Consider the following 57,671-nt stretch of genomic DNA (forward strand, 5'->3'; position numbering starts at 1 on the left):
CTAGCAATTAGGTATAGAAGGAAACTGAATTATACGTTAAAAAGGAAATGCATCACATCGCCATCGGCTACGATATAGCCTCAAAAGGAATAAAACGGAAAATTCCATAAAATTTGTGCTTCGCAAATACAAATTTTATGGAATAACCACCCTAGCAATTAGGTATAGAAGGAAACTGAATTATACGTTAAAAAGGAAATGCATCACATCGCCATCGGCTACGATATACCCTTTTCCTTCTACACCTAATTTTCCAGCTTCTTTTACTTTAGCTTCACTTCCGTACTCCACAAAGTCATTATATTTAATAACCTCAGCACGAATAAATCCTTTTTCAAAATCGGTGTGAATAACACCAGCGGCTTGCGGTGCTGTAGAACCAATATTAATCGTCCATGCACGTACTTCTTTTACCCCTGCTGTAAAATAGGTTTGTTGATTTAATAACTTATACGCACTACGTATCAATTTTGCACTTCCTGGTTCATCAAGACCAATATCAGCTAAAAACATCTGACGCTCTTCATAGTCATCTAGCTCTGTAATATCTGCCTCTGTACCTACAGCGAGTACTAATACTTCTGCATGTTCATCTTTTACAGTCTCACGTACTTTATCTACATATGCATTTCCATCTACAGCACTGTTTTCATCTACATTACATACATACATTACTGGTTTATCTGTAATAAACTGTAATGGTTTTACATATTCTTCACGTGCATCTTCATCTATATCTATAGCGCGTACAGAAATACCGCCTTCTAAACCTTCTTTTAATTTAAGTAACACAGCTTCTTCTGCTTGTGCTTCTTTATTTCCAGTTCTCGCGGCGCGTTTTACTTTATCTATTTTCTTATCTACCGTATCAAGATCTTTTAATTGTAACTCAATATCAATTGTTTCTTTATCGCGTATGGGATCTACACTTCCATCTACGTGTACAATGTTATCATTATCAAAACAACGCAATACGTGAAGAATTGCGTCGGTCTCACGGATGTTTCCTAAAAACTGATTTCCTAATCCTTCTCCTTTACTTGCTCCTTTTACCAATCCTGCAATATCAACAATCTCTACCGTTGCTGGTACTACGCGTTCTGGATTTACAAGTTCTTCTAATTTCTCAAGACGTGGGTCTGGTACATTTACAACACCTATATTAGGCTCGATGGTACAAAACGGAAAATTGGCGCTTTGTGCTTTAGCATTAGATAAACAATTAAATAATGTTGATTTCCCAACATTCGGTAATCCTACGATTCCTGCTTTCATAATAGATACTTCAAATGATTATGTATAGATACGCTCCTGCCTGCCTGCCGGCAAGTTCGCGAAAGCGGTTTAAAACACCACTCCTTTTTCAGCGTGCAAAGATACAAGGGAAGAACCAAAATACCATCATTTTGGATTTATTGTTTTTTCTCCTACTGTTCCGTACCATTTTGCAATGGTATTTTCGGCAGGTTTAAAACGCGGTGTAAAGTCTACATTGGTTTTTGCTCCTTCAGCAGTTGTTCGAGTATGCCATTGCCAAATATAGCATCCTGCAAACCAAGGTTCATTCCATAATTTTTGAAACATCGCTTCATAGGCACGTTGTTGGGTTTGATCAGATTTTTTCTTGGTGAGCGCTCCTGTTACTGCGCCCCATTCCCAAGGAGCAATCGTTGCTGCATCATCACTTCGATACCCAATTTCTGTAAATAAAATTGGCATATCATACTGTGATGATGCTTTCTTTAAGGCTGTTATATGTGTATCCCAACCTGCTTTAATCGTTTCTAAATCAGGATTTCTATTGGTTGTTAAAGGAAAATATGCTTGTACGCCTATATAATCGAGTTCCTTCCAAAACGGAATACGTTCTATAGGGTCGTCCCAATTGGAAGCATACGTCAACTGTCCAGTATATATTTCTTTAATCTTTTTTATAAATGGAATCCACACATCAGGTTGATGCTGAATGGCTGTTCGTAATTCTGTACCTATACAAAATAAAGGGACGTCCATTTTTGCTGCCATACGGGCATATTGTAACATGCGCTCCTCATAACTCTTAAACCATATATCCCAATCTTCCTGAGAAAGTTGAATATTAGAACGCCACCCTTCACGTAACCAAATATGCGGTTTTAAATGTACGCTGATTTCCTTTTCTTGTAGTCTTCTAATATGTTTCATCGTTACAGAATCCCGACGAGACCAAACGTCGGGAATTACCTTACCTTCTATTTTATTTGTGGTTTCATTTTTCTGATCTATAAACGGAATCACAGTAGCCCACTCAATATTATCTTTTATAAGGTCTTTTGTTGCTTTCTGCACATCTTCTTGATCATACGACCAGAAAACACTCATCCCTCTATGTTTTCCATCTATTTCGTAGCGATTTGTCGCTTTCTCAGATGTATTTTCTATACTATAATCCCAATCATAATTAAAGAACTCAGTACTATTAAAAGAGATAATCCCTTTAATACTTATATAGATCACAAAAATTGGGATCACAAGTGAGAAGCTAAATCGTTTAAGTGCTAACGTCCATCCTCTTTTTTTAAATCCCCGTACTGCATATCGTATGATAACAAATAGTACATAAACGAGTAAAAAGAATATATGGAATCCAATAAGAAATCGTGATGTAGGTACAAATACGCCTAGCATTTTGATGGCTTCTACAAAAGAAACCTTAGCTCTCCATATGCCTATACAATAGAATAGCAAAAATATGCCCCAAGTACTTAGGTACAGTTTTAAAAGAATACGAAGTGTTTTCTTAAACATAAGGAAGCTATCTAAAAAGGACTACTACCTCTTAGAAGCGTATCCTATATAATTGTTACAATTATTTTTCTTTTTTAAGAACGCGATCTATTGCCGTTGTATACTCTGGAAATGTCACAAGATCATTGTGACCTCCACTAGGAACGGTTATAAATTCTTTAGACGATGTTGCTATTTTTTCAAATAACTTCTGCCCATGTTCATAAGCAACTACGGCATCATCAGTACCGTGAAAAACAGTAATAGGGCAAGAAACAGCATCTACAAATTCATATGTAGGCATCCTGTATTTTAATAATCGTTTTACAGGAAGCCATCTAAAACGCGAACGTGCCTCATCTTCGATACTATAAAACGGTGTTTCTAACGTAAGGTTTTTAGGGGTATGTTTACTTGCTACATAGGTAGCGAAAGTGGTCCCTAAGCTTCTCCCATATACATGAATTTGGGATTCGGGATAGTTCGCTTTCGCGAAAGCGTACCAAACCTCACTATCATCATACAAGGCTTGTTCTGGATTTGAAGTAGTTATGCTCGCATCACTTTTCCCATAATTACGATAATCCATTACAATTACTGAATATCCTTTTTGACTGAAAAACTGCGTAATCTCCCCCCAACGACGCACACTACCTGCATTTCCATGAAAATAAAGAATAACACCTTTAGCATTTGCTACAGGAAAATGGAGTCCGTGAAGTTGCACTCCTCCTTCTCCTTCTTGGTATATTTCTTCAAAAGGAACATCAAATTCAAAAACATAGTCTTTGGGTAATTGTTCGGGATGAAAAAGCATACTCTCTTGAAAAAAGTATAATCCGCCACATAAAATTCCATAAAGATTTCCCAAAATAAACAGGAGGATTGCTCCTCTTTTTAGTGTACGCTTCATTGCATAGGTTTATAATGAGACAAAGTAACTGTTTTTAATAGGAATAAAAAAAACACCTAAGTATATAAGAGCATAAACTTAGGTGTTTCTTAATCTGATACAGTATATAAACTGTGTGTGGTTTTATTTACATACTGTTTTAAAATTATCCTCCAAATCCATCACATGCTAACACGTCAAAAACGCATAAACCTACGCTCTGTACACAGGCAAAGATGCAACCTACGGGAAATACACCTGCACAATCTGCATCAGAGTTACAGGTTGTTAATCCCATACCTCCACCTACTGACAACTGTTCTTTTTTGCTCAACTTTTGAGCACCTTTTACATTTGAAATCTTTTTTAACATTATTTATCTATTTTAAATGACACATTCCTCTGATCAGTTTAAGACAGTCAAAGAATCTGTCTAACAAACTAGTTTTGTATGATTTAAATGTAGATTCATTTATATGGATTTACAAAGAAACTATTCCAGTTTTCATGAATATCGATAAAGTAAAAAGTGTCCCCACAAAAACTTACTATTAGAAGGCTATTTAAATTTGTAACTAATTAAAATAGAATACTTATAGATCAATTACTATTTAATATTTAATTGATGATTTATATAATTTTGTTAACCCGTTGTGCATTTTGAATAGATTTCTTGATTTTTCCCCTCCCTGAAGGGTGAATCGAAGAAATCTTTAGTACTTCCTTTAGGATTTGAGGGAAATAATGAAGATTGATAGGATACTATCACAGTTGTTTTGTCAAAATGCACAACAGATTTTATTAGTAATGTTTCAAGAAAAGTAGTCTACACTAAATGATGTAATAACATGATTTATTAGTATAGAAAATAAAAGGTGTTGTATCTATACTACCTACGCATTCTTACGCTTTGTATTATGAATTACGTTGAAGCTAGAGCCTTCCAAATCGATTTCTTTTGGTGTAGAATTAAGAATTTCGGTAAGCATTTTATGATAACTCTCAAAGTTATTGAGGTTTTTATGCCCGCCCCCAATGATGGTGTACATTTTAGTTAACTTAGGTTTCACTTTAGAAAGTTTCACACTCGTTTTATAGGGAATCAATTTATCATCGGTACCATGAATAATATGGATAGGACATTGTACATATTTAAGCCACTTGTAGGTAGGTAACGGATATTTAATCAATAAAGACAGAGGCATAAACGGCGCATAGCGTGCCGTTACTTTGGTAAGACTATAATAGGGAGCATCAAGAATAAGCATCCTCGGATTATTTACAGAGGCAATTTTGGTAGCAAGTCCAGATCCCAAACTACGTCCATAGAGGATAATATGTTTTTCATCTACGTGTTCTTTTAATTTATTATAAATTACTTGTAGATCTCTTTTCAATGCTTTCTGATTACGACGTCCTGTACTTTTTCCAAAACCTCGGTAATCCATCATCACAACATCATAGCCATTACGCGTAAAATCTACGGCAAATTTTCCCCATCCTTTAATGCTTTTAGAATTTCCTTTGAGATACAACACAACGCCCTTAGGTTTTTTAACCTTAAAATGGAGTCCATTCAGTTGTGCACCGTCTCTTGTCTCTATGGTATATTCATCTACTTCTTGATTTTCATAAAAGAATTGAAAATCAGCAGGTAGTTTTTCTGGTTTAAATAAGAAATAGTCTTGTAAATAATATAATAATATACTTATAACAATGTATAATATAATTAAAGTAATACCTACAACTATTAATTGTTTCATTATACTAAAGTAATGAAAAAAGAAAAGCGAGTCGTAACTCGCTTTTAAACTTCTTAATTAACACAACAACACCTAGGGTTTGTATTAAGATAACAAAAACAAGCATAGCAAGGAAGGGAAGCTCCATTAATAGTTTCTTGTTCTTCTTTTTCTAATTCTTTAATTCTGCTGATTTTTAAAATATCATTTAGCATATTAATAAAAATTTATAGTTAATACTCTATATTACAAACATATAACTCAATTTTATGTTTTATTATTATAATTAAGCAAAAAATTAACACATTAGTTATCAGACATATAACAATTTGACAAGTTTAAAATATCATATATAGGTTAAGAATCTTTTTGATTTTTTACGCTTTCGCGAAAAGTAAATAAGGCATCATTAATTCTTTCAAAAAATGCCTGTAACCCCTTACAAACGTTAAATTCTTTAACACAAAACCCCTTTTATACACAAAGAGAGTATCGTACCTTGTAGGCTTCTTAATAAATAAAAAAAAATGACTTTACAAAAATCTTTACGACTAGCGTTTATGGGTCTCATATGCTCTGGTTTTTTTATTGCTTGTACAGATGAAAGTAGCTCTAATGGTAGTAATGCCGAAGATAGCGCTTCTCTTTCTGTAGATTATGAAAAATATGAACTAGAAAATGGACTTGATGTCATTTTACATCAAGATAAAAGTGATCCTATTGTTTCTTTAGCGATCCAATATGGTGTAGGATCTAATCGTGAAAAAACAGGACGTACAGGATTTGCGCATCTTTTTGAACATATGTTATTTCAAGAGTCTGAAAATGTACCACAAGATCAGTTCTTTAAAAAGATACAAGATGCTGGAGGTACACTTAATGGAGGTACTTGGAAAGATGGTACTATCTATTATGAAGTTGTTCCAAATAATGCTATGGAAATGGTGATGTGGTTAGAAAGTGACCGTATGGGATACCTTATTAACACGGTAACAGAATCTGCATTTTACAATCAACAAGAGGTTGTTCAAAATGAAAAGCGTCAGCGTGTAGATAATAACCCTTACGGACATACAAACTGGGTGTTAGATAAAAATATCTACCCAGAAGGTCATCCTTATAATTGGCAAGTCATTGGAGAGTTAGTAGATCTTCAGAATGCAACTATCGATGATGTAAAAGAATTTTACGCAAAATACTACGGTCCTAACAATGCAACGTTAGTACTTGCTGGAGACTTCGAAACAGAAGAAGCAAAAGCAATGATTGAGAAGTATTTTGGCGAAATCAAAAAAGGACAAGACGTTCCTAAACTAAAGCCACAACGTGTTACACTTGCTGAAACAAAGAAATTGTACCACGAAGATAATTTCGCGCAAGCGCCACAATTACATATGGTTTGGCCAACACTTGAGCAATATACTGATGATGCGTATGCATTAGATTTTCTAGCAGAAATCCTTTCTGACGGAAAAGAAGCACCTATTTATGAAGTGCTCACAAAAGAGAAGGAATTAACGTCAAATGCATTTGCATATAACAATTCGCAAGAATTAGCTGGAGAATTTCATATTATCGTAACTGCGAGTGCAGGAAAAGATCTTGACGACGTAGAGACTGGAATTTTTGAAGCAATGCAACGTTTTGAAACTAATGGTATTCCTGAAGGGGATGTAGATCGTATCAAGGCAAGTTTAGAAACAGATTTCTATAATGGCATCAGTAGTGTATTAGGTAAATCATTCCAAATGGCACAATACAATGTATTTGCAGGAGAGCCTAGTTTTATCGAGCAAGATATTGAGAATATCAAAAAAGTAACCGAGGCAGATATCATGCGTGTATATAACAAATACATTAAAGACAAGCCGTATGTATTAACCAGTTTTGTACCTAAAGGACAATTAGACTTGATTGTTGAAAATTCTAAAAAAGCACCTATTGTAGAGGAAGCTATTACAGAAAATGTAACTAAAGAAGTAAAAGATGCAGCAACTGAAGTTGTAAAAACACCTTCAAATTTTGATCGCTCTGTAGAGCCTTCACAAGGACCTGCTCCTGCACTTAACATTCCTGATAGCTGGACAACAGAATTAGCTAATGGAATGAAAGTATATGGTATTGAACAAAATGAAATACCTACGGTTAATTTTAACCTTGTTATTGAAGGAGGTCATTTACTAGACAGTAAAGATAAAAATGGGGTAGCAAACCTTATGACAGATATCTTGATGGAAGGAACGGCTACTAAAACACCTGCAGAGTTAGAAAAAGCTATTCAAAGTCTTGGTGCGAGTATCCGAATGTTTACAGGACGTGAATCTATTGTAGTACAAGGAAATACACTTACACGTAATTTTGAAGCTACGATGGATCTTATTGAAGAAATTCTATTAGAACCACGTTGGGATGAAGAAGAATTTGGACGTATCAAAATAGCTACCGTAAATGGAATTAAGCGTTCTAATGCTAATCCAAATGTTATTGCAAACAGAGTATATACAAAAACATTGTATGGAGATGATCATATTTTCTCATACCCATCTAGCGGTACTGAAGCATCTGTAAATGCAATCACAATGAATGATTTAAAAGCATTTTATAATACAAATTTCTCTCCATCAGTAAGTAGATTTCATATTGTAGGAAAAATTAAGAAAGAGACTGCGTTAAATGCATTGAAAGATCTTGAATCAAAATGGGCAGCAAAAGAAGTGACAATGCCTACTTATGAGATTCCTTCACAAAGAGGTAAATCATCTTTATTATTTGTAGATGTACCAAATGCAAAACAATCTGTAATTAGTATCGGAAATATAGGACTTGCGCGTACAGATAAAGATTTTTACCCTGCCGAAGTCATGAATTATAATTTAGGAGGCGCTTTTAATGGCGTTGTAAATAGAATTCTTCGTGAAGAAAAAGGGTATACATATGGCGCTCGTACTGGTTTTAGTGGAACAAAGATTCCTGGAACATTTACGGCTTCTTCTAGTGTACGTACCAATACAACTGGAGAGTCTGTACAAATCTTTAAAGACGAGATTGCTCGTTATAAAGAAGGAATCACTGCAGAAGATCTTGAGTTTACTAAGAATGCCTTAATTAAGTCGAATGCGCGTCGTTTTGAAACACAAGGTGCATTATTAGGTATGCTACAAGAGATGAGTGCTTATGGCTTAGCTCCAGATTATATAGAAGGAGAAGAAGCTACCGTACGTAATATGACATTAGAGCAACACAAAGCGTTAGCAAACAAATATCTTGATGAGTCAAAAATGGCGTATCTCGTTGTTGGTGATGCTGCGACACAATATGCACAGTTCCAAAAAATGGGATTTGATGAAGTAAAGTTATTAGACAAAGACGGTAACGAAACTGAATTAAAAGCAGTAAAGCAGTAAGCTGTTTATTTAGTATATACAAAAGGGACATCGATACGGTGTCCCTTTTTTTGATTGTGAAAATAGAAGGAGATTCCCGACTTCGCGGGAATAAAAACATATTTTAAGTACCTTAGTTCCTCGATCGCAAAATCAACACCCACTGAAACTTTTTGAACACATCAAAAAATACCCTGTACTCACTATTTCTATAGGGCTTTTACTCTTGTTTGCAGGCTTTGTATTTGTAAATACTACAGGGTTTTACAATAGTATTGAAAATGCTTCCTTATGGGTTCGTAAATGGTTTGGTCATTTCTATCTCTATTTAGGATTATTCTGCGTACTCTTCATTGTAGGATTAGCCCTCTCCCCTTTCGGGAAACAGAAATTAGGGAGTCCTGAAGATGTGCCTGAGTTCTCACGTTGGTCATGGATCGCCATGTTATATAGTGCTGGTATGGGTGCAGGCATTCTCTTACGAGCGGTACAAGAGCCTGTCTTTATGCAACAACACCCACCGATACAGACGGGTGCTTCACCAGAAATTATAGCCTTAGAATATACTTTTTATCAATGGGGATTTACCGCATGGGCATTTTATGGCCTCTTTGCGTTGATTATTGGGTATTATCTATTTACCAAAAAACGATCTGCGCTTATTAGTGCTTCGATACAAAGCATCACTACCCATAAACTACCGACACATGGTATTGATATTCTAGCAACAGTTACGACTGTTTTTGGGCTTGTAGGTGCTATAGGGTTAGGAACCACACAAATTAATGGAGGTCTCAATCATATTACGCAAGGGAACTTTGGTCTTTGGACGACTATTGGTATTACGATATGTATTGCTATTCTTGCCTTTCTATCGGTTTGGAAAGGGATGCATAAAGGCATCAAACGTATTTCTACGCTTAATATATGGATCACCTTAGCCATTCTCATCTATGTGTTTGTGCAAAGTGATATGGTAGCGGTTGTGTCCGCTTTCGCGAAAGCGGTTACCCTTTATATAAAAGATTTTATCCCACTTAGTCTTGCGATTGGATCGTATAATCCTGGGGAAGCTTTTTTAACAGATTGGACGTATTACTATTGGGCATTTTGGCTCGCTTGGGCTCCGTTTACAGGCATTTTTATTGCGCGTATTTCTCGTGGAAGAACGATTAGAGAATTGTTACTGGGTGTCTTGATCATTCCGGCCATGGGGACTTTTTTTTGGTTTAGTGTTTTTGGAGATAGTGCCTTTACACTCATAGAGAATTGGGGAACATATAACAACGAATTTGGCAATGTATTTTCTTCCATTTTTGTGTTTTTTGAAAGTTATCCATTTGCGAGTGTACTCAATGTGATTACAATGGTTTTACTGATTAGTTTTTTAGTCACTTCGGTAGACTCGGCGGTATTTGTATTGAGCATGTTTACTGATAAAGGAAATCCAACGCCTAAACGCAGACATCGTTTGATCTGGTCTGTAGGAATTGCGCTATTTGCTATTGCCATGATTGTATTGGGCAATGCCCGTCCAGAAATTAGTGTCTTGGTTGCATTGCAAAAATTATTGATCATCACTTCCCTCCCATTTGCCTTGTTTATGGTGGTGATGGTTGGCGTGTTTGTAAGAGATATCGTAAAGAAAAAAGAGTCATAAGTTCCATCGTGATTATCTATAATGAAAAACCAATCAATTCTCTTAATTACTTATACTAACTTTCAAGATGAGTATTCATAATATAATTAGTAATTTTAAGATTGAACTCAAACTTTCAGAAAATGAAAACAACCACATTTCTAACATTTGTAGGTGAACAATGCGGAAAGGCTAAGGAAGCTATAGATTTTTATACTTCTATCTTTCCTAATTCAGAAATTAAAAGCATCGTAAACTATCAAGAAGGAGAAGCTGGAGGAACACCAGAGCTTATTAAATATGGTGTTTTTACATTAAATGGTACTGCATATATGGTTTCTGAAAGCAATTACAATCATGCATGGTCATTTTCGCCAGGAGTATCGCTATTTGTTACGTGTAGTTCTGAGGAGGAGATAGATACTTTATTTGAAAAAATCGTGTCAAATGGAGGCCAAATAATGGTTCCGCTTGAAAATTATGAAACTGGTGATTACGGTTTTGGTGAAAAATTCGGATGGTGTCAAGACAGGTATGGTATTTCATGGCAATTTAATCTTTCCGAATAAATACGAAATCATATCATATACTGTTTAATATAAAGGGATAGAAAAAAATAACATGAAATCAATCGTTTTAAAATTACCTGAATATCTTTTAATTATTTTAATCTTATTAGCGGGATATACCCCTCCTTTTTCTATAAACCCACTTTTTCTTGGAATCATTGGTATTTTAATTCTTCAAATTATATTTAAAAATAAAATATTAGGTCTCATACTTGGAACTCTATACTTTCTCGTTACTCTTTATTTCTTGGGAGCGTTACTGTCAGAATTTAATGAGTTTACAGAAGTTAACAATAGTGCAAGACAATTACTCCTTGTAGGTATTCCTCTCTGGATACTAAATGTAGTCTTATCTTCTATTATGATCTATAAGTATGCTATTCATACGTTCAAAAATAATCTACAACTAAGCTAGCTTTCGCAATTCATCTTTGAGGTGTACTGATAGGTTGTAGACAATTATTTTTTTAAACGTATCAATATCATAAGGCTTTAGAATGATATCATTCATACCTGAGCTAAAGATTTGGGATTTTTGCCCCTCTATCTCAACAGCTGTTAAAGCAATAATAGGAATAGACGTATTAAATTGTCGAATCTCCACAGTCGCATCAAAACCATTTTTAACAGGCATATTAATATCCATTAAAACTAAGTCAAATGCGTTTTCTTTTACAAGAGTTACTGCTTCTTCCCCATTTTGTGCAATCGTACATATCACATCTTCATTTTCAAGAATCTTTTTAGTAACGATTTGATTTATCCTATTATCTTCTACAATTAGAATTTGTTTCTTAGCTAATTGTTTGAAATTTAAAATAGGAGCAGGTGTAGTCGTATCTAATTCATTAGAAATAGCAATATCTAGATTAAATATAAACGTTGTTCCTTTTCCTAATTCACTTTCTACTCTAATTTCACCGCCAGCTTGCTCTACTAGTTTTTTAACAATAGGCAATCCTAAACCAGTACCTTGATATTTAGAAGACATAGAATCTATTTGCGTAAACTCATCAAAAATCTGATTTAATTTATGGTTTTCGATACCTGGTCCTGTGTCACTAACTATAAATTGAATCGTAGCAGTTTCGGTAGTTTTCTTTATATTCTTAATAGCTAATATAATTTCACCTCTCTCAGTAAATTTGAAGGCATTCCCTATTAAATTCATTAAAATTTGAGATAGTCTTACAGAATTGCCGTGCAAGAATGTAGGAACATCTTCTTGAATCTGAATTTTAATTTCGTTTTGATTTTGTAGTCTTACGTATTCAAAAGAAGAAGCTATGGTAGATGAAAGTTCTTTAATATCAAACGTTGTTTTTTCTTCTTTAAAACTAGTATTCTCAATTTTATTAATATGTAATAAGTCGTTTACTAGAGCTAATAGATAATTTGCAGAAAACTTTAATGATTTCAAGTCTTTCTCGTGTTTCTTCAAATCATTATTTTCTAATAAAATAGAGCTCAGCCCTACAACACCATACAGCGGAGTTCGTAACTCATGACTCACTGTTGCAAAAAACTTTGATTTTACCTTAGTGAGTTCTTCACTTTGTTTTTTTGCAGCTAAATATTCTACATTTTTATTCTTAAGATCTGTTATTAATCGTTTGCGTTTAAAATTGGAAATATACGTCTGAATAAAAATGATAGAAACTAAAATTAAAATAGCCAGAATAACACAAATTAATAAGGTCTTACTCTCGGCTTGTTCTTCTAATAATTTTTTTTCTAACTCTTTTGATTTGATTTGATCTTTAAAACGTTCTGCATTTAATTTTGCTGTTGCAGATTCAATGATATTTCTGTCATCATCTTTATTTTTTTCTATTTCATATACTTCTAATTTTTTATTAACCTCATACACTCCTTTATAATCTCCTTTCATTGCTAAAGCTTCTTTATAACCTGTGTAGCCTTCTATTAGAGCTTCTTTGAATTCATTAGCTGGAGAAAGAGCTATTGTTTGTTTGAAGTTTTTGATAGCTTCTTCTGGTTTATTTAATAGAAGTAGCATTCTTCCTTTATTATGAAGATGACTCGCTTTAAAATGGGGAGGGTTATTCAATAAGTTTAGATAGATTCCTGTTTTATCAATATGATACGCACTATTCTTTGCATCTTTTGCTTCATTATATGCTCTTGATAAGTTATGATGTAAAATAAATAAGCGCGTGGTATCTTTTAAACGGGATGCAATTTCAATACTTTCTAGGTAGGAGCTTATCGTTTTACTTTGATAACCTTCCATAGAATAATAGAGGTTTGCAAGATTCCCTTTGGATTTTAAAATAAGTGAACTATCCTTCGCCTTTTTTGCTTCGTTTAATGATTTTAAAAATAGTTTCTTAGCCCTTATGGTATCCTTAACAGCTAGTAATGTGTTCCCAATAACTGACCTGACTTTATGAATATGTGCTTTATTTTCACTTTTTTCAGCTAGTGATAATCCTTTTTCACTATAAATTAAAATCGGGGCATAGTTAAGATTATAGTGTTCTCCTGTCATCCAATCTATCATTGCATCAACATGCGTTGTTATCTCGGCTGCAGTAGAATCTATTGAAATTTCAGGTAACTTATCTATGATAGAATTTAAAGAGACATCAACAGCTTTATTTTGCTCTTGACTAAAAGAAAATAGGCTGAAGAGTATAACAATCAAAAACAATGTTTTGTGCAAGAACTTCATAATAAACATTCATAATTTAGGGAGCTCTAAATATAGATTTTATTTATAAAACAAGTACGTTATATTAATATTATATGCATTTAATCGGCTATACACGTATTTAATCGATATTATAAACTATTAAAAAGAAAACACATATATTATAAATCATAGATTTTTATCTAATATTTTATAAAAACATCAATTCATTTTATGTATTTAGCATGTATTATTACATTAAGGAATTAATATCATTGTAAAAAAGGTATAGTGTTACCTCACAAACAAAAATAAATGAATAAAGAAATTTTAAATCAAGATACTTTACCTAATACAGAAAGAAGAAGAGACCTACTACCTATTTGGATAAAAGTATTTCTGTGGTTCTTTATGATATTTGGTTTTTTTGCGCCCATTTGTTTATTGCTTGGAATTCTTGGTTTTGATGTTTCTCTTGCCCTGTACGGTTTAGAAGCTACAAATGCCTTAACAGTTAATGGGCTTAACCCGTTGTGCATTTGATTCTATTTCTACTACTTTTTCCCCTACCCTAAAGGGTGAATAGTAGAAATTTTCATTCCATCCTTTAGGATTTGAGGAAAAGAATGAAAATATAGCATCTAAACCCACGCTATTTTTTCTAAATGCACAACGGGTGATTTTATTATAATTATAGTATTTTCTCTTAAAGGAACTGTATCTTTTGGACTGTGGACTGAAAAAAATGGACTGTTGGTCTTGCCATTGTAGATACAATTCTCGGTATTATTTTGTGTACTTTTATAATAATAGTCTTACCATTCTTGTCTGAAAGCGGGGATTCAATTTTAAATATAAGACTAGAGTTCATTGTACTAATTCCTTATTTATTAAAAACGAATAAAATAAAATCAGACTGGGAAAATAGATCCTAAATAAGCGTATTTAAACATGATTATTCATTAAGGTTAGAGATATTATCTAGTATCTTCAGGAGGTACTTATCATATATTAATTAAAAAATCTGTTTACGCTTTCGCGAAAGCGGACAAAGAAGAACACCCACAGTAAATTAACTAATGTCACTATCTAAAAACATACAACGCCTATTAAAAAAAGAAGCAGGTGTAATTCTTTTAAAAAAAACTTCTAAAGATACTACGTGGGAATTTTTAATCTCAAATACAAATACATTAGCCACACTATTATACTTTATTATAAGGAAGAAACATGACTATTTAATCCTAACGAATAAAAGAGTGGTACTTATTTTACGAAACAACGTAGTTAATGAATATGTATTTAACGAAGTCTCATCTGTATCTTATAATGGGATAAATGAAACCCTACAAATAAAAGAACCAGATCAATACGTTTCATTTCACGTAGAAAAAATGAGAATCACATATGATGAAGCTAAAGAGATTAGAAAAAAACTTGAACCTTTTTCTAAAAAATGATCATAACAAATCATGCAAGCCAAAAACAAAAGAAGAATATGCATACTTACTATCATAGGAATGATTTTACTCATTCCGTTTATTGCGATGCAGTTTACACCAGAAGTCCGTTGGGCATTAGCTGATTTTGTAATCGCAGGTATAGTATTATTAGGATTTGGAAGTATGATAGAAGGTATCATTTTGAAAATACAAAACCGTACATACAAAACACTGCTTTATATTATTCTCATCATCTTATTTCTTTTGCTATGGGCAGAACTCGCCGTTGGTATCTTTAATTCTCCAATTGCTGGGAGTTAAAATTCAACTAATTAACAAAATATTGATTTTTCTATCTTCTTTAAAAGTTACTTTAGAATCTAACTAAAATCAATCTCGTGACTAAAAAGCAACTCGTATTCTTTACAGTATACTTCTTTGCAATTGCGCTCTCATTGGGGCAATCTACTACTGACTATACCATCTATCATCAAAACGTATTAAAAACAGAACAACATATTGTTGATGAAAACTATAGTGATGCGCTCTTCATATATGAGCAATTATTTAAAACCTATGACTTCATATTTTTAAGAGACTATAAAATAGCAAGTCAGTTGGCTGCTTATACAAAAAACAAAGAGAAAACACTTTCCTATATCGAATTAGGCATACAAGCAGGATGGTCTTTGACATCTATTAAAAAACATACACTTTTAAAAAAATACCTTTCAAAAGAAGATTGGAAAATAATCAAGAAAAAATACGATTCGCTTACGTCCATACACGAGCGTACACTCAATAAAGAAGTACAGGCGCAAGTCAAAAAAATGTATGCTAAAGATCAGTGGAAAGCGCTCAAGGCATTGTTTAGATTTAGCGAAAAAGCACAGACTCGGTATGCCGAAAACAAATTTGCACCACACAGTGAGCAACAAATAGCCAAACTTATGGATATCATGGCGACCTATGGATATCCTGGGGAACAACTAGTGGGTAAAGGATATTGGACATCTACAATCATTAGTCATCATAATTCTATATCTACTACATATAATCGAAATGACACATTGTACACAACTTTAATTCCAGTACTTAAAGAAGCTATTCAAAAAGGACAACTTTCGCCGTATCAGTTTGCCATTATAGATGATTGGTACTTGACATCCTTAAATGATGATTCAAAACCAAATTATGGAATTATAAGACCACCTTCTCCAGAAAACGTGTCTAAGACAAATAATCCTAGAGCTGCTATTGGTATACGAACAATAGCACTAAGAGATTCATTACTAACTGTTGAAGAGAAAATAGGAATTCACCTCTATATAATGGATATATGGTAAACAAAACATATAAGCCTTTGTTAATTGTGTTAAATCAATCTAAATTGACGTGTCAATATTACACTTGAGCAGTATATTTATGTTAGAATTTTAACGTTTAAAAGTACTCGCTATGATGAAAACTAACACTTTACTTTCCACGTTTTTCTTTATTTCTCTATTTCTCTATTTTTTAATTTTACCGGTTTTTCTCAAAATATAACACAAAGAGGTCCGTACAATTCAGAAGTTCCCATCATTGAACAAATTTCTGTAAAAGACTCATTGTATATTATGAGAGAGCATGTTGTATTACAGTTAGCTAATGAGCAAATAAACAATGATCATCTCTTTTTCAAAGCATATCTTTTAACGGGACCTCAACAAAATAGATATAGCAATAGCCGTGTGTTACATATTGAATTACAAGACACCAATGGAACTACTGTAAAAACACAATTTCATGAAATCGTAGACGGAATGGTCACTGGAAATATCATTCTGCCTAAACGAGTAAAGGAAGGTAATTACACTGTAAAAGCATACACACAGTGGATGAAAAATTACAGTGACACACCTTATGCGAAGAAGCAAATTCTCATTGGAGATCCTGCTACTTCTGATACATCTCTAACAAATACGATAACCATTCTTCCTGAAGGAGGAACCTTTTTACAAGGGTATAAAAATAAAATAGCATTTCAGATACCTCCAAACCTCATAGGCAACGATGGGACTATTGGTACCATCGTAGATAGTCAAAATACAGAGATTCTTAAAGTAAGAGATTATAGTGAGGGTTCGGGAATTGCATTTCTAGAACCAAAAAGTAATGAACGTTATTTTCTAAAATTAGAAAATGGTACTACGTATCCATTACCAGAGAGTGAAGATCAAGGACATATGCTACGCATTAATAACATAGAAGCTTCCATGGCTAGTATACAAGTAGTTCGTTCTGAAAAAGCTCAAAAAACACCTCTTAAACTTATAGGCACATTACGTGGTGTACCTTATTTTGAAAAGAAAATTAACTTCACAAAAAATAGTGCCGATATAAAACTTGATAAGGAAAAAATACCAAGAGGCATCTTAGAACTACAGCTTGTTGACTTAGAAGGAAACTCACTAGCCAAAAGACCTATTTGGATAGATGGACAACCTTTACAAATTACAATGGACCAAGTAACATCTACCGATACTGAAGTAACCTATAAAATAAAAGTGACAGACCAAAAAAATAAACCTGTAAAAACAGAGGTAGCACTTAGTATCATTTCGGAAGATACGAACACAACTAGATTTGAAGAAGCCGATCTATTTGCTTCCCTTCCTGAGCAACTTGACAATGCAACAGAAAGAAACAGACGTTTTTTACAAGATATGTTTGTACTCATTTCTCAGAAAGCAGAAAGCGATACACACAATGAAAGTTCAATGACCATTAATACGATAAAGTATCCTATTCAAAAAGGGCTCCATGTGAAAGGCTATGCGTATGATTTCAATAATAAACTATTAGTCAATACGCCTATACAAGTTATGTTTACCAATGAAAACGGTATTTCTATTGAAGAAACTACTACCGATGCTAATGGAATTTTACGCGTAGATAATATTCATATTGATGGAGAAACAACGCTTCTATGTAGAACAAAAGGAGATGATACAGAATCCAGATTGGTGCAATTAGAGCGTATTGAAGATGCTTTTTATAAAGACCCTAAAAAAGAAAAAGCAAGAATAAAGCTAGCTAAAACAGGCTCAAAACAGAAAACGAATGCATCTCAGGAGCAAAAAGCACTTGCTGTACAACCTTTGGACACCACAGGAACACTTGTTTTAAATGAAGTACCATTAACAGGGAGAAAAACAAAAGAAGCGCCTCCAAAAGAAAAACCATCAGTATATGGCGTAAAACCGCCTAAACACAGAATAGTATACCAAGACTATGACCGTCCTAAAAGTACAGGACTATTACTTGCTCAAGTACCTGGAGTTATCGTTACTGGTCTTGGTGAATTATATCCTTCAGTATCTATTCCCCGAGCGCCAGGACCCATTTTATTTGTCGTAGATGGTATTCCTGTGATGCGTAGAAGTCGCATAAATACAGGTAATACATTTGGGGGTGGTGCGCTCACTACGGCGCCAAGATCAAGTTTAAATGATCTTCAAGATGTTGTAAATTATTCAGATATTCAACGTATTGAAGTATTAATAGGTCCAGAAGCTGCTATCTATGGTTCTAGAGGTGCTGGAGGTGTGATTGCTGTATACACACGTTTTGCAGAAGACACCTATATCCCTAGAAAAAAAGCACAACTTGATTTTCAAGGATATGAACCCGCAATTACATTTGAAAAATATCAAGAAACACTTTCTAAAAAAGATCGTAAAAATGCTACTGTATTATATTGGAATCCATCCATAAATACCAATGAAAATGGAGAAGCTTTAATCACATTACCAATCACGGATACTACAAAACCGTTAAAAGTAAAAGCTACGACTATTAATCAAAAAGGAAATGTAGGCGTATTGCAAACATCATTGAATTAATATTTTTCTGGGTACGCTTTCGCGAAAGCGTACTTAGAAAATTTACGGCCAAAGAATGCCATAGTGTTAAAGCGTACTCAACAAAAAATATAATTTGTAAATATTTAAAATTGTATATGTGTAGAGTCACTATCTTGTGATCTCTTATGAAAAAAGAAATCACAAAAAGAAAAGATATTCACCTTCTCGTCACCACCTTTTACAGTCGGATACGAAAAGATGTATACCTCGCTCCTATCTTTGAGCGGCATATCCATCATTGGGAGGAACACCTAGAACACCTCACTGATTTTTGGGAAGCACAACTCTTTTTTAAGAAAAAGTTTACAGGCAATCCATTAGAAAAACATCAACAAGTAGATGCCGCCGAAGGATATACCGTCAACGAGCAACATTTTGGTATTTGGATCAATCACTGGATACAAACCATAGACGATTTATTTGTAGGAGAAAAAGCAGCCACACTTAAAAATAGGGCAAGAAAAATAGGCACCTTCTTACATGTCGGAATGTTTAATGCTAGGCCTAAATAATCTAACTGACACGTTCCTTTTTAACGATAGCCTTATAGATTTTTTCAATAAAATCTGCCGTCACAAAAGGTTTTAAGATATATCCATCCATGAGTTCTTTATTAATCTTTCCTTCTATCTCTTCTGTAGAAGTAGCAGTTAAGGCTATAATAGGAGTATTATCTCCATTTTCTCGAATGATTTTTGTGGTCTCATAGCCATCAAGTTCTGGCATATGGATATCCATTAAAATACAATCAAACTTCATTTCCTTTATAAGTGCTATCGCATTTTCACCAGAGTCTACTACTTGAGACGTTATATTGTATTGATCTAAAATCTTCCTTGTTACCAATAAATTGATTTTATTATCATCTACAACCAAGACCTTCTTATGTTGTAAGTCTTTTGTTAAGTATTTGAGATCTTCATCTTTTATAATTGCTTTGGTACTCTTAGAGAATGTCAATTCAAAACTAAAGGTTGCACCTTCTCCTTCTACACTATCTATATGAATATCACTATCCATAGCTAATAATGTTCTTTTTACGATAGAGAGCCCTAAGCCTGTTCCTTTAAATGACTTTTCAGTTTTAGAACGTTCTTGGTAAAATTCTTCAAAGATCTTTATTTGCCCTTCTTTAGAAATACCTATCCCATTATCTTCTATCGCAAAATACACCGTAACTTCTTCTCCTATTTCTTCAAGTAACTTAACGCGTATCATGATCGTTCCATTACTCGTAAATTTGATCGAATTAGAAACCAGATTAATGAGTATTTGTGAGAGCTTTAAAGAATCTCCTATAAGTACTTCTGGGATTGTTGGATCATATGCTAATTGTACTTTATTATTACTATCACGTATAGCATACTCTAAGCTTTCTACAATATCTAAAATTAAAACCTTTGGTTTAAACTCTAAAAACTCAACATTCATTTTGCCCGATTCAACTTTGTTTAGTTGAAGGACATTATTAATAAGTGATAATAAATGGTTTCCTGAAAAATTAAGTGACTCTAGGTATTCTTTATGACTACTATTTACATTTTCTTTTAATAACAGCCTAGATAGCTCTATCACGGCATATAAAGGAGTTCGTAGCTCATGACTAATTTCTGAATAAAACTTACTCTTTACATTAGATAAGTATTCTGCCTCTTCTTTTGCTATTTTGAGTTGTTTGTTTTTTTTGAAAATGCCATAAACACTTAAAAGTAAAATAATGCTAACAATAATAAATATAATGTTAGACACTCGAGTTTTCTTAAAAGCAATAGCTTGTTCTTCTTTTTCTTGATTAACAATAGAGAGTTTTTCTTCATTCTCTTTATTACGAAATTTAGTTTCTACCTCTTTAGCAACCTCCAATTCCCTAAATGTGTATATGGTATCTGCTACTTGGGTGTATTCTCTCAATGCGAGAAACGCATCTTTATAATCATTATTCTCATAATGACGTTTAGATTGAGTTCTATATAACGTAGCTAAAATGCCATAAAAGTTATATTCTTTTGCATAAGTAATACTCTCATCAAAATAGAAGTTGTAATTATTAATGTCTCCTTTTTCATAGTAGACATCACTCAATCGCATATATAAATACCCTATAATAGATCGTCCTTTGACAAGTGTTGATTCTTTAGATAACTCATACGCTTCGGTATAATAGGTTAACGCACTATCATATGCCTTTTCTACATTGCTCAAGTACCGAGCATAATTATATAACGGATAGATAATCTCATCTTTATTTTGAGATGTTCTTCCTAGTGCAATCGCTTCTTTAAAATAAGTGTTTGATTTTGCAATACTATCTAATTCACGATATGTTACACCAATATCGCTTATTGTTTTTATCACATTTCCTATATCGTCAGATTTGAGAAAATAGTCCCTAGACTTAGATAAATAATCTAGACATAATGTAATATTCCCTGTATTGTAATACGAATTTCCAATCACATTATAAGCCTTGGCTTTTAAGTGATCATTATTCGTTTTGGTTGCATACTCAATAACCTTATCAGAAATTTTGATTGCTTCTCCGTAATCAAATTGATCAAACTTGTGATAAGCACGCTCCACTTCTTTATACATAGAGTCTATCATAATACTATCTTGGGCTTGCCCATTAGCAAAGCCACAGAGACCTATAAGAAAAGTACATAGTAAATATGTATAGCGCATTAATCTAATGGGTTGTAAGTCCCTGTAATTTAAGTAAAACTTTTTTATACTTCTAAAATTGACCGCTAAATAAATAGAATATGTTAACATTCGTTAACCATTATTTCCCTTCTCCTTGGTTATTTTTGAAAAAAACACGTCCATGAGGTATTATTTTTTGCTCGTATTATTCATAAGCAGTACAATAATAGCAACAAGCCAAGTTGCAAGTATTCCATTTGAAAAGGAAGGTCTCGTATATATTCCTGTAGAAGTACCTGAAAAAAATGAGTCCTTAACCTTTGTTTTTGATACTGGGGCATCTACAGCTGTTATGGATAAAACAGCAGCCACTCGTTTAGGCATAAAAGCAGATACAAAGCAATACGCCACAGGAGCATCAGGGTCTCAAGAATATGAAATTGCCTTAGATAGAACGATTCGTATTGAAAATTTAGATTTTGATAAACTAAATATTGTACTCGTTGATTTACAAGAATTAAGTAATCGCTCAGGAATTCAAATAGATGGCATTATAGGATATGATGTGATTCGTAGGTATGTAACAGAGTTTGATTTTGCAAATAAGAAATTACATCTCTATAATAATACCAAAGATATAAATGACATAACTGGGTATACAGCTCACAAAATAAGAATGAGTAATGCCATACCGATGGTAACGTTAGATTGCGCTTTTAAAGATGGCACGACCATCTCAGGAGATTTCCTTTTTGATAGTGGTGCCAATTTGGGAATTCTTTTTAATACGCCATTTGTAAAAAAACACCAATTAAAAGATAAATTTGATACATCCATTACCATTTCATCTAGAGGACTCACAGCAACTACAACCTCAATAGTAGGATTAACCAAAGAGGTGTCACTATTAGGAAATACCTTTTCAGGAGTCCCTGTAAGTCTTTCACAATCTAAACAAGGGGTAAGCTCTCGAACAGACTTTGCAGGTATTCTGGGAGCAGATATTATCAATCGTTTTGATATGATATTAGATTATAAGAAAAAGAAACTATACCTAAAACCGAGTGTATACTATAAAGATGCATTTGATATCCCACTGGTCGGTTTTACGATTAAGAAATCTGATCAAAAAATAGTCATAGGCGATGTCATTCAAGGTACGGAAGCTGCACAAAAAGGAATTCAAAGTGGTGATGAAATACACTCCATAAATAATGTATCACATGTCGACTTAAAGTCCTACAGAGAACTCTTAAAAAAAGAAGGTCAAACCATACAACTAGTGCTGAAAAAAGCATCTGGAAAAGAAGAAGTGATCGAATTAAAACTCGAAAGATTATTATAATTTACCCTCACCTTACTCCTCTCCCATAGAGAGGAAATCCCTTAAAAGAAAATACAGATAAGAAAATATCAAGAAACCCCTTCTCCCAGAGGGAGAAGGCTTGGATGAGGGATGTATGAATAAAAAGTCACATTATCTTCAATTTAATCTTGCCCCAAAAAGAGAAAACAACTTTGAAAACACATAGGCCCCTTCTCCCTGAAGGAGAAGGCTGGGATGAGGGAAAATAGAAATTACTTATACTGCTTCCCATGTTTAATCACGATATCTACATTTTGAAGTAAACTAATATGGCGTAAAACATCTCCTTTTACAGCAATGATATCGGCTTTTTTACCTTCGGTAACAGTACCTACCTCATCGGCAACACCCATCCATAAAGAAGGCCAATAGGTAGCACCACGTATTGCATACATAGGATCAATTCCAAATTCATTTACCCAAACATCAAGTTCGTTCCACGTAGACTGGCTATGGAACTTCATAGGAATCCCACTATCTGTTCCTATCATAAGTACAACACCCGCCTCCAACAGCTGGTTAATCTTAGTTTCTAAGGTAGGTTTGCGTACCGGTGTTAACTGAAAATACGGCAATCGGTCCTTATGCTTAAAACTATTCTTTATATCGGTTACAATCGTATCGTGAAGACCGCGATGCCAAGAATCATTATCCAAATGTTCTCCATGATCACGTACATACTCATAATTATATAATCCTTCTACGGTTGGACACCAAAATAAAGGACCTAAATTCATCTGTGCCGTACGCGCTTTAATCGCATCCATGACATCATCAGGATAGCTAGGTGCTGAAGAAAGTCCTGTATGCTCAAAACAATCGGCACCAGCTTTTAAACCTGCTATAATCTCCATAGGACGATGCCCGTGCGCGACCACTTTCAAATTATGTTTATGTGCTTCATCTACTACCGCTTGAAGCTCGGCTGTGGTCATCTGATCTTGATCTATTAGTTTGACACAATCCACACCAGCATCGGCAAGGCGTTTTACTTTTTTACGCGCATCATCAGGTCCGTTTACACCCCATCGAAAAGCTTCTGTGCCAGGGTACGGTTTCTTCTGAATAAAAGGTCCCGACACATATAAAGTAGCTCCTGGAATCTCTCCATTATTAATACGATCCCGTATCGAAATACTTTCTTCTAATGGCGCTCCAAGATCTCGTGCACTCGTTACTCCCGCCATCAGTAATTGTTCAGCAGAAGCAGGCATAATTGTATTTTCTAATAAGGGTAAGTAGGTTTTATCCCAATACGCATAATCAGCATGCCCATTAATCATGGTATGTACGTGCATATCCCATAATCCTGGAAGTACAGACATCCCTTCGGTAGAAATAACCTCGGCACCTTCAGGAACCTTTAACGTGGCTACAGTACCTACAGCTTTTATATTTTCACCTTCTATAAGAATCACACTATTTTTTATGGGTGTAGATCCATATCCATCGATAAGCGTCCCCCCAACTAAGGCTTTTACTTGTGCTTGTAACGAAACAGTTCCTATTAAAAATGCAAAGAGTATTTTTTTCATGGCGGTTATTTTTTCTTAAATATAAATAAATCAGGTGTATTATAAAGAGATAATCTCTAGTAAACAAGCAAATATGATCCTTCTGAATGTACTACAAAACCATGCTATATAAGCCATCAAAACAATATCATGTGATAGAGTATCTTTGTCAGTACGCTTTACCATTTCATTCTCCCTACGTGTGTGATTCTTGTATTCGCTTTCGCGAAAGCGTATATAGAAACGTATCCAAAGATTACTTCAAAATAGAGTAGTATTCTAAATTAGAGTAGTACTCTATTTTGATCTAGTACGTAGTTTCTATGAATACATTACCCATCTAACTGTCACCTCGAGCGCAGTCGAGAGCTCAGGTAAACCTAATTAGCTTTCAGTAATAAGGTCTCGACTGCGCTCGACCAGACATTAGAAATACAATGATGTATATACTAAAAGCCAAAACATAATACGTCTAGTCTCTATATTCTATTCTTAAAACAACACAATGTTGTTAATCATAAACTAAATCACATTTGTATATAACATTTTTTCATGCGAATTCGTTACTTTTAAAGACTAACGCTAAAGACCACTCCTTTTGAAGATTAAAAAATTCTGGAAACGAATTTTAATAGCACTCATTACAGTTCCTATTGTACTGACAGGAAGCCTCATACTCTATATTCAGAGTAATCAATCTGATATTATCAAAGGGGAAATTGCAAAACTCAACAAAGAACACAAAGGTCAAATTAATGTAGGAGAAAGTGAATTATCCCTTTTTGGCAACTTTCCACACATTTCTATCAAAGTATATGATGTACAGATTCTTGAAACAAAAGAAGCCAATGCACCCATCATCATGGATGTAAAAGACATCTACGTAGGTTTTAACCTATGGGATATTGTCAATAAAAACTATGATATTCAATCTGTATTATTAGAAGAAGGCGTGTTTAATATTGTCATTCACGAAAACAATACTACCAATATTCAAAACTCCTTAGCGAGTACCTCAGATACAGAAACCCCTACAACCAATATTCACCTAAAAAAGATCACGTTTAAAAATCTAGATATTCATACGCTAGATGAAGCGACCAATACTGATGTAGAAAAATTTGTATACGCAGGTACCGGTGGTTTTAGCCGAAAAGATAGTATCATCGCTGGCCACATAGATACCTATTTTGAATTAAATGTCATCAAAGATAGCGATACTACCTTTTTTCGTCAGAAGCATTTTGAAATTAATACAGACCTCACATTTAATGAGCATACCGGTATTCTTGAAATACAACCTTCAAGTATTTCGATGGAAAATGGTGATTTTGATTTAGAAGGTACGATAGACACCAAAAATGATGTAGACCTTGACCTTTCTATAAAAGGAACAAAGACCAATTTTGATATGTTTATAGCCTTTGCACCGGCAGATGTTATTCCTGTATTAGAAAAATACAACAATGCGGGTAAAATCTATTTTAATGCGAATATCAAAGGGGCTGCAAACAAAGGAAACAGACCCGCTATCAATGCCAATTTTGGAGCAGGAAAAGCCTTTCTAGAAAATACAGAAAGAAATAAGAAAATAGACAATATGGGCTTTAATGGCCATTTCACTAATGGAGAGAATAGAGATGCCAGTACCATGGAATTTTCACTCACCGATATGACGGCATCGTTGGAAAAAGGTGAATTTCAAGGTTCTATTTTTATCAAGAATTTTGAATCTCCAGAAGTGGAAATGCAAATCGACTCCAATTTCAATCTCGATTTTATAGCCGACTTTTTCGAACTAGAGCAAGTCCAAAATGCCTCGGGAGCCGTTTCGCTGAAAATGAACTTTCACGATATTATTGATGTTGACCACCCCGAAAAAGCATTACAAAAACTCAATCAGGCTTACTTCTCAGAGTTGATTGTAAAAGATCTGAGTCTAGATGCCAAAGAACTTCCGGTTCCCTTGGATAGTTTGAATGTACATCTCGTCATGAATGGTAAAGAAGCCACACTCAAACAATTTGAACTCTTGATGGGCAATTCAGATCTATCGATTAATGGTTTTCTCTCAGATTTACCCGCCATTGTACATCATACCTCTATTCCTGTAAAAGCCCATTTAGATATCACTTCCAAGTACTTAGACCTCGCCGAACTCACAGGCTTTTCAAAACAAGACACGATCCAAACTGGGGTTGATGAACAAATAAAAGAGTTAAGTTTAGGGCTTTCTTTTAACGCTTCCGCGAAAGATTTTACAGAATCTACCTATTTACCAAGAGGCGAATTCTTTATCGATAGCCTCTATGCCGACTTGAAGCACTATCCGCATACACTACATGATTTTAATGCCGATATATTTATAGATACCAAAGACTTAGAAATTATAGACTTTACGGGTTATATAGATGATAGTGACTTTCATGTAGATGGACTCATACACGATTATTCGTTTTGGATGCAACCCGAACTTCAAGGAGATGTCTATTTAGATCTCAACCTATCCTCTGAAAAATTAAGGCTCGAAGATATCTTTTCCTATAAAGGAGAAAATTATGTTCCAGAAGACTACAGACATGAAGAGTTTGATAATCTGGCATTACATGTTTCTTCTAGTATGCATTATAAAGATTCTGTGTTACATTCCATCGATCTAGGCTTGGATAAGTTAGATACAAAAATGAAAGTACATCCTCTACCCTTTGAAAATTTTAGAGGAAATATTCATTATGAAGATGATCATATTGTCATCAAAGACTTTCATGGCGAAATAGGAACCACCAATTTTAATTTCGATCTCAATTATTATTTGGGAGAAGATCCACAGATAAAGAAAAGAGATAATTACCTCGAATTAAACGCAAATTATATTGATTTTGATGCGCTGTTTAATTTTGAAGAAAATGCACCCACACCCACAGAAGTAGCCGTTTCAAAAACAGCAGATGTAAAAGAACATGCAGAAGCTTTCAATCTCTATGAATTGCCATTTACAGACATGCAATTCAAAGCAGATATCGGACATTTTATATACCATAGAATCGATCTTCAACAGATCAAAGCCGATATACGCACCACACCAAATCATTACATCTATATAGATACCCTAAATATGGATGCTGCTGGAGGAAACATCCGATTAAGTGGTTACTTTAATGGAAGCGAACCTAAGCATATCTATATGCAACCCGATTTAGTAATGACCAATGTCGATTTGGATAAACTCCTATTCAAGTTTGAAAACTTTGGACAAGATCATCTCGTATCCGAAAACTTACAAGGCAAGCTCACCTCCAGAATCAAAGGAAAGGTACGTGTATACCCAGATATGACGCCAGACTTGGATCAGTCTACCCTAGAAATGGACGTAAAAGTATTAAACGGCCGATTAAAAAATTACGACCCTATGTTGGCACTTTCCGATTATATGGGTGATAAAAACCTCCAAAACATTCGATTTGACACCCTTCAAAACAGCATAGACATACAGAAAGGAACCATCAATATTCCCATGATGACCATCGAATCTACCATAGGTCATATGGAATTATCAGGCACCCATGACAGCGATCAAAATATTGATTATTACTTACGTATTCCTTGGAAAGCTGCCCGAAAAGCCGCTTGGCAAAAACTATTTAAAGGCAAAAGAGACACCCTTGTAAACCCAGAACAAGAAGATGCCATTGTAGCCATAGACACCACCAAAAGAATCAGATACCTCAACCTAAAAATCAAAGGCAACGTAGATGATTACAAAATCTCCTTAGGCAAGAAAAAAGAAAAGGAATAAAACCTCAAGGCAAGCCTTAGACCCGATAAAAGGAATTGACCCAAAGGTTGAGATATTAAACCAAGGCCCCGCTGAAAAAGCGGGGTTAGTTCAACTATCTATTTTGTATGCGTCTTACAGACTTTACAAAATAGGTGTTTCACTAATAAAACAACAAAACAAAAGCTCCTCCCCTTTCTGAGGGGAGGTGGATGAATCGAGGCACGAGATTCAGACGAAGGGGAGCGAACACCTACAAAAACCCAAAACACACTAGTATAGGCTCTCTTCTCTATATTCTATATTCTCTTTTTAAAACTCGCTTTCGCGAAAAAATGTATATTAAGGTTATTGAAGCACGAAAAGATATACGAAGTGTCACCCTAAACCTATCAAAGGACGACATCTAAGTATAAAAAGTATCTAACTATTAATTATAATACTATATTTGAACGTAAGCATACAAAAGAAATTATTTATAAATGTATGTTATACATAATACCAAGAAATATATGAGTTACAAAAAAAAGTGGAAATTAATACTTGAAGAAAAAAGGTTCAGAACCAAATCCAAAACTATTGAGAGTGATGGTAGAAACACCTTTGAAAATGATTATGGACGACTTATTTCAAGTGCGCCAATTCGACGACTTCAAGATAAAACTCAAGTCTTTCCACTAGAACAAAGTGATTACATAAGGACAAGGTTAACGCATTCACTTGAGGTGTCTTATTTAGCAAGCTCAATTGGACAAAGTATTGAAAATTATTTACTTAAAGAAAAGGAATTAGAACTTGAGTTAAAAGGGAATTTAAGTTCATTACTTCGGGTTGCTGGTTTAGTGCATGATTTAGGAAATCCACCTTTTGGACATTTTGGAGAAGAAGCAATAAAATCATTTTTTAAAAATTATTTTGCAACTAACAAAACAACTCTTAGTGAGTTAGAAAAAGCAGATTTTGAAAATTTTGATGGAAATGTTCAAACATTAAGAATACTCTCTAAACTTTATTATTTTGGAGATGAGTTTGGGTATAATCTAAACTACTCTAGTTTAGCATCAATAATAAAATATCCATCAAATTCGGTTGATGGTAACAAAAAACCCACTACAGAAATAGCTAAAAAGAAATTTGGTTACTTCGTTACAGAAACAGAAACTTACAAAAAGATAAATGACTATTTAAAATTAGGTAATAGAAGACATCCCGTTGTATACCTTTTAGAAGCGGCAGATGATATAGCTTATAGCGCAGCAGATATTGAAGATGGTATTAAGTTGGGAATAATTGGGATAAAAGATATTGAAGATATTTTCAGCAAAAACTTAGATAGAAATAAGGATGTTGTTTTAAAAAATTTAGAGTATCTAAAGTCTGCCTATTCGAAAAAACCAAACGTAGATACTTCAATAATAATTCAAAAATTTCGAATTTCTACACAAAAAATTATGATAGAAGGCATTGTAAAATGTTTCAAAGACAACTATGATGATATAATGCAAGGGAAGTTGGAAGACGAAATAATCGATATTTCTGAAGCTAAAGACATTAGAAGGGCATATAAAAAACTACAATATAAAGTCTTTGATGATAAATCAATTCTGAAAAAGGAAATTGCAGGATGGGAAGCAATATATGGCCTTTTAGATATTTTTGTCAAAGCATCTAGAAGTGATTCTTTTCAAGCAAACGGTAATAATTTAGAAGCTCGTTTATATAAAATCATATCATCAAGTCATAAAAAAGTTTATGAAGATATTGAGAATTATTCAAATACAGAATACAAAAAACTTCAATTAATCGTTGACTTTATAAGTGGTATGACAGACACATATGCAATTAGATTGTTTCAAGAATTGAAAGGAATTAAAATATAGGTAATTGGACTATAACGAATTAAAAAGGAAATTCAAATTACATTTTGGATTAGAATTAAATTCTAATCCAAGGTTTAAATTTCTTATGTATGATATTTTTGTTTATGGTAGTGCATATATAGTTGGTGGTTATCTAAGAGATTTTCTAAATTCAAAACCATCAAGAGATATAGATATTATTGTAGATTTAGATAATGAGAAATTATTAGAAATAATACAAAGTGCAAATGTTGAGTTTTCAATAAATCGACATAAGGGTATAAAATTACATTTTGCACAAATAGATGTTGATATGTGGAGTATTGAAAACAATTGGGCTTTCAAAAATGAACTTGTCAAATTAAATGAAAATGACAAATTAAAAAGTATAGCCAAGGGATGTTTTTATAATTACGATTCACTAGTAGTTAATCTTCATACCTTAAATATGAACATTCATAACTATAAAAACTTCAATCTTGAAAAAAAATTAGATATACTTCAAAAATCTCCTATTTATAAAAATCTAAACCCCACTACAGAGGCTAATATTTTAAGGGCATTTTACTTAAAAAAAATATACCAAATTGAATTTTCAGCCAACACTAAAAAATATTTAATAGATAAAATCGGAGAAATAAGCGACAAGGAATTGAGTCCTCTTACGCAACTAGAATTGACCAAATCTAAATACGACAAATATCAGTATAGTCTTTCTGCTAATGAAATTGAATCGAGTATAAAGGATTTATATAAAAGTAATGATTTTGATAAGCAAATGTATTTAGAACTGTAAATCACTATGCACAACAACGCTCATAGCTAGTAGTTGTTTAATAAAAGATAGGGCAGGTATGTATTTTTTTTTAATTTGGCATATTGATAAAAATAATAAGAAAAATTTAAAAACTCAGCTTGTGCAAAACACGAAAAGTTAACATCTTTTTTAGTACTACTTTTATACACTAGACCGTTAGGCAACATTAACTTAAACCTATATAATTATGAATCTTCCATTAACTCATGTAACACCTTGGGAAAATTTCAGAAAAATAGCAATAGATGAATTTTTGTTACCAAAGCCTTGTAGATTTTTTAAGGAAGAACTTATATATCTAAATTTTGGAAGACTTGCATATAAGCCATCAAAAAAAGATTATAATTGGAACGAAAATTCTCCAGTAATAATATTCTTTAACAATCGATTATTGGATAAATGCAATCGTTATTTCCCTTTTGATACAGGGGCTATACTTGCAGGAAGATTTAGAGCTACAAATCTTAATTCTAAAAAACTGAAAGAAAAGTTTGCTTTTGATTTGAAAAAGTCAACTCCTGAAAATTGGATTAACTCAATATATAGCTCAAATCTTGAATATATCGAACATAAAATGCCTTCATTAATTACAAATAATAATGAAATCAATCATTTACTTATTGAAGCATATAATCAACTAGAAAAAAATGATGAATTAGACTATAGGTTAACAAGTATTGAATGCCATAGTAAAGTCCCAATAAGTATTAAAAATTCATTTTTAGTAATAATTCCAAATGACAAAAAAGATGAGTTTAGTAAGTTGAAAATTTCTAGTGCCCTAAATGTTAGCTTTTATAGTGATTTATCCCAAAATGGTTATCTACCTCATGATCTTAGTACTAAAGCCAATAAGATATTTACTCAATTAAGTTAATAATTTAATGATGAATGAAAAAGGTAAAAGAGTAAGAGAATTTTTCGAAATTGAGGCAAAGTCAATTTATCAACGATACAAATCAATTGAGAAGTTATTACCTAAAGGAGATACTAAAGGATCCGCTCATTCATCTGAGGAAGGTAGGTTTGTAGAATCTTTAATACGTGATTTTCTTAATAAACATCTCCCAAAAAACCTAGAGGCTCTTTCAGGTTTTATACTCAAACCTTCTACTAAAACAGGAATGAGCGATCTTGAAAGAGTCGAAAACGAATATGATGAACATTCTTCTCAAATTGATATAATAGTTTATGATACAGCACAGTTTCCTATTTATGAAAGATTTGAAGAATTCTGTGTAGTGCCTCCAGATGGTGTGATTGCAATCATTTCTGTAAAAAAAACTTTAAGATATAGAGATATAGAACCAGAGTTAGAGTCACTATCAAAAAACGCTAAACTTTGTAAAATCAATAATAATAGAATTCCTTTTCTCTGCTTACTAAGCTTTACTTATGACTTTGGCAAATCAAAAAACTATAAAACAACAATCTTCAAAAAAATTAAAAAAAAATATGAAAAGAAGGATTTTGAATTAATGATTAATGAATTAACAATTTTAGATTTATGCATGTTTTTTAAATTCAGAAAAGAAGATTCTGATAAGGATGAAAATGCAAAATATGTGTTAATTGATTTAGAAAACAAATTCCATATTGGTATTCAAAGATTATTGCAAAGTATTTTAGGTGTTTATTATAATAAATCAATAAATAGTAACATTGAAAGGCCTGGTTATGTTAGCTTTGAAAAAGGAACTTTTGGTGGTGCAACAACAATAGGCTATATTAAATATTAAAATATTGTCAATGCTGTATATAATTAATTTCTTGGTCAATGCTGACTTACAAACATTCCGGAGGAATTTTCTACACATGAATTATTTGCTAACTTTAATTCCTATATAATTCAACGGAATCATACACAAACACGTTTAAAACAGTATCAAAAACAAAAAAACACAATATTTAAATTAATATTTTTAAAATACTAAGTGTTAAAATATTTAGCTAAGAATTTTATAAATAAAATCATAATATCGTAATCTACGCAAATATATTGCGCATTATACTTATAAATTTATATCCTTAATTTTAAATTAAATGATATGAAAATGTTAGAAGAAATGGTTTTTATAGGTGAAATTAATCTACAGATTAAAATTGCATTTAGAGCATTTGAACGTCTTCAATCCGAATCAACAGATGGTAATTCTGATCAAATAGAAGTTTGGTCTTCAATTCAATTATTTCTAATAGCTACAGCAAATGTCTCAAAGATTCTTTAGCCTCATTCAAAGTATAAGGTTCGAGGAGAGAGATTACGAAAATTACTTAATATAGATAAGAACGATCCGCTTTCTGATCGTAAATTTCGTAATCATTTTGAACATTATGATGAACGAATTGGAACTTGGTTTACGAATCAATCATCAGCAGTCTATCAAGATTTAGCAATGAATCCATAAATGCATTCTTACTTTGGAGCAGGACTAAATAATTCTCATCGAGGATATAATTCATTTAATAATACTTTAATTTTCAGAGGAGAGTCTCTAGATATAAATATCATATTAAAATCACTCCAGCATATTAAAAATAATTGTAGCCCTTATGTTTTGCCTTAAAGATGAAGAATGTAACTAAATATTCGATTCTATTATTTTTTTATTCATAACATGGCATAAACTAAAACCAATCTCCCCACATTTCCATAACTTTAATCGGTACCCAAAACTTTTTTGCGACACTTTTAAAAAAGTTGCGTTATTATAGTGTAAAGGCATTAAATCAAAACCCCGCTAGATGCTGAAACAAGTTCAGCAAACAGCGGGATTAGTTTAACTTACACTATTGAGTGCGTCTTACAGACTTCTCAATACTGAGTTTCACTAACAACACATCAAAACCGATTTTTGGAACAATTAGAACTCATAGAAGCATGTAAAAACAATAACCTAAAAGCACAAATGCAGATCTATCAAAACTATAAAGATATGCTGTACAATGTGAGTTTTAGAATTGTAAAAAGCCAACAAGATGCACAAGACACCGTGCATGATGCTTTTATCAAAGCGTTCCAGAATATTTCAAAACTTGAAGACAACCGTCACCTAGGGCCCTGGTTAAAACGTATTGTAATCAATTGTTCTTTAGATTTCTTACGAAAGAAAAAGAAATTAGATGGATTACAAGACTCGGTGGAGCTTCAAGAAGAGGAAGAAGAAGACACAGATACCTTTGAAGAGACGTCTTTAAAAGTAGAACAAATTAAAAAAGTAATTCATGCATTAAAAGACAAATACCGAATCATTTTGGTCCTGTACCTCATCGAAGACTATTCGCACAGAGAAATCGCCGAGCAATTAGGCTTAAATGAAAGTACCGTACGTAACCAGTACAGACGAGGAAAAAACCTTTTAATACAGCAATTTCAAAAAAATGTAGTCCTATGAGTGTAGAAGATTTTATAAAGAAGCATAAAAAAGCATTTGATGATCAGCAAATGCCTGACAATGCAACGCTAGATTTTGAAGCGAGATTGAAAAAAGAGTTACATACATCAACGCGTTCTAAACGAATACAAATGATTCGATATGTGTCTATGGCAGCAAGTCTGGTACTCGTTGTTGCACTCGGATACCTCTATAATGAAAACAAAAAAGAACACCTAGAAATTAGAGACAATCTGGTGCTTGCTTTAGGCGAAGATCAAACCAATAGTACGCGTTTACAAGCCATCTATGACATCGAAGATCAGTATCAAAACCAAGAAGAAGATGAAAAAATACTCCATGCCTTTTTTAAAATTCTAAAAGAAGATTCCGATAGTAATTCAAAACTTGCTGTGATTGATGCTCTTTTAAAGTTTCCAAATAATCAAATGGTACGAAACAACCTTATTGAAGCTTTGGAAACAGAGAAAGAACCCTTAGTACAGTTAAAGCTTATAAAATCGGTTTCCATTTTAAGAGAGCAACGAGCCAAAGAACCACTTAAAAAAATTATAGAAAACAAAGAATCCTTACCCTTAGTAAAAGGGAACGCATCTGCCTCATTGGCCATGTTAAATCAATAAAAGAAGTAAAACCAAGATCGAGATCTTGAAATAAGATCCCGCTAAAAAGCGGGATTAGTTCAACATACACTATTGAATTCGTCCTTCGGACTTTTCAATAGTGGGTTTCACTAATAAAAACGAACAAAATGAAACATATAATCACATTAGTTACCTTCCTTTTCATCATAGGGACAGGATACGCACAAAAAAATCAAAAACGCATCACGTTTACAAAAGGAACCTTAAAAATATGCTCAACCGCAAACATGACAATTAGCGGGTATGACGGTGATGAAGTCATCATTAAAAGTCTTAATAGTAATGCAAACTATGCCTATTACAACCGTTTTGGCGAAAAATTAAAGACACCTAAATCATCAGACTCTGTCATATTTAGATATAAAACTTTTTTCAATACAGACGATAATAAAGAACTGGAAGAAGGTCTAACACCCTTAGGAAATAAATCAAACAATCCAGCTGATAATCTATATTTAGACATTACAGAAAACCCAGGAGAGTTAATTATCAAAGACTATCATGGAAGTAGCTCTGATCTCTTTGAAAATTATGGAGTTATAAACGCTGTTAATTTTAATAACAAATATGAAATACTCATTCCCAACTCGGTAAAACTATTATGGAATACAGAAGGATGCAAGAAGACCAATTCAAATACCTTTTTTATCACCTCCAACTCGAACGCTTGGGAATTATCAGATTTTAAAGGAGAAGCTGAGATTTCTACATCCTACCGTTCTATCAACCTAACCGATGTGAGTGGTCCTGTAATTGCAAACACCATAGGAGGAAATATCAAAGTGGTTTTTGACAAAGTATCACCCACAAATTTATATTCTCTTATCAGTAACGATGGGTACATCGATATGACATTACCTCAAAATGCCAATGTACAACTAGATGCCACTGGAAATCGTATTTTAAGTGATATTGATTTTAAGGTTTTAAATGAAGATCTCACCGAATTTGATGGAAAAAGAATGAGACTGGAACTAAATGGAGGAAAAACCAAAATGAAACTAGATGCTAGCCAAGGAAGCATTTATCTTAGAAAGAGTAAGTAAGTTATATACGTCATTCTGAATTTATTTCAGAATCTCACAGGCTGCATAAGCAAGTGCTGTTTGACAAAAATAGAGTAACACTCTAATTTAGAGTGTTACTCTATTTTTATATAAGGCGCCTAGAAAAAATGTCACTGTATACGCTCCTACCTGCCGGCGAGGCAAGTTCGCAAAATGTCACTGTATACGCTTTCGCGAAAGCGTACACAGGAAAAGTCCATATCTATTTTACTTTAAAATGAACAGACTATGTATAACTCCATGTATCAAATACCAAAACTTCGTTAAAATTCAGCCCTATTAACAAAAGCCTTCTTCTCATTTTTGTAATTTTAGGAGTTATGAGATTGTTTTTAAAAGTCTTTACGACGTCATTCTGAATTCATTTCAGAATCTCACAGGTATGATTCACATAATGGGATCCTGAATCAAGTTCAGGATGACAACCTTAAAAGTTTTAGATGATCTCATAGAATAATCACTAAAACCAAACCAAAAAAATGAAGATTGCTTTCAACTATCTCGTGCTATTCTTATGTGCGATTAGCATGACACTCCATGCACAAGAAAAACCTAAAAATCCGTTTAGCGGCTTAGCATTTAGAAACATTGGTCCTGCCATGACGTCTGGAAGAATTGCAGATATTGCCATTCATCCTGAAAATGAAAATGTCTGGTATGTGGCTGTTGGCTCTGGAGGTATCTGGAAAACAACCAATGCCGGAACGACTTGGAAATCGTTATTTGATAATGAAAAAGTCTACTCCATGGGTTGTATTACCATCGATCCTAACAATCCAAGTACCATCTGGGTAGGCTCAGGTGAAAATGTAGGCGGACGCCATGCAGGCTTTGGAGATGGAATATATGTAAGTCATAATGATGGAAAATCATGGAAGAACATGGGACTGAAAAACTCAGAGCATCTTTCTAAAATCATTATACATCCAGAAAACTCAGACATTATATGGGTGGCTTCTCAAGGACCGCTTTGGAGTAAAGGCGGTGATCGCGGAGTCTATAAAACAACGGATGGCGGTACCACTTGGAAACGTACCTTAGGAGATGACGCATGGGTAGGCGCTACTGATTTACTTATAGACCCAACAAATTCTGATGTACTCTATGCAGCTACATGGCAGAGACATCGTACCGTAGCAGGCTATTTAGGTGGCGGACCAGGATCTGGATTGCATAAAAGTACCGATGGTGGGGAAACTTGGAAACCGCTTAAAAGCGGCATTCCGAAATCCAACCTAGGTAAAATAGGACTCGCTATGTCTCCATTTAATTCTGACGTGGTATACGCGGCTATCGAATTAGATCGAAGAAAAGGAGGTGTCTTTATGACTAAAAACGGAGGTACAACGTGGACCAAGCAATCTAATGCTGTTGGAGGTGGTACAGGACCTCATTATTACCAAGAGCTCATTGCGTCTCCTCACCAAGAAGGAACGCTCTATATGATGAATAATTCCGCATTGATCTCTACCGATCATGGGAAGACGTTCACCAACATGAAGCGATCCAATCAACATAGTGATAGTCATGCTTTAGTCTTTAAAAAATCAGATCCTAATTACTTACTTATTGGAACCGATGGTGGATTATATGAAAGCTTTGACAATACCAATAGTTGGAAATACGTACGCAACTTACCGATTACCCAATACTTTAAAATTGCTGTAGATGATGCCCTCCCCTTCTATAATGTATATGGAGGAACTCAAGACAACGGATCTCATGCAGGTCCTTCGAGAACGATTAGTTCAGATGGAATTGCTAGCGCCGATTGGTGGAAAACCTTAGGAGCCGATGGGGCACAAACTGCTACAGAGCCTGGAAATCCTAACATTAGTTATGGAGAATTCCAACAAGGAGCTCTATGGAGAATTGATCATACAACCAGAGAAACCGTTTTTATCCAACCACAAGCAAGAGAAGGCGATCCGTATGAGCGTTTTAATTGGGACGCACCAATTCTTGTGAGTTCGCATAATCCAAAAAGACTCTATTTTGCTTCGCAACGTGTTTGGAAATCTGAAAACAGAGGCGATGGTTGGGAGCCTATTTCTGGAGATTTAACTTTAAATCAAGAGCGTGTTACTTTTCCATATTATGACAAATCACAAAGTTGGGACAATGCATGGGATGTGTTTGCAATGTCCAATTACAATACCATTACTTCTTTAGCGGAATCACCAAAACAAGAAGGACTCTTATATGCAGGTACCGATGACGGCTTAATTCAAGTGACAGAAAATGGCGGTGCTAGTTGGAAGAAATTTACATTAAATAACATCAAAGGAGTGCCAGAAACGCCTTTTGTAAATGACGTTCGCGCTGATCTTTTTGATGCCAATGTCGTGTATGCTGCCTTAGACAATCATAAATATGGAGATTACAAACCGTATATTATCAAGAGTACAGATAAAGGAAAAAGTTGGAAACTCATCAATGGAGATCTTCCTGAAAAACTACTCATCTGGCGATTGGTACAAGATCATGTAAAGAAAGATTTACTATTTGCTGCTACTGAGTTTGGTGTATACTTCACTAACAATGGTGGAGGTAACTGGACGAAGTTAAAAGGGGGTATGCCTAACATTCCGATTCGAGATATTACCATTCAAAGACGTGAAAATGATTTAGTAGCAGGCTCATTTGCTAGAGGAATCTTCATTTTGGATGATATTACACCTTTACGTAATTTCAATGCAAACATGAACAACACAGAAGCAACCTTGTTTCCTGTAAAAACAGCACATTGGTACCGACAGCACAATCGTGTAGGAAGTCAAGGTGATGCTGAGTGGATTGCTAAAAACCCACCATTTGGAGCTAATTTCACTTATTATATGCCTAATAAACTGAAGTCTATTAAAGACCTAAGAAAAGAACAAGAAAAGAAAGGGAATGCAAAATTTCCAGGTTGGGATGCGCTTGAAGAAGAAAACAGACAAGATAAGCCTTCCATTCTTTTAGTGGTTAAAGATGCAAATGGTAACGTAATCAATACGGTAAAAGGAACCAACAAAAAAGGCTTTAATCGTGTGAATTGGAACTTATCCTATCCTAATAAAAGTGGAGAACGTTTACAAGCACCAAGAGGTCGTCGTGGCTTTAGAGGTCCAGGTATTATGGTCACGCCTGGAAGCTATACCGTAACCTTAGTAAAACAAATGAATGGTACACAAACCGTATTACAAGGACCTGAAACATTTCAGGTAGTACCACTAATGGAAAGTACGTTACCTAGAAAATCGTATCAAGAAATAGATAGTTTTAGAGAAGCGACCTTTGCGTTTCAACAAGATTTAACCGCTACTAATATTGCCTTATCTAAAAGTCAACAAAAGGTAGATGCGATGTTACGTGCATTGAGCAAAGCTACTTCACCCTCTAATGATTTATATACTCGTTTACATGACGCTAAAAATGCTTTATTAGATATTGATAAAGAATTGCACGGAAATCCTGTAAAAGGTGAAATTGGTGAACGAAATAACCCAACTGCTAGTGATGGAAATTCATTAGGTTGGAGAGCATTAGGAAATACCTATGGTCCAACTGATGAGCACAAAGGATTATTACGTAGAGTACAAAGCCAACTAAAAAGTGTAAAAGCAAAATTGACTCCTATGGTAACGACAACGCTCCCAGCACTTGAAAGTGACTTGAAAAAAGCAGGAGCTCCTTGGATAGAAGGACAAGGACTCATTCAGGATTGATGATGAAATTAGTTTGAAATAAAAAGCGCCTCTATTTGGAGGCGTTTTTTCTATTTAAGTATTTTCTGTTCATTTTCTTTGCTTGTCCAAAGAAAACGAACCAAAAGAAAAGACACTTTTTATTCGTATGATTTCTATTTTAAATATTTGAACTCATGAATCTTCGATTTCCAAGGTATTTTTTCGCTTAAAGCGAAAAACCACAAAACTTCACCTAAATTTTTTCCAAGGCTTCAAAAATTTTTAACGGTAAAGCCTTGTTATACTGAGGAAAAAGAACGCTATTTAACTTACTTATCAACTAAAAAATGTAAAATCAAAAAAGCGTCTCCAAATAGAGGTGTTTTTTTATTGAGTAGTATATAGGTCTCGACTGCGCTCGACCTGATAAATTATTTAATCTAGTCTCATCGAGCACAGTCGAGATGTTTATGCAAAATTATAATGAATCGCACTTAATATCTTTTTCTATGTAGTATCTAACGAAAAAACTCCATGTAGAATTTAAATTAAGTATCTCATAATTGAATACAATTCTATGGAGACTCTGAAATAAATTCAGAGTGACGTATTCAGATAGATACATACTCGTAAAACAAAAAACACCTCCAAATGGAGGTGTTTTTCTTTATAAATAAATTATTTTTTACTCTTCAGGATGCATGAAGGCTTGTTTTCCTAGAAGTACTTCTTCGGTTTCTACATGATCTTCGTCAGGAACACAACAATCTACTGGACATACAGCCGCACATTGAGGCTCTTCGTGAAATCCTTTACATTCTGTACACTTGTCTGGGATGATATAATAGATCTCGTCGCTTACTGGTTCTTGCGCATCGTCTGCATTGACAGCTTTACCATTCGGTAATACGACATCGCCAGTTAAACTTGTTCCATCAGAATAACGCCAGTCATCTGCTCCTTCATAAATTGCTGTATTTGGGCATTCTGGTTCGCATGCGCCACAATTAATACATTCGTCTGTGATGATAATTGCCATAGGTTCTTTTTTCAATAACTTTGCACAAAAATAATGCCTAGCCATAGATTAGACAAGCACTTATGAAATTACTAGAAAGAATTAACGCTTTTGTTCAACTTGGAGATTTTTTATCTCAATTTTCTAGAACTGAAATATCACAAAAAGAAGGCATTGCTCATAACGATCTTTTCTTTGATGGACTACAGCATCAAATCAAATTGGCAGGTGAATACAATGGTTGGTTTACCCAAGAAAATATTTTATATGCCATAGAAGGATGGGCAGCATCACTTACAGAAGAGCACCTCACACAATGGATGGCTGCGTATGAGTCCGCTTTCGCGAAATCGAATTTAGGAGATTCACAACCAGAGGAAGGGCGCAGCGATAAAGCGTATACCTCAAAAACCATAGCCGTCATCATGGCAGGAAATATTCCGCTTGTTGGTTTTCATGATTTCTTATCGGTACTCATTACAGGGCATAATGTCATAGTTAAACAGTCGAGTAATGACAAACACCTCCTCCCCTTTTTAGCGAAATATCTGGAATATATAAATCCAGCATTTAAAGGAAAAATCACTTTTACAGAAGATAAATTACCTGCATATGATGCCGTGATTGCGACAGGAAGTGATAATACAGCGCGTTATTTTGACTATTATTTTGGAAAAAAACCGAATATCATTCGTAAAAATCGAAACTCGGTAGCGGTACTTACTGGAAATGAAACATCAGAACAATTAGAAGCCCTGGCAGAAGATATCTTTCGTTATTATGGATTAGGGTGTCGTAATGTATCTAAGTTGTATGTCCCAAAAGACTATAATTTTGATGCCTTTTTTAATGCGATTTATGCTTGGAAAGACATTATCAATCAGGCAAAATATGCCAATAATTACGATTATAATAAAGCGGTGTATTTAATGAGTCTTTTTGACTTGCTAGAAAATGGGTTTCTCATGCTGAAAGAAGATCCTAGTTTTGGATCGCCTATTGCTACCTTGTTTTACGAGCGTTATGATGCTATAGAAAATCTGTATACAACCTTACAAGAGCATACCGATGCTATACAGTGTATTGTAGGAGAAGGACTTGATATAGAGACTATAAAATTTGGACATACACAAAAACCACAATTATACGACTATGCCGATGGGGTAGATACTATTGCATTTTTGTTAAAAAAATAGTGCATAAATTATCATATTCATAACACGTTTTTCTATCTATTTAGGCATCTTTGTACTTTAAATATTTCTCCTATAAAAAGGGAGTATCGTATAAAAATCGATGTGTAACATCGAGCAATTAAACCCACAATGGGATAAAACATACCCTATGAAGAAGCATAATTTTAGCGCAGGACCTTGTATTTTACCACAAGAGGTTTTTCAAGAAGCCTCTCAAGCTATTTTAGATTTTAATAACTCTGGATTATCCATTTTAGAGATTTCACATCGTAGCAAAGATTTTGTTGATGTGATGGATGAAGCTCGTAATCTTGCCTTAGAATTACTAGGCTTAGAAGGATTGGGGTATAAAGCATTATTCTTACAAGGAGGCGCAAGTATGCAGTTTTTAATGACGGCATACAACTTATTACAAACTAAAGCGGGGTATTTAAATACAGGTACTTGGAGTGATAAATCAATTAAAGAAGCAAAACTTTTTGGTGAAGTAATCGAAGTAGCGTCTAGTAAAGATGCTAACTATAAATACATTCCTAAGGGATTTGTATTACCAGAAGGACTTGATTATTTACACCTTACAAGTAATAATACCATATTCGGAACGCAAATCAAAAACTTCCCTGAAGTAGATTGTCCGTTGATATGTGATATGAGTAGTGATATATTTTCGCGAAAGCTAGACTTTTCAAAATTTGATATGATTTATGCTGGGGCACAGAAAAATATGGGACCTGCAGGAACAACTCTGGTAGTGATACGTGAAGATATTTTAGGAAAAGTAACACGCGCAATTCCAAGTATGTTAGATTATAAAACACATATCAGTAAAGGAAGTATGTTTAATACGCCTTCTGTCTATGCGGTATATGTATCTATGCTTACGATGAGATGGCTTAAAGCGAAAGGCGGTATAAGCGCTATCGAAGAAGTAAACGATCGTAAAGCAACGTTACTTTATTCTGAAATAGAATTGAATCCTTTATTCACAGGATTTGCGGCTAAAGAAGATCGTTCTTCTATGAATGCGACGTTCTCACTTACAGATGGAGATCTAAAAGAGACTTTTGATGCGATGTGGAAAGAAGCAGGTATTAATGGTCTGAACGGACACCGAAGTGTTGGAGGATATAGAGCGTCTATGTACAATGCCTTAACGTTAGAAAGTGTTGGAACATTGGTAGATGTGATGAGCGAATTAGAACGTAAAGCGTAAAGCGAGACGCTTAATTAATAAAAATGAATAAGATTCCCATCTTCATGGGAATTAAAAACTACCCGTCTACGCGGGCATTACTATGAAAGTATTAGCAAACGATGGTGTTTCTCAAACAGGAATTGATGCACTAGAAAAAGCCGGATTTGAAGTAATTACAACAAAAGTTGCCCAAGAACAACTTGCTAACTATATCAACTCAGAACAGATTGATGTCGTATTAGTACGTAGTGCAACAACAGTTCGTAAAGAAGTGATTGATGCATGCCCAAGTCTTAAGATTATAGGACGTGGGGGTGTTGGTATGGATAATATAGATGTTGCCTATGCACGTGAAAAAGGATTACACGTAATTAATACACCAGCAGCTTCGTCTGCATCGGTAGCAGAATTGGTATTTGCGCATTTATATGGAAGTGTTCGCTTTTTATATGCAGCCAATAGAGATATGCCATTAGATGGAGATTCTAAATTTAAGGATCTTAAGAAAGCATACGCAAAGGGAACTGAACTTAGAGGAAAAACATTAGGTATTATTGGATTTGGACGTATCGGGCAAGAGGTTGCAAAAATTGCGATTGGTTGTGGTATGAACGTGATTGCTAGTGATCCATTTATGGAAAAGGCAACAATTGATCTTTCATTTTTTGATGGACAGAAAGCTTCGTTTACCATTGAAACGATTGCAAAAGAAGATATCTTAAAGCAAGCTGACTTTATCACATTACATGTGCCTGCTCAAAAGGAATATGTCATTGGAAAAGGTGAACTAGCGCTTATGAAAAATAACGCAGGTCTTGTAAATGCTGCTCGAGGAGGCGTTATAGATGAAGTAGCCCTTATCGATGCTTTGGATAAAAGAAAATTAGCTTTTGCTGCATTAGATGTTTTTGAAAATGAACCAAAGCCAGCAATACAAGTACTTATGAATCCTAGAGTATCATTAACACCGCATATAGGTGCTGCGACACAACAAGCACAAGATCGTATTGGTACAGAACTAGCAGATCAGATTATTGAGATCTTAGTCAAGTAGATCATTATTTACAATATCATCAAAAGCAAATGCCTTTAGAGTGTACACTCTAAAGGCATCTGCTTTTATTTTTTATTGATTATATAATTTTTTGTTAAAGATTCACTATTTTTGATAAGTTTTTAAGACTAAATTAACATTTATCTTACTACACAAACCAAAAAAACTAACAAAAATTTACTTACAATGAAAAAACTACTACTAGTATGTTTTGCAATTTGTGTTGCTAACATCAGCATTGGACAAGTTACAAATGAAGGAGTACCCAAGAGTTGGAAAAACCTCGAAAGCTCGAAAGCTAAATCAAAGATTTTACCCAGTTTTGATTTAGAATCTATTAAAGCGGAAGATGCAATAAATGAACAAGACAGGGATAACCCTAAACCTTGGCGTTTTGGATATATGCATAGCGTAGATTATGGCTTACAAGATGGAACATGGGATACCCTAGAAAATGGGGATCGTGTATGGAGAATTGCTATTGAATCGCCTGGTGCAATATCATTAAACTTTATTTTTGATGAATTTTACATGCCAGAAGGTGCTTCTGTTTATTTATATAGTGATGACAGAAAAGACTTATTAGGAGCTTATACAGCTGTTCAGAATCAAGAAAGTGGCATCTTAGGAACTTGGTTAGTCAAAGGAGAAAAAGTATGGATAGAATATTTTGAACCTCTTGCTGTTCAAGGGCAAGGAAAATTACATATTGCAAAAGCAACACATGGATATAGAAGTTCTGGAGCATTTGCAAATAATACTACGAAAGCATTAAACGATTCTGGAGATTGTAATCTAGATGTAGATTGTTCTATAGGAGATGATTGGGAACTCTTTAAAAATCATAATAAGAAATCTATAGGTATTCTTCTTTCAGGAGGTAATGGATTTTGTAGTGGTGCACTAATTAATAATACCTCTAATGATGGCACTCCGTATTTCTTAACGGCAAATCATTGTTTCAGTAATCCTGCAGCTTGGTCTTTCCGTTTCGGATGGATCAGTCCTACGCCTGTATGTGCAAGTACTGATAATAGTGAAGCAGGTCCCGAAGATATGACGATTAGTGGAGGTACGTTAAGAGCTAGAAATGCTGATTCTGATTTTTGCCTAGTTGAAATTAATAGTGATATCCCTGAAGATTGGGATAGAGTTTGGGCTGGTTGGGATAAAACAGATAATTTTCCAGAGTTTCAAGTAGGTATTCACCACCCAAGTGGAGATGTCATGAAAGTGTGTAGAGATGATACTCCTGCAATTAAAGCGATACATGATGCTGGAGGTGGTCCTCAAGATGAGGCTGAGACTTGGGAAATTACAAGTGCCGGAGGTGGCTGGGAACTAGGTGTTACTGAGGGTGGTTCTTCAGGTTCTCCATTATTTGATCAAAATGGAAGAATTATTGGTCAGTTATTTGGAGGAGGCGCTGCTTGTTCAGGTACAAATGATAATAATGCATTAGATTTTTATGGACGTTTTGGTATTTCTTGGGACGGTCCTACGGCTGCGACAAGGCTACGTGATTGGTTAGATCCAACTGAAACTGATCCAGATGTTTTAGATAGTTTCCCAGTTCTTGAGACATTTGAATTTGATGGAACAGTGAGTGTAGCAATTCCAGAATTAGAGTGTGGAAACACAACTACTGCTCCTATAATTACACTTAATAATCAAGGCTCTCAAGATATCACTTCTGCAACACTAACTTGGAATCTAGATGGAGGTAACGAGGAAACTATAGAGTTTACTGGTACGCTTGGACAGTTTGAATCAGAAGACATTACTTTAGATCCTATTGATTTTAGTACTGGTATGCACGAGGTAAATGTTACTTTGGTATCTATCAATGGTGATGCTGATCAAAATGCTGATAATAACTCCGCAACAGGAGAAATAAATGTTGAAGCAGAATTAATTACCACTCAAGTTCACTTAGAGCTTACAACTGATGATTATGCTGAAGAAACTTCTTGGGAGTTTAGAAATATTGATGGGACAATAATCGCAAGTTTTGGACCTTATCAGCAAACAACTGATGATAATACCACATTTACCTATGATTTTGATGTAGATCCTAACGAATGTTATGAGTTTGAAATTTTTGATGCATTTGGAGATGGTATTTGTTGTCAATTTGGAAATGGATCGTATGAATTAACTATAGACGATGAAACTGTTATATTTTCTGGTGGTGAATTTGGCGATAGCGAAATCACACAAGCAGCTATTGGTGAACCTCTATCTGTAGGTGATGTGTTTAGTGATAATTTTTCATTATATCCTAACCCTGTAGCTAATGTTTTAAATATAACAATGTCTACAATCACGCCTGAAGTTAACTACGCTATTGTAAATATAGTTGGACAACAAATCCAAAAAGGAACATTATCAACAGGTACTACTGAATTATCTACTGAGAAATTAACTCCAGGAATCTATTTTATTACAATAGAAGATACTGTGAACAATACACGCTTTACTGAAAAGCTAATCAAGAAATAAAAATCAATTTCTTATAGTTATATATAAATGAAACGGGTGTTATTTTAACACCCGTTTTTTAAATCCAAGAATTATGAAAACTGTATACCTTCTTTTTAGTACAATATTATTTTTTTCTGCTTGTAATAGCGCAAAAACAGATACTAAAAAATCTATACTTAAAAATGAAACTTATACAATAATAAAACTTATAGAAAACAACGTTTCTTCAACAAATATGTCTATTACCTTTAATGAAGAAACTAGTAAAATATCTGGAAACACAGGATGTAATTCGTATTTTGGAGATTATACATATAAAGATAATACCATATCTTTTTCAGGTGTAGGAGCTACTAAAAAATATTGTCCTAAAATCAGTAAGATAGAAAAGTTGTTATTAAATACACTTAAAGAAACGACACAAGTCTATAAAAACGCTACTGACGAAATCTTATTTAAAAATAGTGATGATAAGGTCGTAATCATTGCAAAACTACAATAACAACAAAATATAACACATTTATTTTTAGATATTTAATTAAAAAACGGTAGATGTAAAATATATTCACATCGACAAAAGGGTGTTTTTTACCGATAAAATGCATTTTAAAAATTTTAAACGCATCTTCCCTTAAATATTTCGTAAATTGAAACTATTAATAACTTAAAACAATAAAAGGATGTCAGGATTACTAGACTTATTAAATAGCCCAATGGGAAAGCAGATTATTAGCGGAGTGAGTGGGTCAACAGGTCAATCAGAAAGTGATACAGGTAATCTATTAAGTATGGCAATGCCAGTACTTATGGGTGCCATGAAGAAAAATGTACAAACACCAGATGGAGCAGCAGGATTAATGGGAGCATTATCTGGAAAACATGATGGTAGTATATTAGATAATTTAGGTGGTCTTTTTCAAGGAGGTGTAGATGAGAGTGTTCAAAAAGACGGGGAAGGAATTTTAGGACATCTCTTAGGAGGAAATCGTCCTACTGTAGAAAACGCCTTAAGTCAAAAATCAGGAATGGATGCTGGATCTGTAGGTCAGATTCTTAAAGTAGCTGCTCCAATTTTAATGGGAGTACTTGGAAAACAAACAAAACAAGCAGGCGTTAGTGATGCTAACGGAATGAATGCATTACTAGGTGGTATGTTAGGTGGACAACCTAAAGAAAACCAAAGCTTAATTTCATCATTATTAGATGCAGATGGAGATGGAAGCATCTTAGATGATGTAGCTGGTATGGTGTTAGGAGGCAGTAAAAAACAAGGAGGTCTTGGCGGATTATTAGGAGGTCTCTTCGGAAAATAAATCGTACGTAACTTAATCTATTATTTTAAAGTCACATGCTACTGCGGTAGTATGTGACTTTTTTTGTATCATAATGTCTCAATTTCGAACTATGAGACGTAATCCAATAAGTCATCATTAACTATTACACATTTATTTGGTAAAATTGCATCTACAAACATCAATCAATGAAATCACAAATCACACTCATCCTACTTTTTACTCTTCTTTTAAATAGTTGTAAAGAAGAAGAAAAAAAAGAAGTGTTTGTTACTACTTCTACCGATACATTCACTTCAGAAATAAATCACTTAAAAGAATATTTTCAAATTCCTGGACTCGCCATTTTAATTAAAAAAGGAGATACAACAATTCATGAAGGGTATTTAGGATATGCTACTATAACAGATAGTATCGCATTAGATAAAACAACAACAATTCCTATGGCATCCCTAACAAAAATATTTTCTGGAATTGTAATCATGCAATTAGAAGAGGAAAGAAAACTATCACTAGATGATCCTATTAATAAGTATCTACCAGACATGGGAGTTCCTGAGACTATTAAAATAAAACATATTCTCTCTCATACATCCCAAGGAGAAGTAGGCAAACATTTTTATTACAGTAGTCGCTTTGGAATCTTAACACCTATCATTGAGAAAGCAGCTGGATATCCCTTTGAAGATGCTATTCAGAAAAGAATCATCAATAAGCTTCAACTTACGAATACCTACCTATTAAAAGACTCTCTACAAATTAATTCTGAAAACAGAAAAATAGCAGCTCCCTACTTTTTAGGAGGTGATATGAAAGATGGTTTTTTTCTAAAAGAGACAAGAGGTGGGTTTATAGATTATGGATTCTCTGCATCTGCAGGAATAACGTCTACGGTTCATGATCTAGGAGTATTAAGTGATGCACTAGATAGTAATACTCTTATATCTAAGGCATCAAAAGAAAAAATAATGACTCCTTTTGCGAATGACTCCCCATATGGTCTTGGTATTTTCACACAAGAGTTTTTAGGCGAACAATTAATTTGGGGCTATGGTCAATATGATTGCTACTCTAGTTTATTACTTAAAGTTCCAAGTAAAAACCTCACTTTTATTATAGCAGCAAATAATAACTTGATGAGCGATCCTGCTCGTTTGATTAATGGTGATATCACTACTTCATTATTTGCAATGAGTTTTCTTAAAAACTATGTGTATCACTTTAATAATATGCCGCTTTTTGAAAATGCAAATTCATTAGCATCATTAAAAGACAAGATAAAAGGGGCTAAAAAAGAGTTTTACCGTCAAAAATTAATTGCGCAAGCATCTGCCGAAGCCTATATGACAAGGTTTGATAGTCGTAGTGGGGATAATAGCAAAGCTATTTTAAAGGAGTATTTTAAGCTATTCCCAATGAATGAGACAAGTAGTAATCTCACAATACTTTTCAATTTACAATTTCATAAAACGATTGCTAGTATGCGTGAAGAACCTGAATTCACTGCATTTGATACGGAATATAAAAAGATAGGTTCACAACTACTTTCTATAGATACTCACAATCCATATGCAAATTATTATATGGCCAACTATTACCAAACTAAAAACAATATAGATAGTACCACCTACTTCTATAAGAAAGTTGTTGATGCAGATAATTTCTCTCCATGGTGGTATACTCAAGAAGCACAACAGTGGCTTGAAAGTCAAAACTAGCTATCATTTTTTTAAAAACATATTTACTCACTCAAGATTTTATGACATACTCTTGAGTGATTTTTTTATATAAAAACCCAATCCCCTCACCCAAACTGCCTATTCCCTCATTTATCATTTCAACAATCATGTAAGTGCTATAGATTTGTTAACGACAAAGAGCAGTAATGATACTGCTTTACATTAACACAAGTTTTGAACTAAAATCAGTACATTTAAGATTATAATTATGAAAAAGATCGTTTACACTTTACTCCTAGCCACCTTTATTATAGGATGTGCTACCACCAATACTAAAAATGATATTGCAAATACTGCTGGAAATGCTTCAGATACGGTACGCATAGCAAATGATAGTTTAGAATTTGAAATTATTATCATAGAACCTGGATTTAATAATTGGTTAGTCACACAACAACCAAGAGGATATTATGTGCAACCCTATTTGGAAAATAGAAATTTAATGCGGGTAATAGAATATAATAACCGTGTATTGGAGAGCTCTCGATTTGATCCTAATATTTACTTACAGCAAATAAATTATGAACGAGGCATCGATTATGGTTACGAAGTAAATTATTTATTACATAATTGGTTCAACTTTTTTGAAAGACGTTATAAGCAAAAGCTACGATAGTCGTATTTTTGTTCTGTGATACAGAACATCAAAAATCGTTGGGAAATAACTCAAAATTGGCAATTCATCCATATTATTCTTGGTTTGATTGCCACTTTTTTTTCAGCATACCTCATCGCAAAAGGAATTATTAAATCTTTTGCTATTCAAAATGAAACCTATACGCTCGTGGCCATTAGTGTATGTACCCTATTTGTTGCTTTCATTTTATTAAAAATCACTTTTTGGCTATTTAAAAAACTATATAAACGTTGGGGTGTTAAGCAACGATGGCAACTTATCGCTATGTTTTTAGTCTTTGCTGTTACGGGATCTACTGCTGGGAAAGTTTCTGACCCTATTATGGAATTAATAGGACTAGCAAGAGAAACTACCAATGGATGGGTTTATTGGCCTGTTAGAATTGTGTTAATTTTCCCAATTTATCAAGTTTTATTAGTGATCTTTGGCTGGATATTTGGTCAATACAATTTTTTTAAGAACTTTGCGATCAAAATGGCCTCAAGAATGGGGTTTGGTTTTTTATTTAAAAAGTAAGCTTGCGTACATTTCGTTCACATATTATAAAAAATATATCGGCAATTGCCCTTATGTTCTTCTTATTACTGCCAACGGCAGTTAATTTTGCGCATAGTGCAGAAGGACATGACCATAGTGATCGTTGTGAGAATAAATCAGATACGCATGTACACGAAAAGAAGTTAGATTGCTGTCTTTGTGATGTTACACTTCAAGACAACGGCATTTTTAATTTCACAAAAGACATCATATTTGTCCCTTATCAGGATATTTTTGAAAAAACTATTCATACACAAACGGTATATCTATCTATATATCGTACTACAGAATCTAGAGGTCCTCCCTCATGTTAATAATACGCTACATTACGCTTTAGATTAACAAATTTTTTATTCATGAAACTTTTTATTATGCTCTGTGCAGTAATGTACAGTGCTATTAGTATAGCACAAAGCTGTACAAACACTCTCACAGGTTATGTTATTGATTTACACGATCAGGAAACTCTTGTTGATGCAACTCTCAGCATAGAGGAGCTAGGGAACACCATAAAAACAGATGCTAAAGGGAAGTTCTCTTTTAGTAATTTATGTAATGGTGCAACCTACACATTACGTGTATCTCATCCATTATGTAATACGCAAACCATTAACGTTACAATTAATGGAGATACGGAGCGTAGTATCAATATGGAACATCACTTAGAAGAACTAGGGGAAGTTTCTATTTCTGGAGAAGCCCGTAAAAATGGAGGGAAAACAGCTATTGAATCACAACTATCAAATGAAGACATCCAAGCCAACAGTGCTGGCTCTTTAGGAGATGCTTTAAATCAGTTAAGTGGTGTCTCTTCTTTAAATACGGGAAATACAGTTGTAAAACCTGTGATACAAGGATTACATAGTAGTCGTGTGGTTTTAATTACTGAAGGAACTCGATTACAAGATCAGGAGTGGGGTGTTGAACATGCTCCTAATGTTGATTTAAATAATGCAGGAAGTATTTCTGTTATCAAAGGAGCTGCGGGCTTACAATATGGTGGAGACGCCGTAGGAGGAACCATTATTGTCAATCCAAAGCGTATTCCTATTTCTGATAGTTTGTATGGAGAAACCCTTCTTACAGGCGTTACTAATGGACGTGGTGGTAGTGTAACAACTACGCTTACTAAATCTTATAATTCAGGATGGTATGCTAGCGTACAAGGAACTCTAAAGCGCTTTGGGGACTTTGAAGCGCCTGATTATATACTAAGCAATACTGGCGCTTTTGAACGCGATGCTGCAATTCGTATTGGAGTTAATAAGTATTCGTATGGAATTGAAGCTAGCTATTCTATTTACAATAATGAATTAGGGATTTTACGTGCCTCTCATGTAGGAAGTGCTGCCGATCTTGCAAATGCAATTACTAATACAGGTGTTCCAGCATTTACAGAAGATTTTACCTATGAAATAGATGCACCCAAACAAGAAATAAAGCATCAAGTGGCAAAACTAAATGCTTATAAGCGTTTTGATAATATTGGGAAGTTTAGTTTTCAATATGATTATCAGCAAAACAATCGCTTGGAATTTGATATCAGACGTGATAGTGAAGATGTACGTCCAGCTATTGATTTAGAATTAAGCACCCATAGCGCATCTTTAGATTTTGAATATACCGCAGATAATACGATAGATGCCAAAGCAGGAATTATAGGACGTTCACAAACAAATTTCCCGAATCCGCTTACGGGTGTTCGAAGATTAATACCAGATTATGATCGTATTGATTTTGGAGTCTATGCCTTAGGATCTAAGACATTTGATACTTGGACTATTGAAGGAGGGCTACGCTATGACTATAATTTTATAGATGCACAAAAATTTTACCGTACTACCTTTTGGGAAGCCAGAGGATATGATGTCTTATTCCCAGAATTAGTAGTGGAAGATTTAGGAACTCAGATTTTAACAAATCCAGAATTTACCTTTCATAATATATCGGCTACTGCTGGTATAGGGTATGATTTTAATGATTTATATAGTCTAACAGCAAACTATGCGCTTTCCAATAGAGCCCCTAATCCATCAGAATTATTTAGTGATGGCTTACATCAAAGTGCCGCTCGTATTGAATTAGGAGACATTAGGTTTGATAAAGAAACCTCTAATAAGGTATCTGTTGCGCTTTCGCGAAAGCATAAAAATTGGTCATTTACGGTAGCTCCATTTGCTAATTTTATTTCAGACTTTATCTTGATAGAACCTACCGGAAGTCAGCAAACATTACGTGGTAATTTCCCCGTCTGGGAATACCGTCAGACTGATGCACGACTTTTAGGGGTAGACATTGATAATCAATTTCGCGTAAGCGAGCATATTAGTATTAACAATCAACTATCTGTTGTTAAAGGACAGGATACAACACTGGATTTACCAATCATCAATATTCCTCCTGTAAACACAACAAACCGTATTACGTATACAAAAGAAAAATGGCATAATTTAAAAGTATCTGTTGAGAGTTATTATGCCTTTAGACAAAATGAATTTCCAGATACTAATTTTGAAATTTTTATTGTCGAAACCGATAGCAATGTATTAGTAGATGTAAGTACGCCTCCTGATGCCTATCATTTAATTAATCTAAGAGGTCAACTTGATTTTGTAGTTAATAATAAATCTACACTGCAAGTAGCACTAGCGGTTACCAATCTTTTTGACACTTCATATCGTAATTACTTAAACAGACAACGCTTTTTTGCCGATGACCTTGGTAGAAATGTGAGTCTACAACTCAAAATAAATTATTAAATCAAATCAAGTAAACAATTAAATTAAAAACAATTAAATTAAAAACAATTATTATGAAAACTATTAAATCTATGAAGACCTTTATGATTGCATTGGTAGCAGGAATTATCGCAATTTCTTGTTCTAGTGACGATGATAACACGCCAGAAGTTATTAATGAAGAAGAGGTTATCACAACAGTAAGAGTTCAACTTGCTAATGACGTAGGCTTCACAACTACTTTACAAAGTGTAGATAGTGATGGTGACGGACCTGAAGCTCCAGTAATTACAATAGAAGGAGATCTATTTGCAAATACAACATATACAGGTGTCGTTACTTTTCTAAATGAAACAGAAAGTCCTGCAGAAAATATTACGTTAGAAGTTGCAGAAGAGGCAGATGAACACCAAGTATTCTATACACCTGCAGATGGTCTTAATATTACTACAGTATATAATGACCAAGATTCTAATGGTAATCCATTAGGAATTTTATTTACATTAACTACAGGAGAAGCTAGTAATGGCAACTTTACAGTAACACTTCGTCATGAGCCAACAAAACCAAATAATGGTCTTGCAGATGCTGGAGGAGATACGGATGTAGAAGTTACATTTGATGTAACTATTCAATAAAAACAATTTATAAGGAAAGCGGTTGCATGATTAGGAACATAGCATATATCACAATTGATATAGTAACCGCTTCCTTTTTAAATAAAATACTTATACTCAAAAGCTATACATGCAATAACATTGTTAGTATAGCATAAAAATAAATATTTTGATTAGCAAGGCGGTTACCCTTTGATTAGTAACCAAGAATATCGTAACCGCCTTCATTCAAAATAGTGTAATACACTACTTATCTACTAATCATTTATACGCTCCTGACTGCCGGCAAAGGCAGATTCGCGAAATTTTATATAGAGTTAATTCTTTTTGGTTGATTTGTATAGAATGACAAGTTAAGAATAATTTACTTGTTATTAATACTTCTTAGTACTTAGACATACTCCAAAAAGAAATCGGGTTCTGGACGTACACGATAATTATCGGTGACATCTGCAAATTGAATAACCCCCTCTTTATCCGTAATAATTACAGTTGGTAATACAGTATCACTATCATACCCTAATACTTGAAATCCAAACGGAATCCCATTCTTAGAAGTAATCTTAAGTTGCTTGGCAGCAGCATTCTTAACGTCCGTTAAAAATTGAAACTGTAAGCCATGTTTCTTTGCTAGTTTTTCTGAAAACCCATGAGGCTGCGGACTTACAAAAACCATATGTACTCCTTTCTCTTCAAGGGTTTTATATTGATCTACAATCTCCTGAATTTGTGCCATACACAACGGACACCAATTACCTCTATAGAATAAAAAAATGGAAGGCTTGCCTATAAACGAAGTAGAAGACACCAGCGCTTTTTGATTGTTTTCTAGTGTAAACTCGGGAAGTGTATTTCCTACTTGGACAACAGATGTATCTCGATTTCGAAACACCGAATACCATACAAGATATAACCACCACCCTACTATTAATAGTGATACATACACATATTCTCTAAGTTCAAAAGTAGTCCTACCTACAATAGTTAATACAAGCCCAATCGTAATGGTTACTGTATATAAAACTAGAAATCTACCAGTACGAGCACGTGGCATTACAAATAAACCTATGAAAAATACAACAACAGATATCGCAATGATCATAAGACCTACAGCTCCTAATTTTGGCTCATTCTGTATAATTTCCAAATTATACTTACCCGCCACATATAATGCGAATATTGGGAAAACAGAAATAAAAATAGATTTTAGTAGATTTTGCATAAAAGATTTATTTGAGGACTAAGTAGTAGGAATTAAAGTTTCATTACAGTGTAATATCTATTTACTTTGTTCATTTTTTTCATTGCCAAAAAAACGAACCAAAAAATGCTAGGCTCAAACGTACTTTACTAAAAACTTTATTCGTTACAGCGCAAAATAAAACTATTTCAACAGAAGGGTTTTATGTATTAAAAGAGAAAGTAAACTTTATCTTAGAAACCAAGTGAATATACTATTTTGCTTAACCTTTCACTCATTTCGTTTTTGACGCAAAGTGCGTTTAGGCCATTACAAAGTTTGTATTATAATAGATTATATACCTCTTTTTAATTCTAATATTCAGTACTTGGTATTTATTTCTAATATAGAATTAGAAAGCTAAATGATTTGTCGCTATAAGCAATCTATCCTTCCTGTTGTTGTGGCGGTTGTTCTGGCTTGGCAAATAAATCCATATAAGCTCTTCCTAAAAATTCGGTGACATCACTAGCCATTAAGCCTTCAATTCCATATTGATTAATCGCAATATCAGCAGCTCTACCATGAAAATATACGCCCATCAATGCAGCTTCCATAGGATGATATCCTTGTGCTAATAGTCCTGTAATCACACCCGTTAAAACATCTCCGCTTCCTGCGGTTGCCAGTCCTGGGTTTCCAGAATCATTAATATATAACTTCATATCGTAGGTAGTAATAGTATGTGCCCCTTTCATAACAATGGCGATATCGTGTTTTTTAGCAAACTTGGCTGTTTTTTCTAAACGATCAAAGTCGTCTTCCCAAGTCCCTATTAAACGTGCTAGTTCCCCCATATGAGGTGTTACTATAGAAAGTGCTGGTACTTCTGCTAAAAGTGCTGGATTGGCTGCAATGATATTAATCGCATCAGCATCTATGACTATTGGATTTTTTTGCGCTTTTAGAAATGCTTCCATGGCTTTAGCCGTTTTAGGATCGGTACCCATGCCTGGACCAATTCCAATGGCATTAGCATCTGTTTGGAAATCAATTTCTTCAAAAACCTTTCCATTAAAGTTATCCGTTTCGGTCATCACTTCTGGAATAGCCGTTTGTAAAATAGGCACGCCTATTTGTGGTACATAAGCAGTCACCATACCACTTCCAGCTCGCATGGCCGCTTTACTAGCGAGTACAATGGCCCCCATTTTTCCATAACTCCCTCCTATCAGTAAACTATGGCCATACATCCCTTTATGTCCAAACTGACCACGACTACGATACATCTGAATGACTTCTTGTTTTCCTATCAGTTCAACATCTGTAGGAGTTGTTGCTAAATATTCTGGATCCAATCCAATATCTAAGATATCCCATGCCTGCATGATCGGTGCCGTCATTGGTAAAAAGAAAGGTAATTTTGGCGCTTGAAAACTCAATGTAAATCGGGGTTGGATGATCACATCTCCTTCTTGAGGTGCCATATCCATATACATTCCAGAAGGGATATCAATACTCAATACATACGCATTGGATGCATTAATCGCTGTAAAAAGTGCTTTTACCCAATCTTGGACAACCCGATTGAGACCTATTCCAAAAATAGCATCTACGACAATATCCTGCGGACTAATTACAGGGAGTTCGTCTCCTTCATTAATCACTATGGGCCAATTTTTAGTAGCCGATTTTAAACGACTATAGGCTTCTAGAAAATCAGGAACACGCTTCGTATTATAATTTACTAAATAGGTCGTAACATTATAATTATTTTCGATAAGGTATCGTGCAAGTACCATCCCATCACCTCCATTATTTCCAATCCCACAGAATACTTTAATAGGTACTTGTCCTCCTTTTAAACGTTCGTGTACCCACTCGTAGATATACCCTCCTGCACGTTCCATCAAATTGATAGAAGGAAGGTTTTCCTTTTTTACGGTTATCTGATCTGCTTCGTATATCTGTTTTCTACTGAATATTTTCATGGAGTATTATTTCTTTTATAGATTAGAAAATCGCTACGATCTCTTTGTTGTAAAAATACTACTTTTTTGGAGCTCTCTGGGAGTTGTTTTCTATACGCTTTCGCGAAAGCGTATAACATAACAATTAGAACATATCAACGATTCATTGCAGCTATAAAACTAGCGACTAAATATCTTTCACCTAAACACTCAAAATATTCAAAATATTCAAAATTCTTAAAATCAATATTTTAAATTCACATTCCAAA

General features: G+C 34.1%; 44 protein-coding genes. 33 read left to right on the forward strand and 11 right to left on the reverse strand.

From position 1 onward, the window contains the following. Positions 1-180: 180 nt before the first annotated feature. From ychF to Q1A60_RS10855, 5 genes are all read right to left on the reverse strand, one after another. The gene (ychF, locus tag Q1A60_RS10835) at positions 181-1,275 is read right to left on the reverse strand and encodes a redox-regulated ATPase YchF (protein ID WP_299765437.1); all 1,095 of its coding nucleotides are present in this window, start codon (positions 1,273-1,275) and stop codon (positions 181-183) included. A 126-nt stretch (positions 1,276-1,401) separates the two neighbouring features. Next, on the reverse strand, positions 1,402-2,787 hold the full coding sequence (locus Q1A60_RS10840; protein ID WP_299765439.1) for a hypothetical protein: 1,386 nt from the start codon (positions 2,785-2,787) through the stop codon (positions 1,402-1,404). A 61-nt stretch (positions 2,788-2,848) separates the two neighbouring features. Then, positions 2,849-3,679: an alpha/beta hydrolase gene (locus Q1A60_RS10845; protein ID WP_299765441.1), complete on the reverse strand. Its 831-nt coding sequence runs from the start codon at positions 3,677-3,679 to the stop codon at positions 2,849-2,851. A 145-nt stretch (positions 3,680-3,824) separates the two neighbouring features. Continuing rightward, the gene (locus Q1A60_RS10850) at positions 3,825-4,031 is read right to left on the reverse strand and encodes a hypothetical protein (RefSeq protein WP_299765443.1); all 207 of its coding nucleotides are present in this window, start codon (positions 4,029-4,031) and stop codon (positions 3,825-3,827) included. Positions 4,032-4,551: 520 nt separating this feature from the next. Further along, the gene (locus Q1A60_RS10855) at positions 4,552-5,421 is read right to left on the reverse strand and encodes an alpha/beta fold hydrolase (protein WP_299765445.1); all 870 of its coding nucleotides are present in this window, start codon (positions 5,419-5,421) and stop codon (positions 4,552-4,554) included. 506 nt (positions 5,422-5,927) lie between these two features. Between Q1A60_RS10855 and Q1A60_RS10860 the strand changes: the two genes are divergently transcribed. From Q1A60_RS10860 to Q1A60_RS10875, 4 genes are all read left to right on the forward strand, one after another. After that, entirely contained in the window at positions 5,928-8,804 is a 2,877-nt protein-coding gene (locus Q1A60_RS10860) for a pitrilysin family protein (RefSeq protein WP_299765449.1), read from the forward strand. A 184-nt stretch (positions 8,805-8,988) separates the two neighbouring features. After that, positions 8,989-10,443: a BCCT family transporter gene (locus Q1A60_RS10865; RefSeq protein ID WP_299765851.1), complete on the forward strand. Its 1,455-nt coding sequence runs from the start codon at positions 8,989-8,991 to the stop codon at positions 10,441-10,443. A gap of 122 nt (positions 10,444-10,565) precedes the next feature. Next, positions 10,566-10,991, forward strand: coding sequence for a VOC family protein (locus Q1A60_RS10870; protein WP_299765451.1), 426 nt, complete (start codon positions 10,566-10,568; stop codon positions 10,989-10,991). A gap of 52 nt (positions 10,992-11,043) precedes the next feature. Next, a complete protein-coding gene (locus Q1A60_RS10875; protein ID WP_299765453.1) occupies positions 11,044-11,406 on the forward strand; it encodes a hypothetical protein in 363 nt (120 codons plus the stop codon). Here Q1A60_RS10875 and Q1A60_RS10880 read toward each other — a convergent pair. Further along, the gene (locus Q1A60_RS10880; RefSeq protein ID WP_299765455.1) at positions 11,398-13,659 is read right to left on the reverse strand and encodes an ATP-binding protein; all 2,262 of its coding nucleotides are present in this window, start codon (positions 13,657-13,659) and stop codon (positions 11,398-11,400) included. The genes Q1A60_RS10875 and Q1A60_RS10880 overlap by 9 nt on opposite strands. A gap of 300 nt (positions 13,660-13,959) precedes the next feature. Between Q1A60_RS10880 and Q1A60_RS10885 the strand changes: the two genes are divergently transcribed. The 6 genes from Q1A60_RS10885 (at position 13,960) to Q1A60_RS10910 (ending at position 19,506) form a co-directional block, all read left to right on the forward strand. After that, positions 13,960-14,187 carry a hypothetical protein gene (locus tag Q1A60_RS10885; RefSeq protein ID WP_299765457.1) on the forward strand — a complete coding sequence of 76 codons (228 nt, stop codon included), beginning with the start codon at positions 13,960-13,962 and terminating at the stop codon, positions 14,185-14,187. Positions 14,188-14,723: 536 nt separating this feature from the next. Then, complete coding sequence (locus Q1A60_RS10890; RefSeq protein ID WP_299765459.1) at positions 14,724-15,104, forward strand: hypothetical protein; 381 nt, start codon at positions 14,724-14,726, stop codon at positions 15,102-15,104. A gap of 12 nt (positions 15,105-15,116) precedes the next feature. After that, positions 15,117-15,407: a hypothetical protein gene (locus Q1A60_RS10895; protein WP_299765461.1), complete on the forward strand. Its 291-nt coding sequence runs from the start codon at positions 15,117-15,119 to the stop codon at positions 15,405-15,407. Positions 15,408-15,484: 77 nt separating this feature from the next. Continuing rightward, positions 15,485-16,432, forward strand: coding sequence for a hypothetical protein (locus Q1A60_RS10900; RefSeq protein WP_299765463.1), 948 nt, complete (start codon positions 15,485-15,487; stop codon positions 16,430-16,432). A 273-nt stretch (positions 16,433-16,705) separates the two neighbouring features. Next, positions 16,706-18,973 carry a Plug domain-containing protein gene (locus Q1A60_RS10905; RefSeq protein WP_299765466.1) on the forward strand — a complete coding sequence of 756 codons (2,268 nt, stop codon included), beginning with the start codon at positions 16,706-16,708 and terminating at the stop codon, positions 18,971-18,973. A gap of 146 nt (positions 18,974-19,119) precedes the next feature. Continuing rightward, complete coding sequence (locus Q1A60_RS10910) at positions 19,120-19,506, forward strand: group III truncated hemoglobin (RefSeq protein ID WP_299765469.1); 387 nt, start codon at positions 19,120-19,122, stop codon at positions 19,504-19,506. A gap of 1 nt (position 19,507) precedes the next feature. On the opposite strand, the gene Q1A60_RS10915 is transcribed toward Q1A60_RS10910, so the two are convergent. Next, positions 19,508-21,676 (reverse strand): ATP-binding protein, encoded by a 2,169-nt coding sequence (locus Q1A60_RS10915; RefSeq protein WP_299765471.1) that lies wholly within the window; start codon positions 21,674-21,676, stop codon positions 19,508-19,510. Positions 21,677-21,818: 142 nt separating this feature from the next. Between Q1A60_RS10915 and Q1A60_RS10920 the strand changes: the two genes are divergently transcribed. Next, positions 21,819-22,982, forward strand: a complete 1,164-nt coding sequence (locus tag Q1A60_RS10920) for an aspartyl protease family protein (protein WP_299765473.1) — start codon at positions 21,819-21,821, stop codon at positions 22,980-22,982. Between the two features lie 233 nt (positions 22,983-23,215). Here the strand turns inward: Q1A60_RS10920 and Q1A60_RS10925 are convergent, their stop codons facing one another. Then, positions 23,216-24,538, reverse strand: coding sequence for an amidohydrolase family protein (locus Q1A60_RS10925; protein WP_299765475.1), 1,323 nt, complete (start codon positions 24,536-24,538; stop codon positions 23,216-23,218). Between the two features lie 577 nt (positions 24,539-25,115). Here Q1A60_RS10925 and Q1A60_RS10930 point away from each other — a divergent pair. The 10 genes from Q1A60_RS10930 (at position 25,116) to Q1A60_RS10975 (ending at position 39,784) form a co-directional block, all read left to right on the forward strand. Continuing rightward, complete coding sequence (locus Q1A60_RS10930; protein WP_299765478.1) at positions 25,116-28,313, forward strand: AsmA-like C-terminal region-containing protein; 3,198 nt, start codon at positions 25,116-25,118, stop codon at positions 28,311-28,313. A 491-nt stretch (positions 28,314-28,804) separates the two neighbouring features. Next, a complete protein-coding gene (gene dgt, locus Q1A60_RS10935) occupies positions 28,805-30,172 on the forward strand; it encodes a dGTP triphosphohydrolase (protein WP_299765480.1) in 1,368 nt (455 codons plus the stop codon). Between the two features lie 4 nt (positions 30,173-30,176). Beyond that, positions 30,177-30,947: a hypothetical protein gene (locus tag Q1A60_RS10940; protein WP_299765482.1), complete on the forward strand. Its 771-nt coding sequence runs from the start codon at positions 30,177-30,179 to the stop codon at positions 30,945-30,947. A 208-nt stretch (positions 30,948-31,155) separates the two neighbouring features. After that, a complete protein-coding gene (locus tag Q1A60_RS10945) occupies positions 31,156-31,845 on the forward strand; it encodes a hypothetical protein (protein ID WP_299765484.1) in 690 nt (229 codons plus the stop codon). Positions 31,846-31,852: 7 nt separating this feature from the next. Further along, complete coding sequence (locus Q1A60_RS10950) at positions 31,853-32,707, forward strand: DUF6602 domain-containing protein (protein WP_299765486.1); 855 nt, start codon at positions 31,853-31,855, stop codon at positions 32,705-32,707. A 309-nt stretch (positions 32,708-33,016) separates the two neighbouring features. Next, positions 33,017-33,196 (forward strand): hypothetical protein, encoded by a 180-nt coding sequence (locus tag Q1A60_RS10955; protein WP_299765488.1) that lies wholly within the window; start codon positions 33,017-33,019, stop codon positions 33,194-33,196. 627 nt (positions 33,197-33,823) lie between these two features. Further along, positions 33,824-34,363 carry a sigma-70 family RNA polymerase sigma factor gene (locus tag Q1A60_RS10960; RefSeq protein ID WP_299765491.1) on the forward strand — a complete coding sequence of 180 codons (540 nt, stop codon included), beginning with the start codon at positions 33,824-33,826 and terminating at the stop codon, positions 34,361-34,363. Further along, the gene (locus tag Q1A60_RS10965; protein ID WP_299765493.1) at positions 34,360-34,986 is read left to right on the forward strand and encodes a HEAT repeat domain-containing protein; all 627 of its coding nucleotides are present in this window, start codon (positions 34,360-34,362) and stop codon (positions 34,984-34,986) included. Before Q1A60_RS10960 ends, Q1A60_RS10965 begins: the two co-directional genes overlap by 4 nt. Before the next feature lie 128 nt (positions 34,987-35,114). Next, positions 35,115-36,053: a DUF4097 family beta strand repeat-containing protein gene (locus Q1A60_RS10970; RefSeq protein ID WP_299765495.1), complete on the forward strand. Its 939-nt coding sequence runs from the start codon at positions 35,115-35,117 to the stop codon at positions 36,051-36,053. Between the two features lie 500 nt (positions 36,054-36,553). After that, a complete protein-coding gene (locus tag Q1A60_RS10975; protein WP_299765497.1) occupies positions 36,554-39,784 on the forward strand; it encodes a glycosyl hydrolase in 3,231 nt (1,076 codons plus the stop codon). Positions 39,785-40,430: 646 nt separating this feature from the next. Here the strand turns inward: Q1A60_RS10975 and Q1A60_RS10980 are convergent. Beyond that, positions 40,431-40,784, reverse strand: a complete 354-nt coding sequence (locus Q1A60_RS10980; RefSeq protein WP_299765499.1) for a 4Fe-4S dicluster domain-containing protein — start codon at positions 40,782-40,784, stop codon at positions 40,431-40,433. Positions 40,785-40,846: 62 nt separating this feature from the next. Here Q1A60_RS10980 and Q1A60_RS10985 point away from each other — a divergent pair, with 62 nt between their 5' ends. From Q1A60_RS10985 to Q1A60_RS11040, 12 genes are all read left to right on the forward strand, one after another. Next, positions 40,847-41,959 carry an acyl-CoA reductase gene (locus Q1A60_RS10985; RefSeq protein WP_299765501.1) on the forward strand — a complete coding sequence of 371 codons (1,113 nt, stop codon included), beginning with the start codon at positions 40,847-40,849 and terminating at the stop codon, positions 41,957-41,959. Positions 41,960-42,107: 148 nt separating this feature from the next. Further along, positions 42,108-43,172, forward strand: coding sequence for a 3-phosphoserine/phosphohydroxythreonine transaminase (serC, locus tag Q1A60_RS10990; protein WP_299765503.1), 1,065 nt, complete (start codon positions 42,108-42,110; stop codon positions 43,170-43,172). An 82-nt stretch (positions 43,173-43,254) separates the two neighbouring features. Next, positions 43,255-44,208: a D-2-hydroxyacid dehydrogenase gene (locus tag Q1A60_RS10995; RefSeq protein WP_299765505.1), complete on the forward strand. Its 954-nt coding sequence runs from the start codon at positions 43,255-43,257 to the stop codon at positions 44,206-44,208. Positions 44,209-44,394: 186 nt separating this feature from the next. Beyond that, on the forward strand, positions 44,395-46,710 hold the full coding sequence (locus Q1A60_RS11000; protein ID WP_299765507.1) for a T9SS type A sorting domain-containing protein: 2,316 nt from the start codon (positions 44,395-44,397) through the stop codon (positions 46,708-46,710). Positions 46,711-46,783: 73 nt separating this feature from the next. Further along, the gene (locus Q1A60_RS11005) at positions 46,784-47,194 is read left to right on the forward strand and encodes an META domain-containing protein (protein ID WP_299765509.1); all 411 of its coding nucleotides are present in this window, start codon (positions 46,784-46,786) and stop codon (positions 47,192-47,194) included. Between the two features lie 178 nt (positions 47,195-47,372). Further along, positions 47,373-48,005: a DUF937 domain-containing protein gene (locus Q1A60_RS11010; RefSeq protein WP_299765511.1), complete on the forward strand. Its 633-nt coding sequence runs from the start codon at positions 47,373-47,375 to the stop codon at positions 48,003-48,005. Positions 48,006-48,172: 167 nt separating this feature from the next. After that, positions 48,173-49,702, forward strand: a complete 1,530-nt coding sequence (locus Q1A60_RS11015; RefSeq protein WP_299765514.1) for a serine hydrolase domain-containing protein — start codon at positions 48,173-48,175, stop codon at positions 49,700-49,702. Between the two features lie 229 nt (positions 49,703-49,931). Then, a complete protein-coding gene (locus Q1A60_RS11020) occupies positions 49,932-50,339 on the forward strand; it encodes a DUF6146 family protein (protein ID WP_299765545.1) in 408 nt (135 codons plus the stop codon). A gap of 15 nt (positions 50,340-50,354) precedes the next feature. Beyond that, entirely contained in the window at positions 50,355-50,876 is a 522-nt protein-coding gene (locus Q1A60_RS11025) for a DUF6787 family protein (RefSeq protein WP_299765547.1), read from the forward strand. 2 nt (positions 50,877-50,878) lie between these two features. Then, positions 50,879-51,211, forward strand: coding sequence for a hypothetical protein (locus tag Q1A60_RS11030; RefSeq protein WP_299765549.1), 333 nt, complete (start codon positions 50,879-50,881; stop codon positions 51,209-51,211). Between the two features lie 42 nt (positions 51,212-51,253). Next, positions 51,254-53,656, forward strand: coding sequence for a TonB-dependent receptor (locus tag Q1A60_RS11035; protein WP_299765551.1), 2,403 nt, complete (start codon positions 51,254-51,256; stop codon positions 53,654-53,656). 53 nt (positions 53,657-53,709) lie between these two features. Next, entirely contained in the window at positions 53,710-54,273 is a 564-nt protein-coding gene (locus tag Q1A60_RS11040; RefSeq protein WP_299765552.1) for a type 1 periplasmic binding fold superfamily protein, read from the forward strand. 370 nt (positions 54,274-54,643) lie between these two features. Here Q1A60_RS11040 and Q1A60_RS11045 read toward each other — a convergent pair whose 3' ends face one another. Together Q1A60_RS11045 and Q1A60_RS11050 are read right to left on the reverse strand one after the other, a co-directional pair. Beyond that, a complete protein-coding gene (locus tag Q1A60_RS11045) occupies positions 54,644-55,474 on the reverse strand; it encodes a peroxiredoxin family protein (RefSeq protein ID WP_299765553.1) in 831 nt (276 codons plus the stop codon). Positions 55,475-55,878: 404 nt separating this feature from the next. Beyond that, positions 55,879-57,423, reverse strand: a complete 1,545-nt coding sequence (locus Q1A60_RS11050; RefSeq protein WP_299765554.1) for an NAD(P)H-hydrate dehydratase — start codon at positions 57,421-57,423, stop codon at positions 55,879-55,881. Between the last annotated feature and the right edge of the window lie 248 nt (positions 57,424-57,671).

The organism is uncultured Dokdonia sp. (assembly GCF_947492535.1).
GTDB lineage: Bacteria > Bacteroidota > Bacteroidia > Flavobacteriales > Flavobacteriaceae > Dokdonia.

Excerpts from the sequence above, each read along its gene's own strand:
- ychF (WP_299765437.1), bottom strand. The coding sequence starts at position 1,275 with ATGAAAGCAGGAATCGTAGGATTACCGAATGTTGGGAAATCAACATTA.
- Q1A60_RS10840 (WP_299765439.1), bottom strand. The coding sequence starts at position 2,787 with ATGTTTAAGAAAACACTTCGTATTCTTTTAAAACTGTACCTAAGTACT.
- Q1A60_RS10845 (WP_299765441.1), bottom strand. The coding sequence starts at position 3,679 with ATGAAGCGTACACTAAAAAGAGGAGCAATCCTCCTGTTTATTTTGGGA.
- Q1A60_RS10850 (WP_299765443.1), bottom strand. The coding sequence starts at position 4,031 with ATGTTAAAAAAGATTTCAAATGTAAAAGGTGCTCAAAAGTTGAGCAAA.
- Q1A60_RS10855 (WP_299765445.1), bottom strand. The coding sequence starts at position 5,421 with ATGAAACAATTAATAGTTGTAGGTATTACTTTAATTATATTATACATT.
- Q1A60_RS10860 (WP_299765449.1), top strand. The coding sequence starts at position 5,928 with ATGACTTTACAAAAATCTTTACGACTAGCGTTTATGGGTCTCATATGC.
- Q1A60_RS10870 (WP_299765451.1), top strand. The coding sequence starts at position 10,566 with ATGAAAACAACCACATTTCTAACATTTGTAGGTGAACAATGCGGAAAG.
- Q1A60_RS10875 (WP_299765453.1), top strand. The coding sequence starts at position 11,044 with ATGAAATCAATCGTTTTAAAATTACCTGAATATCTTTTAATTATTTTA.
- Q1A60_RS10885 (WP_299765457.1), top strand. The coding sequence starts at position 13,960 with ATGAATAAAGAAATTTTAAATCAAGATACTTTACCTAATACAGAAAGA.
- Q1A60_RS10890 (WP_299765459.1), top strand. The coding sequence starts at position 14,724 with ATGTCACTATCTAAAAACATACAACGCCTATTAAAAAAAGAAGCAGGT.
- Q1A60_RS10895 (WP_299765461.1), top strand. The coding sequence starts at position 15,117 with ATGCAAGCCAAAAACAAAAGAAGAATATGCATACTTACTATCATAGGA.
- Q1A60_RS10905 (WP_299765466.1), top strand. The coding sequence starts at position 16,706 with ATGAGAGAGCATGTTGTATTACAGTTAGCTAATGAGCAAATAAACAAT.
- Q1A60_RS10910 (WP_299765469.1), top strand. The coding sequence starts at position 19,120 with ATGAAAAAAGAAATCACAAAAAGAAAAGATATTCACCTTCTCGTCACC.
- Q1A60_RS10915 (WP_299765471.1), bottom strand. The coding sequence starts at position 21,676 with ATGCGCTATACATATTTACTATGTACTTTTCTTATAGGTCTCTGTGGC.
- Q1A60_RS10920 (WP_299765473.1), top strand. The coding sequence starts at position 21,819 with ATGAGGTATTATTTTTTGCTCGTATTATTCATAAGCAGTACAATAATA.
- Q1A60_RS10925 (WP_299765475.1), bottom strand. The coding sequence starts at position 24,538 with ATGAAAAAAATACTCTTTGCATTTTTAATAGGAACTGTTTCGTTACAA.
- dgt (WP_299765480.1), top strand. The coding sequence starts at position 28,805 with ATGAGTTACAAAAAAAAGTGGAAATTAATACTTGAAGAAAAAAGGTTC.
- Q1A60_RS10945 (WP_299765484.1), top strand. The coding sequence starts at position 31,156 with ATGAATCTTCCATTAACTCATGTAACACCTTGGGAAAATTTCAGAAAA.
- Q1A60_RS10950 (WP_299765486.1), top strand. The coding sequence starts at position 31,853 with ATGATGAATGAAAAAGGTAAAAGAGTAAGAGAATTTTTCGAAATTGAG.
- Q1A60_RS10955 (WP_299765488.1), top strand. The coding sequence starts at position 33,017 with ATGAAAATGTTAGAAGAAATGGTTTTTATAGGTGAAATTAATCTACAG.
- Q1A60_RS10965 (WP_299765493.1), top strand. The coding sequence starts at position 34,360 with ATGAGTGTAGAAGATTTTATAAAGAAGCATAAAAAAGCATTTGATGAT.
- Q1A60_RS10970 (WP_299765495.1), top strand. The coding sequence starts at position 35,115 with ATGAAACATATAATCACATTAGTTACCTTCCTTTTCATCATAGGGACA.
- Q1A60_RS10975 (WP_299765497.1), top strand. The coding sequence starts at position 36,554 with ATGAAGATTGCTTTCAACTATCTCGTGCTATTCTTATGTGCGATTAGC.
- Q1A60_RS10980 (WP_299765499.1), bottom strand. The coding sequence starts at position 40,784 with ATGGCAATTATCATCACAGACGAATGTATTAATTGTGGCGCATGCGAA.
- Q1A60_RS10985 (WP_299765501.1), top strand. The coding sequence starts at position 40,847 with ATGAAATTACTAGAAAGAATTAACGCTTTTGTTCAACTTGGAGATTTT.
- serC (WP_299765503.1), top strand. The coding sequence starts at position 42,108 with ATGAAGAAGCATAATTTTAGCGCAGGACCTTGTATTTTACCACAAGAG.
- Q1A60_RS10995 (WP_299765505.1), top strand. The coding sequence starts at position 43,255 with ATGAAAGTATTAGCAAACGATGGTGTTTCTCAAACAGGAATTGATGCA.
- Q1A60_RS11000 (WP_299765507.1), top strand. The coding sequence starts at position 44,395 with ATGAAAAAACTACTACTAGTATGTTTTGCAATTTGTGTTGCTAACATC.
- Q1A60_RS11005 (WP_299765509.1), top strand. The coding sequence starts at position 46,784 with ATGAAAACTGTATACCTTCTTTTTAGTACAATATTATTTTTTTCTGCT.
- Q1A60_RS11010 (WP_299765511.1), top strand. The coding sequence starts at position 47,373 with ATGTCAGGATTACTAGACTTATTAAATAGCCCAATGGGAAAGCAGATT.
- Q1A60_RS11015 (WP_299765514.1), top strand. The coding sequence starts at position 48,173 with ATGAAATCACAAATCACACTCATCCTACTTTTTACTCTTCTTTTAAAT.
- Q1A60_RS11020 (WP_299765545.1), top strand. The coding sequence starts at position 49,932 with ATGAAAAAGATCGTTTACACTTTACTCCTAGCCACCTTTATTATAGGA.
- Q1A60_RS11035 (WP_299765551.1), top strand. The coding sequence starts at position 51,254 with ATGAAACTTTTTATTATGCTCTGTGCAGTAATGTACAGTGCTATTAGT.
- Q1A60_RS11040 (WP_299765552.1), top strand. The coding sequence starts at position 53,710 with ATGAAAACTATTAAATCTATGAAGACCTTTATGATTGCATTGGTAGCA.
- Q1A60_RS11045 (WP_299765553.1), bottom strand. The coding sequence starts at position 55,474 with ATGCAAAATCTACTAAAATCTATTTTTATTTCTGTTTTCCCAATATTC.
- Q1A60_RS11050 (WP_299765554.1), bottom strand. The coding sequence starts at position 57,423 with ATGAAAATATTCAGTAGAAAACAGATATACGAAGCAGATCAGATAACC.